This window comes from Vibrio sp. 10N.222.52.C12, from assembly GCF_041474215.1.
Taxonomy (GTDB): Bacteria; Pseudomonadota; Gammaproteobacteria; order Enterobacterales; family Vibrionaceae; genus Vibrio; species Vibrio crassostreae_C.
The window spans coordinates 1-57,671 of record NZ_JBFRTR010000050.1 but is presented as its reverse complement, the minus strand read 5'-3'; the positions used below and the strand labels follow the sequence as shown (position 1 = coordinate 57,671).

General features: G+C 45.3%; 44 protein-coding genes, 2 pseudogenes and 1 riboswitch (1 of these 47 running past the window's edge). Of the genes and pseudogenes, 25 read left to right on the top strand and 21 right to left on the bottom strand.

Translation table 11 applies throughout. From position 1 onward, the window contains the following. Positions 1–179, bottom strand: the 5' end (the start) of a protein-coding gene (locus tag AB4623_RS09975) for a type IV pilin protein (RefSeq protein WP_017059870.1). Its footprint begins 259 nt before the window's first position; 179 of the gene's 438 nt are visible here — the first part of the coding sequence; the start codon lies at positions 177–179; its stop codon lies beyond the left edge, outside the window. A 102-nt stretch (positions 180–281) separates the two neighbouring features. Between AB4623_RS09975 and AB4623_RS09970 the strand changes: the two genes are divergently transcribed. The 7 genes from AB4623_RS09970 (at position 282) to tadA (ending at position 7,226) form a co-directional block, all read left to right on the top strand. Further along, entirely contained in the window at positions 282–830 is a 549-nt protein-coding gene (locus AB4623_RS09970; RefSeq protein WP_017059871.1) for a GspH/FimT family pseudopilin, read from the top strand. Positions 831–858: 28 nt separating this feature from the next. Next, positions 859–1,440, top strand: coding sequence for a PilW family protein (locus AB4623_RS09965; protein WP_017059872.1), 582 nt, complete (start codon positions 859–861; stop codon positions 1,438–1,440). Next, complete coding sequence (locus AB4623_RS09960; protein WP_017059873.1) at positions 1,437–2,747, top strand: hypothetical protein; 1,311 nt, start codon at positions 1,437–1,439, stop codon at positions 2,745–2,747. Before AB4623_RS09965 ends, AB4623_RS09960 begins: the two co-directional genes overlap by 4 nt. Beyond that, entirely contained in the window at positions 2,737–3,186 is a 450-nt protein-coding gene (locus AB4623_RS09955) for a prepilin-type N-terminal cleavage/methylation domain-containing protein (RefSeq protein WP_017059874.1), read from the top strand. Before AB4623_RS09960 ends, AB4623_RS09955 begins: the two co-directional genes overlap by 11 nt. A 298-nt stretch (positions 3,187–3,484) precedes the next feature. Beyond that, the gene (locus AB4623_RS09950) at positions 3,485–5,047 is read left to right on the top strand and encodes an AbgT family transporter (protein ID WP_017059875.1); all 1,563 of its coding nucleotides are present in this window, start codon (positions 3,485–3,487) and stop codon (positions 5,045–5,047) included. 198 nt (positions 5,048–5,245) lie between these two features. Continuing rightward, the gene (locus tag AB4623_RS09945) at positions 5,246–6,535 is read left to right on the top strand and encodes a hemolysin family protein (protein WP_017059876.1); all 1,290 of its coding nucleotides are present in this window, start codon (positions 5,246–5,248) and stop codon (positions 6,533–6,535) included. 85 nt (positions 6,536–6,620) lie between these two features. Continuing rightward, positions 6,621–7,226, top strand: coding sequence for a tRNA adenosine(34) deaminase TadA (gene tadA, locus AB4623_RS09940; protein WP_372146308.1), 606 nt, complete (start codon positions 6,621–6,623; stop codon positions 7,224–7,226). Between the two features lie 61 nt (positions 7,227–7,287). Here tadA and AB4623_RS09935 read toward each other — a convergent pair whose 3' ends face one another. After that, a complete protein-coding gene (locus AB4623_RS09935; RefSeq protein ID WP_017059878.1) occupies positions 7,288–7,419 on the bottom strand; it encodes a hypothetical protein in 132 nt (43 codons plus the stop codon). Positions 7,420–7,735: 316 nt separating this feature from the next. Further along, positions 7,736–9,304, bottom strand: coding sequence for a membrane-bound lytic murein transglycosylase MltF (gene mltF / locus AB4623_RS09930; RefSeq protein ID WP_372146306.1), 1,569 nt, complete (start codon positions 9,302–9,304; stop codon positions 7,736–7,738). Between the two features lie 329 nt (positions 9,305–9,633). On the opposite strand from mltF, the gene purL reads away from it, so the two are divergent. After that, positions 9,634–13,542, top strand: a complete 3,909-nt coding sequence (gene purL / locus AB4623_RS09925; RefSeq protein WP_372146305.1) for a phosphoribosylformylglycinamidine synthase — start codon at positions 9,634–9,636, stop codon at positions 13,540–13,542. A 372-nt stretch (positions 13,543–13,914) separates the two neighbouring features. On the opposite strand, the gene AB4623_RS09920 is transcribed toward purL, so the two are convergent. The 4 genes from AB4623_RS09920 to dapD form a co-directional block, all read right to left on the bottom strand. Then, the gene (locus AB4623_RS09920; protein ID WP_372146304.1) at positions 13,915–17,019 is read right to left on the bottom strand and encodes an efflux RND transporter permease subunit; all 3,105 of its coding nucleotides are present in this window, start codon (positions 17,017–17,019) and stop codon (positions 13,915–13,917) included. Continuing rightward, a complete protein-coding gene (locus AB4623_RS09915) occupies positions 17,016–18,338 on the bottom strand; it encodes an efflux RND transporter periplasmic adaptor subunit (protein WP_032545691.1) in 1,323 nt (440 codons plus the stop codon). The genes AB4623_RS09920 and AB4623_RS09915 overlap by 4 nt, the downstream gene beginning before the upstream one ends. 124 nt (positions 18,339–18,462) lie before the next feature. Next, positions 18,463–18,813 carry an EF-hand domain-containing protein gene (locus AB4623_RS09910; RefSeq protein ID WP_017059884.1) on the bottom strand — a complete coding sequence of 117 codons (351 nt, stop codon included), beginning with the start codon at positions 18,811–18,813 and terminating at the stop codon, positions 18,463–18,465. A 545-nt stretch (positions 18,814–19,358) separates the two neighbouring features. Further along, positions 19,359–20,390, bottom strand: a complete 1,032-nt coding sequence (gene dapD / locus AB4623_RS09905) for a 2,3,4,5-tetrahydropyridine-2,6-dicarboxylate N-succinyltransferase (protein WP_017059885.1) — start codon at positions 20,388–20,390, stop codon at positions 19,359–19,361. 505 nt (positions 20,391–20,895) lie between these two features. Here dapD and ushA point away from each other — a divergent pair. Continuing rightward, a complete protein-coding gene (gene ushA, locus AB4623_RS09900; RefSeq protein WP_372146302.1) occupies positions 20,896–22,596 on the top strand; it encodes a bifunctional UDP-sugar hydrolase/5'-nucleotidase UshA in 1,701 nt (566 codons plus the stop codon). A gap of 51 nt (positions 22,597–22,647) precedes the next feature. On the opposite strand, the pseudogene AB4623_RS09895 reads toward ushA, so the two are convergent. The 5 genes and pseudogenes from AB4623_RS09895 to AB4623_RS09875 all read right to left on the bottom strand — a co-directional run bounded on the left by AB4623_RS09895 (position 22,648) and on the right by AB4623_RS09875 (position 26,959). Then, positions 22,648–23,313 (bottom strand): annotated as a pseudogene (locus tag AB4623_RS09895) (MarC family protein). 228 nt (positions 23,314–23,541) lie between these two features. Further along, positions 23,542–24,531, bottom strand: a complete 990-nt coding sequence (locus AB4623_RS09890) for a GGGtGRT protein (RefSeq protein ID WP_372118483.1) — start codon at positions 24,529–24,531, stop codon at positions 23,542–23,544. Positions 24,532–24,554: 23 nt separating this feature from the next. After that, entirely contained in the window at positions 24,555–25,247 is a 693-nt protein-coding gene (locus tag AB4623_RS09885) for an iron-sulfur cluster assembly scaffold protein (protein WP_017071044.1), read from the bottom strand. Between the two features lie 194 nt (positions 25,248–25,441). After that, positions 25,442–25,526, bottom strand: a riboswitch (Fluoride riboswitch). A 154-nt stretch (positions 25,527–25,680) separates the two neighbouring features. After that, complete coding sequence (locus AB4623_RS09880; RefSeq protein WP_008223840.1) at positions 25,681–25,974, bottom strand: YebG family protein; 294 nt, start codon at positions 25,972–25,974, stop codon at positions 25,681–25,683. Positions 25,975–26,062: 88 nt separating this feature from the next. Beyond that, complete coding sequence (locus tag AB4623_RS09875; RefSeq protein WP_048608012.1) at positions 26,063–26,959, bottom strand: LysR family transcriptional regulator; 897 nt, start codon at positions 26,957–26,959, stop codon at positions 26,063–26,065. A 208-nt stretch (positions 26,960–27,167) separates the two neighbouring features. Between AB4623_RS09875 and AB4623_RS09870 the strand changes: the two genes are divergently transcribed. The 4 genes from AB4623_RS09870 to recD all read left to right on the top strand — a co-directional run bounded on the left by AB4623_RS09870 (position 27,168) and on the right by recD (position 38,000). After that, on the top strand, positions 27,168–28,118 hold the full coding sequence (locus tag AB4623_RS09870; RefSeq protein ID WP_371725097.1) for a TDT family transporter: 951 nt from the start codon (positions 27,168–27,170) through the stop codon (positions 28,116–28,118). 127 nt (positions 28,119–28,245) lie between these two features. Further along, on the top strand, positions 28,246–31,722 hold the full coding sequence (gene recC / locus AB4623_RS09865; RefSeq protein WP_372146300.1) for an exodeoxyribonuclease V subunit gamma: 3,477 nt from the start codon (positions 28,246–28,248) through the stop codon (positions 31,720–31,722). Positions 31,723–32,115: 393 nt separating this feature from the next. After that, complete coding sequence (gene recB, locus AB4623_RS09860) at positions 32,116–35,790, top strand: exodeoxyribonuclease V subunit beta (protein ID WP_372146298.1); 3,675 nt, start codon at positions 32,116–32,118, stop codon at positions 35,788–35,790. Then, positions 35,790–38,000 carry an exodeoxyribonuclease V subunit alpha gene (recD, locus tag AB4623_RS09855; protein ID WP_372146296.1) on the top strand — a complete coding sequence of 737 codons (2,211 nt, stop codon included), beginning with the start codon at positions 35,790–35,792 and terminating at the stop codon, positions 37,998–38,000. Before recB ends, recD begins: the two co-directional genes overlap by 1 nt. A gap of 81 nt (positions 38,001–38,081) precedes the next feature. On the opposite strand, the gene AB4623_RS09850 is transcribed toward recD, so the two are convergent. Then, positions 38,082–38,273, bottom strand: coding sequence for a hypothetical protein (locus tag AB4623_RS09850; RefSeq protein ID WP_046224581.1), 192 nt, complete (start codon positions 38,271–38,273; stop codon positions 38,082–38,084). 283 nt (positions 38,274–38,556) lie between these two features. Continuing rightward, positions 38,557–39,894 carry an amino-acid N-acetyltransferase gene (argA, locus tag AB4623_RS09845; protein WP_017064194.1) on the bottom strand — a complete coding sequence of 446 codons (1,338 nt, stop codon included), beginning with the start codon at positions 39,892–39,894 and terminating at the stop codon, positions 38,557–38,559. A 161-nt stretch (positions 39,895–40,055) separates the two neighbouring features. Here argA and AB4623_RS09840 point away from each other — a divergent pair, with 161 nt between their 5' ends. The 4 genes from AB4623_RS09840 to csdE all read left to right on the top strand — a co-directional run bounded on the left by AB4623_RS09840 (position 40,056) and on the right by csdE (position 43,148). Continuing rightward, entirely contained in the window at positions 40,056–40,529 is a 474-nt protein-coding gene (locus AB4623_RS09840; protein ID WP_017064193.1) for a DUF2850 domain-containing protein, read from the top strand. Positions 40,530–40,610: 81 nt separating this feature from the next. Further along, positions 40,611–41,723 (top strand): murein transglycosylase A, encoded by a 1,113-nt coding sequence (gene mltA, locus AB4623_RS09835; protein WP_017064192.1) that lies wholly within the window; start codon positions 40,611–40,613, stop codon positions 41,721–41,723. A 113-nt stretch (positions 41,724–41,836) separates the two neighbouring features. Beyond that, entirely contained in the window at positions 41,837–42,646 is an 810-nt protein-coding gene (gene tcdA / locus AB4623_RS09830) for a tRNA cyclic N6-threonylcarbamoyladenosine(37) synthase TcdA (RefSeq protein ID WP_102557806.1), read from the top strand. 73 nt (positions 42,647–42,719) lie between these two features. Continuing rightward, positions 42,720–43,148, top strand: a complete 429-nt coding sequence (csdE, locus tag AB4623_RS09825) for a cysteine desulfurase sulfur acceptor subunit CsdE (RefSeq protein WP_017087709.1) — start codon at positions 42,720–42,722, stop codon at positions 43,146–43,148. A 69-nt stretch (positions 43,149–43,217) separates the two neighbouring features. On the opposite strand, the gene csdA is transcribed toward csdE, so the two are convergent. The 3 genes from csdA to AB4623_RS09810 form a co-directional block, all read right to left on the bottom strand. Continuing rightward, positions 43,218–44,429: a cysteine desulfurase CsdA gene (gene csdA, locus AB4623_RS09820; protein WP_372146294.1), complete on the bottom strand. Its 1,212-nt coding sequence runs from the start codon at positions 44,427–44,429 to the stop codon at positions 43,218–43,220. Between the two features lie 87 nt (positions 44,430–44,516). Further along, positions 44,517–45,410, bottom strand: a complete 894-nt coding sequence (gene panE, locus AB4623_RS09815; RefSeq protein ID WP_372146292.1) for a 2-dehydropantoate 2-reductase — start codon at positions 45,408–45,410, stop codon at positions 44,517–44,519. Positions 45,411–45,520: 110 nt separating this feature from the next. After that, on the bottom strand, positions 45,521–46,270 hold the full coding sequence (locus tag AB4623_RS09810) for an outer membrane protein OmpK (RefSeq protein WP_372146290.1): 750 nt from the start codon (positions 46,268–46,270) through the stop codon (positions 45,521–45,523). A gap of 372 nt (positions 46,271–46,642) precedes the next feature. On the opposite strand from AB4623_RS09810, the pseudogene AB4623_RS09805 reads away from it, so the two are divergent. Then, positions 46,643–46,904: pseudogene (locus tag AB4623_RS09805) on the top strand (2-dehydropantoate 2-reductase); the annotation flags it as partial. Between the two features lie 66 nt (positions 46,905–46,970). On the opposite strand, the gene AB4623_RS09800 reads toward AB4623_RS09805, so the two are convergent. The 4 genes from AB4623_RS09800 to AB4623_RS09785 all read right to left on the bottom strand — a co-directional run bounded on the left by AB4623_RS09800 (position 46,971) and on the right by AB4623_RS09785 (position 50,718). Then, positions 46,971–48,329, bottom strand: a complete 1,359-nt coding sequence (locus tag AB4623_RS09800; RefSeq protein ID WP_372146288.1) for an AmpG family muropeptide MFS transporter — start codon at positions 48,327–48,329, stop codon at positions 46,971–46,973. Positions 48,330–48,382: 53 nt separating this feature from the next. After that, positions 48,383–48,931 (bottom strand): peptidylprolyl isomerase, encoded by a 549-nt coding sequence (locus AB4623_RS09795; RefSeq protein ID WP_372146286.1) that lies wholly within the window; start codon positions 48,929–48,931, stop codon positions 48,383–48,385. Continuing rightward, complete coding sequence (locus tag AB4623_RS09790) at positions 48,931–49,500, bottom strand: YajG family lipoprotein (RefSeq protein ID WP_017059907.1); 570 nt, start codon at positions 49,498–49,500, stop codon at positions 48,931–48,933. The genes AB4623_RS09795 and AB4623_RS09790 overlap by 1 nt, the downstream gene beginning before the upstream one ends. A gap of 66 nt (positions 49,501–49,566) precedes the next feature. After that, the gene (locus AB4623_RS09785; RefSeq protein ID WP_372146284.1) at positions 49,567–50,718 is read right to left on the bottom strand and encodes a methyltransferase; all 1,152 of its coding nucleotides are present in this window, start codon (positions 50,716–50,718) and stop codon (positions 49,567–49,569) included. 174 nt (positions 50,719–50,892) lie between these two features. Here AB4623_RS09785 and bolA point away from each other — a divergent pair, with 174 nt between their 5' ends. From bolA to nqrF, 7 genes are all read left to right on the top strand, one after another. Continuing rightward, positions 50,893–51,201 carry a transcriptional regulator BolA gene (gene bolA / locus AB4623_RS09780; protein WP_017059909.1) on the top strand — a complete coding sequence of 103 codons (309 nt, stop codon included), beginning with the start codon at positions 50,893–50,895 and terminating at the stop codon, positions 51,199–51,201. 519 nt (positions 51,202–51,720) lie between these two features. Then, complete coding sequence (locus tag AB4623_RS09775) at positions 51,721–53,061, top strand: Na(+)-translocating NADH-quinone reductase subunit A (protein WP_010439044.1); 1,341 nt, start codon at positions 51,721–51,723, stop codon at positions 53,059–53,061. A gap of 5 nt (positions 53,062–53,066) precedes the next feature. After that, a complete protein-coding gene (locus AB4623_RS09770) occupies positions 53,067–54,311 on the top strand; it encodes an NADH:ubiquinone reductase (Na(+)-transporting) subunit B (RefSeq protein ID WP_010439046.1) in 1,245 nt (414 codons plus the stop codon). Further along, positions 54,301–55,068, top strand: coding sequence for a Na(+)-translocating NADH-quinone reductase subunit C (locus AB4623_RS09765; protein WP_017059911.1), 768 nt, complete (start codon positions 54,301–54,303; stop codon positions 55,066–55,068). The genes AB4623_RS09770 and AB4623_RS09765 overlap by 11 nt, the downstream gene beginning before the upstream one ends. Further along, complete coding sequence (locus AB4623_RS09760; protein WP_008223083.1) at positions 55,068–55,700, top strand: NADH:ubiquinone reductase (Na(+)-transporting) subunit D; 633 nt, start codon at positions 55,068–55,070, stop codon at positions 55,698–55,700. The genes AB4623_RS09765 and AB4623_RS09760 overlap by 1 nt, the downstream gene beginning before the upstream one ends. A gap of 7 nt (positions 55,701–55,707) precedes the next feature. Then, entirely contained in the window at positions 55,708–56,304 is a 597-nt protein-coding gene (gene nqrE / locus AB4623_RS09755; protein ID WP_009848375.1) for an NADH:ubiquinone reductase (Na(+)-transporting) subunit E, read from the top strand. Between the two features lie 29 nt (positions 56,305–56,333). Continuing rightward, entirely contained in the window at positions 56,334–57,560 is a 1,227-nt protein-coding gene (nqrF, locus tag AB4623_RS09750; RefSeq protein WP_017059912.1) for an NADH:ubiquinone reductase (Na(+)-transporting) subunit F, read from the top strand. Positions 57,561–57,671 lie beyond the last annotated feature (111 nt).

The following is a 57,671-nucleotide window of genomic DNA, read 5'->3' as shown; positions in this document are numbered from 1 at the left end:
TGAATTCGAGCTATGTCAGCGAGTGCGCTAGTTCGATGTCCAGTCACTACGTGGTTGGTATAGCTCGGATAGGCGATAGCCCCCAAAATCCCAATGATGGCAACCACAATCAATAACTCGATCAATGTCATCCCTTTTACGCGCGTGTTGTTGCTGTTGCATTTATTTTTTCGAATCATCACGAGGACTTCCTTTTCACTTATCTGGCTATTTTTCCTTAGTGTTAGCATGTGCGCAAGGTTGAGTACGGTTGCTCAAGTTATTACATAGGAATTTGGGAAATGACTCGCGGGTTTACGCTATTAGAGCTGCTGATTACTGTAGTGGTGCTTTCAGTGCTACTGGCTGCGGCTGCCCCTAGTTTTAGTTCTTTGTTGGCTTCTTCTAAACTGCAGCGCTTAGCCCCTGAGGTTCATAGTTTTCTTATTACTGCCCGATCAGAAGCGGTCACCCGTAACCAAGAGCTTTATGTTTTGTTCTTGGTTTCAGGTGCCTTAGGTGGAACCGAAAGTTCTGATGGTGATTGGGATATGGTGTTGAGCAGTTCAACATTTTACGTTTCTGATAATGTACTTATGCATCTTGATGGTTCGGCATATAGAGGTATAAAAGTAGACTTTAATTTCTCCAATAGTACTTCAATTGCGATCGATAACGTCAGGGGACGTTTTCGAGACGGTAATGTTTCACTCGCCTCCACGAATGCGCTGTCGGATGTACTTTCAATCATCGCATCGAAAACGACAGGGCGGATCCGAATTTGCAGCAGTGACCCAAACAGCGATGGGCGCAATAGCATAGGTCATTATGGTTATGAGATCTGTGGCTAGGAGTGTTCAAGGTAGTACCTTGGTCGAAATGTTAGTGGCCTCTGTGATCGGTGTGATTGTTATCGGTACTATCGGCTCGGTATTTGTTACCAACCAACGTTTGAGTTCAGAAAAGAGCTTGGAGCTGCTCTTATCTCAGAACCTATTCGCTACTACTCAAATGATGAAAGAGGAGCTCTGGCGAGCCGGTTATGATGCAGACTCTGGACAATCAGTGAAGCTATCGGGCGCTGCCAATACGATTTATACCTTTCAATCCAGTGCCAGTGAATCTTACGTTGGTTTTGTTTATCGACAAAACAGCGCATCTTCGGCCTATCGAAACATTGTCTATCAATTTAAGGGTAATAAGCTGAACTATTGCCAAGAAGAATCTTCTTATTTATTAGATATCACTCAGATTACGTCATCTGGTTTGGGAGCAATGACATGTGAAAGTTTGTTTTTCGAAAAGCAAATAGAAGTAGAACTTTTTTTGGTTTCTGTAACTGAGTTATCTAACAGTCTGGCAACCTCGCAAAGAGTCGATATCGCTCTAGAAGCTTCTCTTGTGAATGCAGATGAAAGTCAGAGAGTAGTGACTTCAGTGGTACAAAGGAATTGGCAATGATGCGATTAAAGCAAAATGGAGCGGTAACACTACTTCTAGTCAGTATTCTATTGATTGGTGTGCTGATCGTTTCTCTTGGTAGCTTTAAAACCACTTTTTACCAAATAAAGCGTGCTCAAAACGAGGTTCAAGCTCGCAAAGAACATTGGACCGCCGAGGGGGGATTGGAGTGTGGTCTAAGCGTTATTATTGAAAACAGCAGTACCGCGATCCCAGGTGATCTCCTGGATTCCTGTAGCAACAAGCTTTCTTCATTAGATAAATCATCCGATAACGCTAATATCCTTGTCTCAACCGCCAACAGAACATCGATTAATAAAGAAATTCGATTTTCTAATGATTCGGGTTTGGGGGCCATACAAGCAATATCGGCTCTCGAAATTATTTCCGAGGACATCATGGATATCGACCCTGAACTCAGTGAAACCAGTAACAACGGTGTATATGAGTGTGTGGCAGTTCGGTTTTTCGACTCTGTTATACACACCAAAGGTACAGGGGGGAGCTTAACCACCGTTTCTAATCCTGAGAATGCACCTGCAGATTTTAGCGCTTGTAAAGATGCGGTAACTGACTTGAGTGAGAGCGCAACGATTACCGCATCGGGTAGTGATCCTAGCGGTGCTTTTATGAGTGATTACGTTCATGACACCAATCTAAATGGTTTCGAAAACTACTTCGGGGTAAAGAAAACAACGGACAATATCAACGCCCTTAAAAGTAATGAATATGAGGTAATAAACCTATTAGAGACGGATTCTCACGGGAATACCGTGCATGTAGATTTCGATTCAAACACAAATAAATACGTGGGCAAGGAGTGCAGTACTCGAATCAATGATGCCTTTTCAGCTGGTAAAACTAAGGTGTGGGTCATTGGGGACTGTGTAGTTTGGCACCCAGCCATTAATATTGTGGATAGTGCAGGAACGATCACACCACGATCTTTAGTGGTCGAAAATGGGATTTTCGCAAATGGAAACGCCAGTGTACTTGATGGTGCTTTTTATCACTTGAATGACATGAGTGTCTTCAAGGACGCTTCAGGTGCTGAAAACAACACGGACTTTCTTGCTGATAGTTGGGATAAGTTACCAGCAACGATGGATTACTCTTTATTGGTTAAAGAAAATAGTACCTATATAGCTAACGCTTCCTTCTTCCCTAAAGGAGGCATATTTTTGGATTCAATCGGGGGGCTTTCTACGATTAAAGGCTCGATGAATCTAGATTATCGAGGAGAATACAACCCGCATGATGAACCTGTCGAAATACAGTGGAAAAAGGGCTCATGGAGTGATTTCTAACCAGCGTGGTTTTAGTTTACTTGAAGTACTTATCTCTTTTCTACTGGTGGGCGTGGCCGCGTTAGGCATGGTCAAGCTGCAGACCTACACTGAGCAGAAAGCCGACTATGCGATTCAGAGTATCGAAGCGCTGCATTTTGCTGAAAGGCAGATGGAGTATTATCGAACTCGGGCGTCTAATGCGAGTGGGGCGGTAGGTTTAATTCCTTTTTCAGAACTAAATCAGGCGAGTCATTGTCTCAACACAGCAAGTTCAGATCCTTTATCCGGTTTGTCGGGGTCTGCCTATGCCATGACTTGTGAAGTGACTAATGCAAACGGTGCTCTGTCTAGCGCATTAAAAAGCATTACTGTCACAATTGCATGGCAAGATCGTATGAACCACGCACAAAGTATTTACCTCGAAACTATGCTCTCCAAATACAGTGAGTTTGATTGACCCTCAAGCAAACGTTTACTGCATGCCAAGGCTCATGCTACCCCTTTTACTGATAATTTTCACTCCTCGGACATTGTTTGCGTGCTAGTTAAAACTCTGTATATGGAATGGTGTTTTTTGTGTTTTTATATTGTTGTGGTTGTATGGTATTTTTGCAAAATATGTCTCCATTTATGGAAAGTTAGGTGGAATCTTGTGCTTTTTAACAACGACTTTAATAGAATATGTGCTGTACCAATAGGCCGTGGTCAAAACTTATATTAGGCCTAAACAAAACAACATCACATATGGAGTTACAATGAGTAACCAAGCCGTAAAAAAAGCACCATCGACTGAGAAGATCAGTGGTATGGACCGCTTTCTAAACTTCATTGAACGCGCCGGCAACAAAATTCCAGATCCAGCAATCCTGTTCTTCTGGGCTCTAGTTATTGTATGGGTAGCATCTGCACTTTTATCGAATCTTTCATTCGACCTAATCAACCCTCAAACGGGTGCTGCTCTAGAAGTAAACAACCTATTAACTGGTGAAGCGCTTGCTAGCTTCCTAGCGAATATGGTTACCACGTTCACAGGCTTCGCACCGCTAGGCATCGTACTTGTTGCTATGCTAGGTGTTGGCGTTGCTGACTCTTCAGGCTTCATTACGACTGGCCTTAAGAAGATGCTGAACTTCACGCCAGCTAAGCTATTAACGCCAATGCTAATCTTGGTTGCTATCGTGTCTCACACAGCAGCAGATGCAGGTTACGTTCTAGTAATCCCTCTTGGCGGTATCATCTTCCACGCTGCGGGTCGTCACCCTCTAGCGGGTATTGCAGCAGCGTTTGCTGGTGTATCAGGTGGTTTCTCAGCGAACTTTATCCCTTCAGGTATTGATCCGCTACTAGCTGGTTTCACTCAAACAGCGGCAAACGTTCTTGACCCTGCATATGTGATCAACCCTCTAGCGAACATCTTCTTTACTGGTTTGTCTTCAATTCTAATTGTGGCAATTGGTTGGTACGTTACAGAGAAAATTATCGAGCCTCGTCTTGCTAATACGCCTGTAGATGAAGATGCAGAACAAGCACCTGATCTAGGTACGTTCACAGCCATTGAATCTAAAGCATTCAAATTCGCTGGTTGGGCAATGGTTGCCGGTATTGGTCTGCTTATCGCGGCTCTAATGCCTGAAAACTCAGCACTTCGTTCACCTGAAGGCGAATTAACGGCGTTCTCAGCACCAGTAATGAAGTCTATCGTTCCTCTGATCTTCATCCTGTTTATTATTCCGGGTATCGTCTACGGCCGTGTAGCGGGTACATTCAAGAATAGTAATGATGTTATCAAAGCAATGTCTGAGACGATGGCAACGATGGGCGCATACATTGTAATGTCGTTCTTCTGTGCTCAGTTCCTATCTGCATTCGCTCAATCAAACATCGGTACTATGCTGGCACTTTACGGTGCTGAAGGCTTGAAAGCGATGGACCTTCCAGGTGAAGCAACGGTTGTTGGTATGATTCTACTAACGGCTGCAGTTAACCTTCTTGTTGGTTCTGCTTCAGCTAAGTGGGCACTGATTGGTCCTATCCTAGTTCCAATGCTAATGGTTGTGGGTATCTCTCCTGAGCTATCTCAAGCGGCTTACCGTGTAGGTGACTCAGTGTCTAACATCATCTCTCCACTAATGGTGTTCTTCCCACTGGTTGTTGTTTACTGTCAGCGCTACGTTAAGTCGACAGGTATCGGTACTCTAGCTTCTCTAATGATGCCATTCTCGATTGCGATGTTAATCGGTTGGTCTATCTTCTTGCTAGCTTACTGGGCTCTTGGTATCCCACTAGGTATCCAAGCACCTTACACTTACACAATGTAAGATTGAACTAAGCAAAACTAAGCTTTATTCATTGCTAAGCCCGCACCGAAATGTGCGGGCTTTTTTTCGCTATTTTTTCCGTTTTTTATATCCAAGGTTTCTATATCCAAAACTTTTTATATTCAAAATAAAGGCACTCAGCTTATACTCCGGATTACGGCTAATTGTTGGCCGGTAAATTTAGGAAATCCAAGCCACATGAAAATTCTGCTTTTAGTAGGGTTAATTGTTTTAAATGGTCTGTTTGCCATGTCTGAGATTGCATTGGTAGCAGCAAAAAATAGTCGGCTGAAACGCTTAGCCGAAAAACACCGCTCCGCTCAGGTTGCTCTTGATCTCAAAGAAAACCCAACCCGCTTCCTCTCTACAATCCAAATCGGTATCACGGTAATCGGCCTACTCAGCGGGATTGTGGGTGAGGCGACGCTATCGGCTCCACTAGCCGTTCAACTTGAACTGTGGGGACTAGACCCAACACAAGCGAACATCTTGTCTACTGCGGTTGTGGTGGTAGGTATTACTTATTTCGCTATCGTTGTCGGTGAGTTGGTACCAAAGCGTTTTGCTCAGTCTCAAGCTGAAAACATTGCTGTGTTAGTCGCGCTGCCAATCTTCTGGTTATCTAAAATCGCGACGCCGTTTGTGTTTGCGTTGTCGGCTTCAACGGAAGGTATTCTTAAGTTGATGGGCCGAGGCGGTGAAGAAGATAGCGTTACCGAAGATGATATCCATGCACTTGTGAAAGAGGGCTCAGAATCGGGTGTGATTGAACGCGGCGAACAAGAGATGATTCGTAATATCTTGCAGCTTGATGATCGTCTTGTGAGCTCATTGATGACTCCGCGTCGAGACATCGACTTTCTGGATGTCGACCAACCCGTTGAGCAGATATTAAAGAAACTGCGTTCATCAAAACACAGTGTGTTTCCATTGTGCCAAGATCACCTCAATAAAGTGGTGGGTACAGTGTCAGCCAAAGCCTTGCTGAATCAGGCGGGCAATCTAAGCATTCAAGTGATCATGGGGCTGTCTCGCTCGCCGATCTATGTTCCAGAATCGATGAAAGCTCTGCGTCTACTTGGCTACTTTAAAGAGTCGGGCACCGAGATGGCATTCATTGTCGACGAGTATGGCGATGTTCAAGGTCTTGTGACTCATTACGATATTCTTGAGGCGATTGCTGGCGAGCTATCGAATAATCCGAACGATCTTTGGACCGAGCAAGTGGAAGACGGTTTGTTGGTGGATGGATTGATTCCTATCAGTGAACTGAAGAACCGTTTAGAGCTATCGGATTTTGAGGGCGAAAGCGAGAGCTTCCAAACGTTGAATGGCCTTGTGACTTGGTTAATAGGGCGCTTACCGGATGCAGGCGAAGTTGTTCAATACCAGCAGTGGCAGTTTGAAATTATCTCTGTTGAGAATAACCGTATTGTGAGCATCAAAGCGACGCCAATAGCCGGTGACACAGAAGACGCTAATAGCTAACAGTTCGACCAACCAGCAAGCGGCAATGGTTCATTGTCTCTTGTTGTCTTAACCTCTTTATTGTTCATTATCACGAAGATTAGGTATGCTTCACCGCATACCTATTTTCGTTTTTATCCTTTGTTTTCTGGAGTTCCCTTTGTCAGACCATCAATTCACCCCTCAAGATGAAATCTTCATGCGACGCGCCATTGAGGTAGCTAAGCAAGCAGAGAGCGAGGGAGAGGTTCCTGTTGGTGCAGTATTAGTAAAAGATGGGGAGATTATCTCTGAAGGATGGAACCGTTCGATTGGCAGCCACGATGCTACGGCACACGCAGAAATTGAAACCTTGCGTAAAGCCGGTCAAGCCTTAGAAAACTATCGGCTACTCGATACCACTTTATACGTTACGCTAGAGCCTTGCCCAATGTGCGCAGGTGCCTTGCTACACAGCCGAGTAAAGCGCATTGTGTTTGGTGCTCCAGACTTAAAAGCAGGCGCTGCAGGTACAGTGTTGAATTTGTTTGAAAGCCAGGCCTCATACCACTATGCCGACGTTGAACATGGTTTGTTAGAGGAAGAGTGCCGTGAGCAATTACAAGCGTTTTTCAAGCGTCGTAGAAAAGAGATAAAAGAGAAGCGAAAGCAAGAACGTCTGTTGGAAGAGCAGCGTTTAGAAGCAGAGATGAAGGCTGGCAATAAGAAATAGCAGCGTACTTTCGGCACTCTCTATCGCAAGAGTGCCAAGCAAACTGACTGAGTAACTACATTTACTCAGCAATCATCTGCATGAAAGCGCGATTGCGCCAAATGATCTTCTTCTTATTATTTGAAAGCATACGCTTACGACGGTTTGCAGCAACGGTCTTATCAAGGCGTTTCGATTTCAGTTTCTTCATCATTTCAATGATTTCCTATTTGTCGTCTGACTTTTTAGTTTGGACTAACGATTTAATTATAGTGTTATTCGTTTGTTTGGCCTGTCGCACGCTTGGCTTAAATAGAAGAGCAGTTCTAGTCTAAAGCCAGCATTGCAGTGCAACAGAGCATAATCTTGATTGTGGTGTGCCGTTATAAGGTTCGATTGTTACTGCAATATGACACTCTAGATCTCATCATCATTTTCTTGCCTGCTTCCCTTATCCCTTAGTGACGAAAGAAGAGTCGAAAAAAGACAATAAAAAAGAGCAATGCTAGATGGCATTGCTCTTTTGGGTTTTACTGTGAAGGCTCAGAACTGCTTACTGTCGATTCAGCAGCGCTAATGCTTGATTCAGCACTAGAAGTCTCTAAAGGTGGGATGACAATCAAACCCTCAAGACTCTCTTCTTGTTCTTTATTACGCTTATTTACATGGCCGATGATGCTTTGGTAATAACGGCGAATGTTCTCAACGTAATTTCTAGCTTCATCACCACGCGCATAGCCGTAGCGAGTTTGGCTGTAGTACTTCTTCTGTCTTAACAGAGGCAGTCTGTCTTTCACATCGCCCCAAGCATCGGGATCGCCACCTTGTGCCTTCGTGAGGCGACGCGCGTCCATCATGTGCCCGTAACCGACATTGTATGAAGCAAGTGCAAACCAGATCTTTTCGTGTTGAGTTATTGAATCTGGTACTCGGTTCACGATACGACGCAGGTACTCAACACCGCCTTGTACCGACTGGTTCGGGTCGAGACGGTTGGTTACCCCAACACTCTTCGCGGTGGGCAGTGTCAACATCATCATGCCACGAACACCCGTTGGTGAGCGTGCAACAGGGTTCCAGTGTGATTCTTGGTAGGCCAAAGCGGCAATCAAGCGCCAATCAAATTCTTGAGAGTACCTTTGAAATAGCGGCGACCATTTTGGCAACTTGCTGTCCAGTGCGCGGATAAAGGCACGAGTATCAACGTAGTCAAAAGTGCCGATGTGGCCGATGTATTTCTCTTCTAGTGAAGCCAGTTCACCAGACTGTTTTAGGTTACCGAAGAACTCAATCAACAGAGCATAAAGGCTTTCATCTTCAGACTTCTGCAAATACCAAGAGATAGGTTGGTCTTCTGTCAGTTCAAAAGCCAAAGCTACGTCTGGGTATAAACGTTGTGCCAGTGACAGCTCAATTGAGTCCGCAACCGTAAATAAGCGCTCGCCAGTCGATACTTCTTTGAGCAGGTCGTTGATATCAGCATTGCCGACCGCATCATAGATAAAGTCATCGTGTGTTTTCTGCAGCTGCTTTAGTGTTGGCTCAAAGTGTGAGTCTTTCACCACAACCAAAGATGGCGTTAATGTGTCAGTAGACGCCGCCTCTTCTGATTCAGTTTGTGCTTTAACAAAGTCAACCTGACGCTCATTCTCGAAATTGATCAGTTGTTCAAGGTTTCTCGGTCGCCACTGGCCTTTTTTGTATACGACCTGTTGGCTTACGTAGTAATAAGCAGGTGCGGCGCGATAAGCTCGTGTCAGTTTGTTGTTTTGCGTTAAGCCGGTCGCGATAAGATCGATTTCGCCTTTCTGCAGTGCAGGGAACAAGCCAGACAAACGGTAAGCGGGTTTAACCTCAAGCTTTACACCAAGCTCCTGCGCAAATTCACGAGCTAATTCGTAATCCAAGCCAGCAGGACCATCAGGACCGATGTAATAAGAGAGTTGGTTATTTAGGGTGCCGACACGAAGAACGCCACGATCTCGTATCTGCTCAAGGACACTTTTAGGTTCAGATTCAATCTGGCATCCAGCCAACCCAAATAGGGCGATGGCGAGCAGAAGGAACTTAGACGAAAAGATGAGCGTAAATTTAGGCATCAAAATGAAATCTCGAAAAGTGGAAGCTCCTTTATACCAAACCCCGCAAGGCTGGCAAAGCAGGTTTAATTAAACAGTTGTAAAAGTGGTGATAAATGCAGCAAAAGTACCATTTACGCAGAAAGATAAAAAAAATCACGCAAACGGTTGCTTTTGGTGTTACGTCACAAAAAGAAATGCTTTATAATGCGCTCGCATTGAAGAGGTGGGATCGGCATAGGTTTTTAAACCTTCGGGAATAGCTTCGAAGAAAACAGTTAGGTTTTTCCTTTAACCCACTGAATTTATTCCAATACTACCTTAATCAACTGCATAAGAGACGTAAGCACATGAGAATTTTGCGTGGCTCCCCAGCTCTATCTGAGTTTCGTGTTAACAAGCTTTTAGAGCTTTGTCGTGAATTAAGCTTACCTGTAACAGGTATTTACGCTGAGTTTGCCCACTTTGCTGATCTAACGGCAGACCTAGATGAGTCTGAAGTTGAGAAGCTAGAAAAGCTACTGACTTACGGTCCAACGATTGAAGAGCATGAACCTGAAGGTTTACTGCTGCTTGCAACGCCACGCCCAGGCACTATCTCGCCTTGGTCTTCAAAATCAACAGATATCGCACACAACTGCGGACTGGCTAAAGTGTCACGTCTAGAGCGCGGTACTGCTTTCTACATTGAAACCTCTGCTGAACTTTCTGAACTTCAACTTGTTGAGCTGAAAGCAATCCTGCACGACCGTATGATGGAAGTGGTTTTCACTGACTTCGAATCAGCGGCGGCACTATTTACCGTTGCTGAGCCTGCTCCTTATGCGGAAGTTGACCTACTAACTGGTGGACGTAAAGCGCTTGAAAAAGCAAACGTTACCCTAGGTCTTGCACTTGCAGAAGATGAGATTGATTACCTTCTTGAAAGCTTCACTGAGAAGCTAGGTCGTAACCCGACGGACATCGAGCTAATGATGTTTGCACAAGCGAACTCAGAGCACTGTCGTCATAAGATCTTTAACGCTGATTGGACTATCGATGGCGTTAAGCAAGAAAAATCATTGTTCAAGATGATTAAGAACACCTTTGAAACGACACCAGAACATGTTCTGTCTGCTTATAAAGATAACGCAGCGGTAATGACAGGTTCTGAAGTTGGTCGTTTCTTCCCAGATCCAGAAACTCGCCAGTACAGCTACCACCAAGAAAAAACACACATCTTGATGAAAGTTGAAACGCACAACCACCCAACGGCAATCTCACCGTGGCCAGGCGCATCGACAGGTTCAGGCGGTGAAATCCGTGATGAAGGCGCAACCGGTATTGGTGGTAAGCCAAAAGCGGGTCTTGTTGCTTTCTCTGTATCTAACCTTAAGATCCCGAACTTCGTTCAACCTTGGGAAACTGACTTTGGTAAGCCAAGCCGTATCGTTACTGCTCTGGATATCATGCTTGAAGGTCCTCTTGGTGGAGCGGCATTCAACAACGAATTTGGTCGTCCAAACCTACTTGGCTACTTCCGTACTTACGAAGAGAAAGTAAACTCTCACGCAGGTGAAGAAGTGCGTGGTTACCACAAACCAATCATGCTAGCTGGTGGTCTTGGCAACATCCGTGATGAGCACGTTCAGAAGAAAGAGATCCCGGTAGGTGCAAGCCTAATCGTTCTAGGTGGTCCTGCGATGAACATCGGCCTTGGCGGCGGTGCGGCATCTTCAATGGATTCTGGTTCTTCTTCTGAAGATCTTGATTTCGCTTCTGTACAACGTGAAAACCCAGAGATGGAGCGTCGTTGTCAGGAAGTTATCGACCGTTGTTGGCAGCTTGGTGATGCGAACCCAATCGCATTTATCCACGATGTGGGCGCGGGCGGTATCTCGAATGCTCTTCCTGAGCTAGTCGACGATGGCGAGCGTGGCGGTATCTTTAATCTACGTGACGTGCCAAACGATGAGCCGGGCATGAGCCCACTTGAGATCTGGTGTAACGAATCTCAAGAGCGTTATGTAATGGCGGTTGCTGATAAAGACATGGCAACGTTCGACGCGATTTGTAAGCGTGAACGTGCACCGTACGCAGTGGTTGGTAAAGCAACTGAAGAACGTGATCTGAAATTAGAAGATTCACACTTCGACAACACGCCAATCGACATGCCAATGGACATCCTATTAGGTAAAACACCTAAGATGCACCGTGACGCGAAAACGCTAAAAGCTAACAACCCTGCGATTGACCGTTCTGGCATCGAGAGGAACGAAGCGGTTGACCGTGTTCTTCGCTTGCCAACAGTCGCTGAGAAAACATTCCTTATCACCATCGGTGACCGCTCGGTAACAGGCCTTGTAGCTCGTGACCAAATGGTTGGTCCATGGCAGGTTCCTGTTGCTAACTGCGCAGTAACAGCGGCAAGCTACGACTCTTACCACGGTGAGGCTATGTCTCTTGGTGAGCGTACGCCAGTGGCACTTCTAGACTTCGGCGCATCGGCTCGTCTAGCGGTTGGTGAAGCAATTACTAACATCGCAGCGACCAACATCGGCGATATCAAACACATTAAACTGTCGGCTAACTGGATGTCTCCAGCAGGTCACCCAGGTGAAGATGCAGGTCTTTACGAAGCGGTTAAAGCGGTTGGTGAAGAACTATGTCCAGCTCTGGGTCTAACTATCCCAGTGGGTAAAGACTCAATGTCGATGAAGACTAAGTGGGAAGAGAATGGTGAGCAGAAAGAAGTAACGTCTCCGCTATCTCTTGTTATCACTGCGTTTGCACGTGTTGAAGATGTTCGTAAGACGATTACTCCTCAGCTTCGCACTGACAAAGGTAATACAAGCCTAGTTCTTATCGACCTAGGTAACGGCAAAAACCGTATGGGTGCAACAGCACTTGCACAGGTTTACAAGCAGCTTGGTGACAAGCCAGCAGACGTAGACAACGCAGCGCAACTAAAAGGTTTCTACGAAGGCGTTCAAGCACTTGTAGCGAACGACCAAGTTGTCGCTTACCACGATAAAGGCGATGGTGGTCTATTCGTAACGCTAGCAGAAATGGCATTCGCAGGTCACTGTGGTGTTAATGCAAACATTGAAGCGTTAGGTGAAGACACGCTAGCAGCACTGTTCAACGAAGAGCTAGGTGCAGTAATCCAAGTCCGTAACGACGACCTAGACGCAGTACTTTCTACTCTTGCAGCTAACGGTCTAGAAGCATGTTCTCATGTGATTGGCAGCGTTGTTGGTGAAGGGGAAGCATCAGATGAACTAGTGATTAAGTCTGGCGAGTCTGTAGTGATTGAACGTAACCGTACTGAACTACGTACTATCTGGGCTGAGACAACGCACAAGATGCAAGGTCTGCGTGATAACCCAGTATGTGCTGACCAAGAACACGAAGCGAAGAAAGACAACTCGGACCCAGGTCTGAACGTGAAACTGAGCTTTGACGTAAACGAAGACATCGCAGCACCGTTCATCAACACAGGTGCTAAGCCTAAGATGGCGATTCTACGTGAGCAGGGTGTTAACTCTCACGTTGAAATGGCAGCAGCATTCGACCGTGCAGGCTTCGAAGCAACTGATATTCACATGAGCGACATCCTAACAGGTCAAGCGGTACTAGAAGAATACAACGGCCTTGTGGCATGTGGTGGCTTCTCTTACGGTGATGTACTAGGTGCTGGTGAAGGTTGGGCGAAGTCGGTTTTGTTTAATGACTCTACTCGTGACCAGTTTGAAAACTTCTTCAAGCGTGAAGATACCTTCTCTCTAGGTGTGTGTAACGGTTGTCAGATGCTGTCGAATCTACGTGAACTTATCCCAGGTGCGGAGTACTGGCCACGTTTCGTTCGCAACGAATCTGAGCGCTTTGAAGCACGTTTCAGCCTAGTAGAAGTTCAGAAGTCAGATTCTGTATTCTTCAACGGCATGGAAGGTTCTCGTATGCCAATCGCTGTTTCTCACGGTGAAGGCCGCGTAGAAGTACGTGATAACGACCACCTAAACGCGATTGAAAACTCAGGTACGGTTGCTCTACGTTACGTTGATAACAACGGTAACCAAACGCAGCAATACCCGAATAACCCGAATGGTTCGCCAAACGCTATCACAGGTTTAACAACGACTGACGGCCGCGTGACAATTATGATGCCTCACCCAGAGCGTGTCTTCCGTACGGTTGCAAACTCTTGGTCTCCGGAAGGTTGGGGCGAGAATGGCGCTTGGATGCGTATGTTCCAAAACGCACGTAAGAACGTGGGTTAATTGAAAACGATTTAAACAGTGTTATCGGGACAATAACCACAAGCGCAGATCGAAAGGTCTGCGCTTTTTTTGGTGGTGAGTGTGGTGTAGGGATCACCGTATAGTGGATGTGTGTATAACAAACTTTTGGACATAAATGAGTTTTGGAAAATCAAACATTAGCAAATGACTAATAACTTCAGGTATGACAAATAACTAAACCTGATAGAAAAACTGCCACCAAAGAGCAAAAGACAAGACCTGACCCTATTGTTTTTTGTACGCAAAAAAACAGCAGTCAGTGATAGGGTTTAATCGCCAAATAAATTCTACGCAAACTACCATTTTCATGCCGGGCTAAATGACATGGTTCAGCATGCACTCCCAAGGGCCTCAAAGGGAAGATTGAGCACCTTCTGCCCATTTGGTCAGCTTTAAATCGTCCAAAATAAGCAGCACGCAAGGCACAACAATTGACGCTAGTAACGTAGCCGAGACTAAGCCAAACGCAATACTGGCAATTAACGGGATCAGAAATTGCGCTTGCGTACTGGTTTCGATTAACAGTGGAAGCAATCCTGCAAATGTGGTTAACGAGGTGATAAATATCGCTCTAAATCGGTCACGTACCGCCTCTCGACAAGCGTCTATCAAGCGCTCGCCTTGGGCGATATTCTTCTTAATAAAATTGACCAACAGAATGTTATCGTTAACGACGATACCCGCTAAGGTAGCAAAGCCAACCAAGCTTGGAATAGTCAAATCGAACCCCATGCCCAAGTGCCCCCATACCACACCAATCCAGCCCATAGGGATTGCCAGCAGCACAGCAATCGGTTGAGTGTAGCTTTGTAACAGGAACACTAAAATAAGATAAATCCCCACCACGCCAAGAGCAAAGAAGGTCGCCAGCGAGGAGCCCGTATCTGAGCTTTCTTTATCCTGACCTTGCGAGGTGAAGGTGATGTCTGGGAATTTGTGTTGAGTTTGCGAGACAAATTCGCTATTGAACTGCAGCATGATTTCACGCGCATTGGCAACCCGCGTATCGATATTGCCTTGCACAACCACAGTGTTCATCCCATTAATGCGGTGAATTCGCGAGAAGGCTTGTTTTCTGTCAAACGTCGCAACACTTGATAATGGAACTAGGGTTCCATTGCCTGCCGTCACCATCAAGTTATTCAACTCATACAGGCTAGCTTGGTGCGTAAACTCATCCAGTCTCACACTAATATCCACCAGCTCGCCTTGTTGGAAAACCGTCAGATCAGTACTGCCTTTTACCGCGCTGCGCAGCGTTTGAGCAATGTTGGAAGCATTAACTCCCATCACGCCAGCTTCATCTTTAAGGTTAACGTGAAATTCGGTTCTGCCCTCACGCAGATCGGTGGAGAGGTTATAGACACCGTCAAATCCCTTCAACCATTTCACCAGCGAGCGGCTGACTTGATTGAGCTCTTGTAACGACTCACCCTGAACCCGAATATCAATGCCATTGCCAGCAATGCCCCGTTCTTTATCGGTAAACTTGAGTGAAACCACATCCGCCGTAGGGCCTACTTTTTGTTTCCAATCTTGGATCAGATCTTTAATGCTCTGCTGCCTAAATTGCGCTGGCAATAGATCGGCACTGACGGTTGCCATATGCGGCCCCGACTCATTAGCATCAGCATTTGAGTTGAACATGATCGTGGTGCTCGCGACCAAAGGTTTTGAGCTTGGGTATTTCTCTGCGTATTCTTGGTTGAGTTCATCAAGCGCGTTTGAAACCTTCTCCACCACCGCCTCTGTCTGGCTCAGTAAACTGCCTTGAGGGAGCAAGATACGCGCCTGCAGCACATCACTTTCCAAGGCAGGCATGGCTTTGAATTTCAGCCAACCTGACGAAATGGAAGCGGTTGAAATCATCACCACCATCACCAATATCCCTACTGAAAGATAAGGTGCATTCATCGCCTTGACACTCACTGGCACAAAGAATCTGTCTCTGATGTTTTCAAAACCGGCAATGAACTTGTCCCGTATAGGATTAGAGCGAGATTCAGTATGGCTATGTGCCAAATGAGACGGCAAGATCAAGAAAGCTTCTATCAGACTAACAAGCAAGGTAATCAATAACACGATGGGAATATAGCGTAGTACTTCGCCCATCTTGCCTGTGAGAAACATCAGCGGCCCTATCACCATGATGGTGGTAGCAAACGATGCAATCACACCTGGGAAGACTTGTTTGGTACCTTCAACTGCAGCGTCAAACGCGGGTAGCCCTTGTTGCCTCTTGGCAGCGATGTTTTCTGCAATGATCAACGAGTCGTCCATTAGCAGACCAATCGCGACAATCAGCCCGACCAGCGTCATCATATTCAGGGTATAACCGAGAAGTTGTATCGCAAAAATGGCGCCAAGGAATGAAACCGGCAGCCCCATGGTGACCCAAAAGCTAAAGCGAATATTAAAAAACGCCCACAACATCAAAAATGCCAGTGCTAATCCCTGTGCGCCATTGCTGGTGAGGATTCTCAGACGCTCAATAATATTGGTGCTGGAATCTTGGGTGATGGTTAAATCGACGCCTTCAGGGGCTCTCGCCTGTTCTTTTTCAACGATGCTGACGATCGCATCTTTGACCGTTAAGGTATCTTGAAATTGCGTTTTGGACACCTGAAGCAAAGCGGCACGCTGACCATTGAACAGGATTTGATTTTCATCGCTAGTGAACTTCTGCTGAATAACGGCAACATCACCGAGGCGAACCTGAGTCCCCGTCTCACTGGATTTAATCACGATATTTTCGAAGTCTCTGACGTTGCTGCCTAAGTGGTCGAAGCGGACGCTGATCTCTTCCAAGTCATTACTAAATACGCCAGCAGGAGTGCTGATACTTTGCTGTTGTACTAGATTGGACAAGTCGGACACACTCAGGCCGTACTGCTGCAACTTCCACTGCGATACGCGAATTTCTATTTCTTGATCCGCAAAACCGCTCACGGTCACCTGAGCGATCAATGGGCTCTCTTTTAACTTGTGCTTAATTTGTTGGGCATAGAGATATAAGTCCCTATCTGACATATTGCCGGTAATCGCGACACTGGCCACCGTTGCCACTCGGTCCAGTTTCGACACCGTGATCTGCTCAACTCGATCCGGAAAATCACTGATGGCGTTAACCTGCTGTTGAATATCGCTGGTTAAAGTGTCAATGTCTTCATCATCGCCGATTTCCACATTGGCGATGACCAAACTCTCTCGGGCATCACAGCTTAACTCTTTAATTCCACTCAGCTTATCGAGAGAATCTTCCAACGGGTAACACACTTCTTCCATCATCTCAAAAGGTGACGCGCCCGGATAAACGATCCGAACCTCAATATTTTTGGTCGGCGTCAACGGAAAAGTGTCTTTCTGCAGTTTGGGCAAGGCAAAAGCCCCTAACAGCAGTACCGCCATCATCAGGACATTGGCGCCAGTGGTGTGCCGAGCAAAAAAAGCGATCATAATTTGCCCTCTTTCTGAATCGCGTTTAGGGCTTTAAATCCGCTCTGCGTATCCAACCAAAGGCCGATTTTCTCATCCGGTTGCGGTTGTAAAGCCATCCCCTCAACGGCGGGTGAAAGTTTACTTAGCACAACCACATCACCGAATTCCACGCCAGATTTGATCACCGCAACCTGCCCTTGGACGAAATCTATCCTGACAGGTTTGCTTTTCAGTTTACCTTCAGAGACAGTGTAAACTTTACCATCATGGATGGCGTTTATCGGTAGCAAGACTTGTTGCTCCATCATTGGTGCTTTAATCGTGACTTTAACGAAAGTCCCACGAATAAGTGGTGGCTTCTCCCCGGGAATGGCTTGCTGATAGGGCTGATTTACTTGTGCAACCAGGCTTTGGCTTTGAGTCTGAGCATCGATTTCACCGCCGGAGCGGCTGATCTCGGCAGGCCAAGTAATTACTTTATCGCCTGCTTGGAGCTCGACTGTCGCGCTCAAGTTGCTATGAACATCTTCGTCAAGCGAGTCAAAGCGATTGGAATTTCTTAGCGGACGCATTTTACCAAGCGGAAACTGCGCGCGAACCTCAACGGCATCGATGTCATCCGCTTTGAGCAGCAATTCCCCCTTGTTGACATACTCGGCGAGTCCAACCAAGGTTTCGACAATGCGAATATCAAATGGGGCTTTAATTACGGTTTGTTCGAGATCTCGGTTTGCAAGTGCTAGTTCCGTTTGCAAAACCTTTTGCTGCGCTTGATTAATTGCCAGTTGGTTTTTCTGTGTCTGGAGCTGTTGCTGGCTGCTGAGCAAGTCTTTGGTCGCGCGGTCTTTCTCTGTTTTGGAGATATGCCCGGTTTCACTCAATTTGATTGAGCGGGCATATTCTGACTGTTGTACCTCAAACTCTTTCTCTGCAATCTTGAGCGAATCGATAATGGTCTGATTCGTTAGCATTAGCACTTCAAGCTCAGCTTGCAAACGGGCAATAGTAAGTTGATAAGCGGTGGGGTCAATTCTAAGGAGTTCGCTGTCTTTGCGGATAATAGCACCCGTTTTGTATTGCTCAGAAACCCACACAACCGCGCCGTCAAGTTCAGACTGTGCCTGCCAGTCTTGAACAGACTCGGTATGTCCATATCCGATGGCAGAAGGTTGGATATTTCGCGGCTCGACTTTCAACACCCGAACCACCTTTTTAGCAGCCGTATTACTCGCATTAGGCGGTTCAGCCTTCATCCCTGGTGCGATCACCAATAACGCGATGCCCAACAAAACAGGAGGAACAAACAGAGCCCTTTGTAACCAGCTATACCTAGTCATAGCGATTCCCTTACTATATATTAGCTTTTCCTTAAGCAAAAGGTAGCACACCAACATAAGCGGATTTGCTTCCTTGATCTCAAAATAAGTCAGGCCTCACAAATGGAGGCCTGATTGAATTGAGCTACTGATTGTTTTTGCCTTTGCCCATGGTATTTTTGGGGTTCACCATGCCTTGATGAGCATTAAACTCTTGTTGAGAGATAGCGCGATCCGCGTTGCTATCTAACGAAGCAAAACTGTGGCTTTGATTGATATTTTTCAACGTACGTCCCTCTTCTGCTCGCTGGGCAATACGTTCTGAGCGTGCTTGATTGAACTCGGCTTCGGTTATCTTGCCATCACCATCGAGATCAAACTGTGAAAATACTGGGCGTGACATATTGTTATTCATGCCTTTATTCATTCCACCAGCCATTGCTCCGAAGGCAATAACGATACCGAGTAACGCGATTATCGTGCTTTTGATTTTCATGACGTTTTCCTTCTCTTTGTTTCACTACTTAAGAATATACTAATGTAAGTAAGATAACGTCATGTGATGTAAAGGTATGTAAAGATGGCTAAGTAGATATCGATTTATGTTCTTATCGGTTTGTAAGCGCAGCGCAACAGAAATTATGAAACTTCTGCCGCTAGTACTCTGGTAAGAGTACAGGCATAGCTATGTCCAAATGGTTTTCAAATTATCCCAAACTTTCAGCCACCGAAACCGAAAAGCCAATGATATAAAATCCCTAGTTTCGAAAAATATGGCGATTTTTAGACTTTCAGAGTGTTTTCGAACTTTTGCCCAGCAGTTTGCCTTGCAAATATCCAACAGACAAGGGATTACTTTTAGTAGGGTAAATACATGTTAACATTCTGTTAACTCTGACTGGTAGTGGGGCAATAATGATTCCCAGAACATACAAAAAAGCCGCTGGATTGAACCCCAGCGGCTTATTATTTTCTAGCATCTAGCATCTAGCATCTAGCATCTAGCATCTAGCATCTAGCATCTAGCATCTAGCGCTTAGATTAGTTGTTGCTGTGTAGTTCGCTGTTTAGCTCAACAGCAGACTTGTTCGCAAGACATTCAATTTGGCCAGTGATTGAGTTACGACGGAACAGAAGATCAGAAACGCCAGCTAGATCGCGAGCTTTAATGATCTCTACTTCGTTGCCTTCTTTATCTAACATGCGAACCTTAGTACCCGCAGTCACGTAAAGACCAGACTCAACCGTACAACGGTCGCCCATAGGGAAGCCAAGACCAGCGTTTGCGCCCAGTAGGCAGTTTTCGCCGATAGAGATAACCATCGTACCGCCACCAGACAGAGTACCCATGATAGAAGCGCCGCCGCCGATGTCTGAACCGTTACCTACAACAACACCCGCAGAGATACGACCTTCAACCATGCTCACGCCAGTTGTACCAGCATTGAAGTTGATGAAACCTTCGTGCATTACTGTTGTGCCTTCGCCTACGTGTGCGCCAAGACGAACACGAGAAGTGTCAGCAATACGAATACCTGTTGGTACTACGTAGTCCACCATTTTAGGGAACTTGTCTACGCAATCTACAGACAGAGCACGACCTGCAAGGCGAGCTTCGATTTGACGCTCAGCCAGCTCAGGTAGGTCGATAGGGCCTTCGTTTGTCCATGCGATGTTGTGCAGTAGACCGAAGATGCCGTCCAGTACCGTACCGTGTGGTTGTACTAGGCGGTTAGAGATAAGTTGTAGCTTTAGGAAGCCTTCAGCAACTGATGCTGGCTTCTCGTCAGTAGCAAGAACAACAAGAACAAGTGGCTGTTCAGACGCTGCCGCTTTTTCTGCGAAAGATGCGTTAGCTGCATCATCGTTTGCTGCGAATGCTTTCGCCAGTTCTGCGCTTTGTGCAGCAGAGATTTCGATAGCTTGGTTGCCTTCAGCGTAACCTGACACTTCAGCTACAGCTGCTACAAGAGCGTCGCTTGGGTTTAGAAGCGGGTTAGGGAAGAACGCTTCAATGATTTTATTGTCGCGATTTTTGGTTGCCGTACCGAAGGCTAGTGAAAAATAAGCCATGTTGAATCTCCATGTGTTGAGTCTTGATTTTGCTATTCCAAAACAACGGATCGAATAACAAGCGCTGCCGTTAGCAAAGTTAATTTAATTGCGTTCATCATAAAGAGAGCGCCCTCGTTATGAAAGGGCGTATCGGGATAAAGTCTGTAAAATGATATTGCTTGTCTTTTGAGAGATAGTTTTCATTATCCGGATATTATACCTCGCTCTTAAATATGGGCGTTCTTACTTAAGTAGCGCGGTGCCATTTCATTTCCATGCCTGACACTTATCTTTAGTCCATCCTCTTGTTAGCCGTATCAATAGAGTGAGTCACACTTTCTTTATAAGCTCATGTTTATTATCAGAATTATTCGACTTCTGTTGATTAATCGCTTGTGCCTACAGTTAGGGTAAATACTCAACTTTCCAGACATGTAATTAAGAGAACGATCACTAAAACCCTGCAAGATGTCAGTATATTGCCTGCCATAACGACATTAAAACGATTAATAAAGGATCTTCTATGAATTTTACTAAGTCTTTACTGGTGTTATCTATCGGCGTAGCGATGGTTGGTTGTGGCTCGGACAGTGACGATATCGCAGTGACATGTGACACTGCCGCTTCTTGTACCAAGTTTACTGTTTTACATACCAACGATAACCATGGTCGCTTCTGGGAAAATAGTAAGGGTGAGTATGGAATGGCGGCTCGTAAGACGTTGATTGATAGTATTCGTGCGGAAGTGACTCAAAACGGTGGTGAGACGATCCTACTGTCCGGTGGTGACATTAATACTGGTGTTCCAGAGTCTGATATGCAGGATGCGATACCAGATTTTGTTGGCATGAACCTTCTTGGTTACGATGCGATGGCATTAGGTAACCATGAATTCGACAACACCTTGGATGTGCTTGAGATGCAATCTGAGCTAGCTGACTTCCCGATGCTTGCGGCGAATATTTATATCAAAGATGGAGACACAGTTACTGATGAACGCCTTTTCTCTCCATATAAAGTATTCACCATTAATGGTTTAAAGATTGCTGTTATTGGCCTGACAACCAAAGATACGGCTAAATTAGTTAATCCTGACAACGTCGCGACAATTCACTTTGCCGACCCACAAGTTGAAATCAAAAAAGCCATAAAAGAAATAGAGGCCAATGAAACGGTTGACCTGATTTTTGCTACCACGCATATGGGGCATTACGCAGATGGTCAGCATGGTAGTGAAGCGCCTGGCGATGTATTGCTTGCTCGCTCTCTAGAAGAAGGTCAGCTAGATGCAATTATTGGTGGACACTCTCAAACCCCTGTTTGTATGGAAGGCAATGAATACGCCGACTTCAACCCAGGGGATGACTGCAAACCTGATCAGCAAAATGGTACCTACATCATGCAAGCTCACGAGTGGGGTAAGTATGTAGGCAGAGCTGACTTTGAGTTTTATGACGGCAAACTGCATTTAGCGAAGTACGATCTGGTTCCTGTGAACCTAAAAGAGAAGGATGAAAACGGTGATTATCAGTTTATTCAATCTGAAATAAAGCCTGATGCAGCTGTAAAAGCTACTCTCTACCCATATCAACAACAAGGGCAAGATCTCCTCGATGTCATCATCTCAAAGACAGATGCAAAACTGGAAGGTGATCGTGATGTTGTTCGTTCAGAACAAACTAATCTTGGTCACTTGTTAGGAGAAGCATACCGCACTTATGAATTGGTGAATGCTGACTTTGGTGTAATGAACTCTGGTGGTGTCCGTGACTCAATTGCGGCAGGAGACATTGCTTATCGTGATGTACTGACGGTTCAACCTTTCGGGAACTTCGTGACTAAAGCAACGATGACAGGTGCTGAAGTAAAAGCGTATTTGGACGTTGTTGCGACGAAGACTGCAGGATCCGGCGCTTATGCCCAACTCGACAATATCAGCTTAACGGTTGACTGCGATTTGAGTGATGTGACCATTCGAGACATCAATGGCAAAGGTTTTGATTTAGCAGACACTTACACGTTCTCCGTGATCAGTTTCAGTGCGGCTGGTGGTGATGACTACCCAGTAATTGACGTTGAATCGACACAGTTAACGGATGCCTCGGTACTGCGCGAATTCTTTGTTAAGAACCCTGATGTCACTGCAGCGAATTACGCACCAGCGGATGGTGATCTAATCTACATGAGTAAAGGTTTAGAAGTAAAAGGCTGCCCTGCGAACTAATTTATAATTCGTAAACAAAAGCGCCAAAGAAAATAGCCAGCGAATCGCTGGCTATTTTTGTATCAGAAATTTGTTGTTCTGAGCTGAAACAAACGGTGCCTTATAAGCTTGCTCAATCCCTTCAATCAACATCTGCATACCGATTACCGCGAGTATCAACCCCATCATTCGAGTAATCACGTTCAGTGCGCTTGGTCCAACGGCTTTAACGAAGCGCTCGCCAAATACAAACAATACGTAGGTTAAGGCGCATAGTAGGCCAAAGGCGACGATGGTTTCGTAGATGCCTTCGGTGCTGGCAAAGTTCATCGCGGTGGCAATGGTGCCCGGTCCGGCTAATATTGGCATTGCCAGTGGCGAGACGGCGATACTGAGCGCCGCATCTTGTTGAGCGTCTGAGTTGACCTTCTCTTTTGCTTTAGAGTGTGTTGAGTCACCTTGCAGCATATGAAAGCCAATCAAGAACACGAGGATCCCGCCGGTGATACGAAGCGCGTAAAGCGTGATACCAAAGAGGTCGAAGATGAGTTTACCCGAGACAGCAAAGGTGCTGACGATGATGAAGGCGATGAACACTGAGCGGAAAGCGATAGACTTGACCGTTTCCCTATCATTATCACCTGTTAATCAAAGAAAGATCGGTGTGTTGGCGATAGGGTTCATGATGGCAAAAAAGCCCATGAACACGGTAATGGTATGAATGATGAGCTCTTTCATATTATTCCTTTGAAAATATGTAGTTAAATACGACAGCAGAATGTATTTAATCTTAGATACAAATAATTATTAGAAATAGATAGTAGAGCAAATGTGAATAAAAAACAGCCAGCATAAGGCTGGCTGTTTGGTTTTAGTGATAGGTGTAGAGTTTTAGTCGTCCGTTATTGCTTGATTCTCAACTAACAGACTCTACATAACAGGCAGATTGTGGGACTCACTTTGTCGTTATGCGTGTTGAGATTCACTCACTGCCACAGCCAATGCAACCGTCGCTCCGACCATTGGGTTGTTGCCCATGCCGATGAAGCCCATCATCGCCACGTGAGCAGGAACTGAAGAGCTACCTGCGAACTGAGCATCAGCGTGCATTCTGCCCATGGTATCGGTCATGCCGTAAGACGCTGGGCCTGCTGCTACGTTATCTGGGTGCAATGTTCGACCTGTACCGCCGCCTGAAGCAACTGAGAAGTATGGCAAACCTTGGCGAGTGCGTTCTGCTTTGTAGATACCCGCTACTGGGTGTTGGAAGCGAGTAGGGTTGGTTGAGTTACCCGTAATACTGACATCCACCTCTTCTCTGTGCATGATAGCCACACCTTCACGAACATCATCAGCGCCGTAACACAAGATGTCGCCGCGAGGGCCTTGTGAGAAACGGCGACGTTCTGTTTCAACAAGTTCACCTGTTTGGTAATCGTATTGAGTGCGCACGTAAGTGAAGCCGTTGATGCGTGAGATAAGATAAGCGGCATCTTTACCTAGGCCATTTAAGATCACTTTCAATGGGTTTTGACGTGATTTGTTGACGTTTAGTGCGATTTTGATCGCACCTTCTGCTGCAGCAAAAGATTCGTGACCCGCAAGGAAGGCGAAGCAGTGACTTTCTTCATTGAGAAGACGAGCGGCTAGCGCGCCATGTCCAATACCAACTTGGCGTTGTTCAGCAACACTGCCAGGTTTGGTGAATGCTTGAAGACCTTCACCAATAATATTAGCGGCTTGTTCTGCGCTGGTGGCTTTACGAAATAGCGCCAGTGCTGAGCCTAGGATATAAGCATCGGCAGCGCTTTCAAAAGCGATAGGTTGGGTGTCCATCACTAATGCTTTTGGGTCGACATTATGTGATAAACAGTATTGGTTTGCTTGCTCCAACGAGTCGAAGTTCATTTCTGCCAATACGCGAGTTACTGATTCATTAAATTGAGTGTTCATCATATCTTTCCTCTAAATTGGCAAAATTACTGTTGGCGTGGGTTAATAGTGGTCACGGCTTCATCGAAGCGGCCATAGGTCCCTGTCGCAAGGTCGGCCGCTTCATTCGCTGGCACGCCTTGGTTAATCGCCTTCATCATTTTGCCGAGGTTGAGATATTCGTAGCCAATCACTTCGCTGTGATCATCAAGTGCAAGCTTGGTTACGTAACCTTCTGCAAGCTCTAGGTAACGAACGCCTTTTGCTGCGGTTGAGTAGCTGGTGCCAACTTGGCTGCGCTGTGTTTGACCTAAGTCTTCTAGTGCTGCGCCGATCTCTAGGCCACCTTCAGAGAAAGCCGACTGAGTTCGACCGTAAACAAACTGCAGGAAGATTTCGCGCATCGCGACGTTAATCGCGTCACATACCAAGTCAGTATTCAGCGCTTCTAGAATGGTTTTTCCGGTGAGGATTTCCGCAGCCATCGCGGCAGATTGAGTCATACCTGAACAACCAATCGTTTCGATTAATGCTTCTTCGATGATGCCGTTTTTTACGTTAAGAGTCAGTTTTGCAGCACCTTGTTGTGGTGCACAAGTGCCAACACCGTGGCTTAAGCCAGAAATAGCGATGACATCTTTTGGGCTAACCATTGCGCCTTCAACTGGAATTGGAGCTGAATTGTGAAGATCACCCCTTTGAATAGGGCACATTGATTGAATTTCTGAAGAGTAGTGCATAATGTTTTCTCACTTATAGAGCCATTTAAGGCCTAGGGCGTTGAGAAAACAGGACGTGTTGGAAGAGGTGCGGCTAATTCACTACAGATCTTGAGTATCGATAATCCAAAGGTGTCATGGAACTTGGTCTTAATAGACTAAGTCCATTTCAAAATGGAGGAATAGCGATACGTCCAACAGTATTACCTGTTTTCGATTCTGTAGGAGTCATTAGCACTGTTCGGAAAGAACGGGCGGTTGAAGCAAAAGCTTAGGTGGAACCCCATCACCTGATGGCTATAGATTAGATCTTCCTCACACTTTCATGCAAGCGAATGTTTAGAGCGATTTCGACTATAAACAAGCTTCATTATATTTCGATAAGTATAAAAAACGCCAATAACGAACTCTGATTAGAGGCGTCATTGACGTTTTTTAGAAAGGTATCAGCTAGTTAAGCTGCATCTTCTTCTGCGTCTTCAACAGCTTCAAGCTTCTTAGCTTTTTTCGGAGCTGGCTTACGCTTAGCACCTAATGCGTAAAGAACTTCTTCTTTGTTCTTTGCTAGGTACATTGCAAGTTCTTCTTGCTTGCCTTCATCTTCAACTAAATCGCTTTTGCCTAAAAGTTCAAAAAGCTCATCAGCCATATCCAGCATTTTGTCGTATGCGTCGGCTTCGGCTTTAGAGGTAAAAGTCATTTTCTCTTCTCCGTTGCGTTCCACCACGTACTTGACGATAACAGCCATGGTTAATCCTCTAAGTTTGATAAATTTTACTGGCTTTTTATACAGTTTCTGATGTTAAAAGTCCAGTTGGAGCCCTAACAATGCGGCCTCAATCTTGATGTGTAGCCCAGTCTTCACAATAACTCATGAAAGATTTCAGTAGTGGGCTCTGGTATTTGTCCTTGTGTACCAGCATCCAGAAACGTCGTTTCATGTCGAGTGGCACATCGAGCGCTTTCACTCGGCCTGAATCAATCGCTCGTTGCGCCGCCAATCGTGATAAACAAGCGAATCCAAGATTGGCTGAAACTGAATTGATGATCGCTTCAGTGGTGTTGAGTTCAAAGGATTCATACCAATGTTCGATGCGAGGCGCAACGGCACGAAGGAAAAACTCGCGGGTCCCTGAGCCTGATTCACGTAGAATCCAGTGACTATCTTCCAAATCGCTTAAAGTCACTTTTTCTTTTGAAACGAGAGGATGTTGATTACTAACAATAATACACATTTCATCGCTGCTAAACTGACTCGAAATGAGTTCAGGGTGTAATGTTTTTCCTTCAATTAGCGCGATATCAAGTTCATAATCCACCAACTTTTGGCAGATCAGGGCACTGTTTGAAATGAACAAGCTTTGATCCTGATGTTGAGTTCGTTCGCGAAAGCCTGACAAAATAAACGGTGCGACCTGATTACCAATCGTGTCACTCGCGCCGACCTTTAGATTGCCACTTAAAGGCTGATCATCACGGAACAAAACATCAATACCAGCAGCACGATGTAATATTTCATCCGCCAATGGAAGTAACTTATGTCCCTCTTGGTTGAGAATTAATCGGTTGTTGACCCGGTCAAATAGAGAGTGGCCGAGTTGTTTCTCCATTTCGCCTAGTGCCATGCTGACCGCAGCTTTAGACAGAAACAGAGCCTCAGAGGCAGCAGTCAATGTCGAGTGCTGAGTAATAGTGACGAACACTTTGAGCTGTTTTATTGAAATATTAGCCATCAGATTCCTAGTTTTACTCTGCTGGTGAAAATGGATTCTGTTCAGTATTGATGAACACTTGTTATATATAATTGGATATTGTTTAACGAAGCGCAAGCGTATTATGGCTTCAACAAGCTGATGAGTTCACAAGTTTAGTGAATTAGGTTTAAGAGAGGCTGACATGATTCAACGTATTAAATATAGATTAACAGGAGCTCCAACACCCATGGCAGGGTTAGCACTCGCAATTGCAAGCTTAGGCTGGTGTTGGGATGGTGTTCTAGTCGCACAAGGTATCTTACACACACCGGGTTTGGTGCAGTGGATCAGTGCTGGCATTGCGGCGGTATTACTTCTTGTTTTAGCTGTGAAATTTTTGATTCATGGTCACCTATTGCGTGAAGATCTTGCTCACCCTGTTGTCGGCAGTGTGGTACCAACATTTGCAATGGGGTGCATGGTGGTGTCAGCGTCTTTGGCGCCAATCTCTCAATTCTTACAAGAAGCTATGTGGTTGGCTTCTGTGGCTTTGCATGTTGTGTTTCTAATGAGCTTTTTGTACCACAGAGCTAAAAACTTTGAGATTCACCACATGGTGCCAAGCTGGTTTGTGCCACCGATCGGTATTATCGTCGCTGACGTCTCTTTCTCAGGTAATCCAGTTTTAGAGCCAGTAGCTAACGCGACTTTGGTATTCGGCTTATTGGTTTACGCAGTAATGCTACCAATCATGGTTTACCGTTTGATCTTCTCTCACGAAGTGCCAGATGCTGCAAAACCAACGATTGCGATTATGGCAGCACCGGCAAGCCTATCTTTGGCGGGTTACTTAACCGTTACTGCTAACCCTTCACCTGTGATCATTGGTTTACTATTTGGTATTGCAGTGTTGATGACGTTCATTATCTATATGGCGTTTTTCAAACTACTTCGTCTTCCATTTAGCCCTGGTTATGCAGCGTTTACCTTCCCAATCGTGATTGGTGCAACAGCGTTATTTAAATTGGCTGCGTGGATGCAAGCACAAGGTATTGAAGCGCATTACATTAACCAAGTGTTTAACCTAGCTTATTTAGAGCTGATTGTTGCGACGTTGGTGGTAGGTTATGTGGCGGTTCGTTACTACATGAACTACAAACCTCACCGTGTTTTAAGTGCGGTAGCGGGCAGATTGTAAAGGGCAATAGTTCAAAAGATAAACGGAGCTTAAGTTTTCAGTATTTCATAAGCTTATATTCCTCATCCAAACTCAGCACTTATGCTAATCTGGCAGTATATTGTGGCAAGATTAGCGTGAGTGCACTTTGTTTACTGTTTACCATTCCAATAAAGTTGATACTTTAAAAATTCTTCTCGTTCACTTAATCAAAAGTGATCCTTTAGCCAATCCTTTCGAAAAAGAGCAGATCTTGGTTCAGAGCCCGGGTATGTCTCAATGGCTTAAGATGGAACTCGCCAAAGAGTTTGGTGTAGCAGCAAATATCGATTTTCCTCTTCCAGCAACCTTCATTTGGGATATGTTTACCCAAGTGCTTCCTGACGTACCGAAACGCAGTGCTTTTAACAAAGAAGCGATGACGTGGAAGCTGATGAGTTTGCTACCTGCGAAGCTTGACCACCCTGATTTCTTACCCCTACAGCGCTATCTTGAAAACGACGAAGACAGCTCTAAGTTGTATCAATTAGCCGAGAAAATTGCCGATATCTTCGATGGTTACTTAGTATATCGCCCTGAGTGGATGGCGATGTGGGAAGCGGGAGAACCCGTTGCAGAATTGATTGATAGTGAAGGGCAACAAGAGCACCCTTGGCAGCCGATTTTGTGGAAGGCACTCTACGAGCAAACGCTCTCTCAAGGTCAATCGAAATATCACCGTGGTAACTTGTATCACGACTTCATTGAAGCGTTAACTAATCAACAAGGCCAGTTACAACACCTGCCGAAACGTCTGTTTGTGTTTGGTATTTCGTCACTGCCTCCTCGCTACATGGATGCCTTGAAAGCGCTTGGCGAACAGATTGATGTCCACCTGATGTTTACCAACCCTTGCCAACATTACTGGGGCGATATTCGTGACCGTAAATACTTGGCGAGAGTGGAAGCGCAGCGTCGTAAGCAGTTTGCTTTGGTTGATGGTTTACCTCAGCTAGAAGGCGAAGTCTCACCATTAAAAGATGGCATTGAAGCCAATATTGAAGACGAACTGCATACCAGCCAAGCGGTAGGTAATAGCTTACTTGCGTCTATGGGTAAACTGGGCAGAGATAACCTGTTCTTGCTGTCTCAATTAGACAGCGAAGAGCATGAGTTCTTTATTGATGTCGAGAGAGACAGCCTGCTGCATCAACTGCAAGCCGATATTCTTGAGTTAGAAGAACACCAAGACGATCACATCTTAGACTCCAGCAACCATAAACAAGTGGTTGAGCTGGGCGATCGTTCGTTGACGGTACACGCTTGTCACAGCCCAATGCGCGAGGTTGAAGTTCTTCATGATCAGTTGTTAGCAATGTTTGACGCTGACCCGACATTAAAGCCACGCGATATCATTGTGATGGTGGCAGACATCAATGCTTACAGCCCTGCTATTCAGGCGGTATTTGGTAATGCTCCGGGTGAGCGTTATATCCCTTACTCGATCTCGGATAGAACCGCAGATCAAGAGAGCCCAATCCTGACCGCGTTCATGCAGTTAGTCGCGCTACCGAACACGCGTTGTCTAGCTTCTGAACTTCTAGAGTTATTAGAAATCCCAGCGATGATGGCACGCTTCGGTATTGATGAATTTCAATTTGAACAAGCTAAGCAGTGGGTTGAAGAAGCGGGTATCCGCTGGGGCGTCGATTCTTCTACGGCAACAGAGTTTGATTTGCCTGCCACCGAGCAAAATACTTGGCTATTTGGTATCCAGCGTATGTTACTGGGGTATGCGATGTCGGATTCCGCAGGTTTGTTTGAAACTGAACACTCTCCAATTGCTGCTTATAACGAAGTTCAGGGTATTAACGCCGAACTTGCTGGTAAGTTAGCGCACTTTATTGATCGTATTGCCCATTACCGTCAACGCCTTGCTGAGACGCAATCCATCGATATGTGGCGTGAAACCTTGCTGAAAATGATTGATGACTTCTTTGCGGTTGAACTAGAAGGCGAGGTGGTGCTTAAGTCGATTCGTGATGCGCTTTCTCAATTAAATGAACAGCTTGATGATGCCTTGTATGAGCAAGAGTTGTCGCCAAGCATTATCTACCAGTACCTCAATAATAAGTTATCTGGTGCGCGTATTAGCCAGCGTTTCTTAGCGGGTCAAGTTAACTTTTGTACCTTGATGCCGATGCGTTCTATTCCGTTCAAAACCGTTTGTCTATTAGGCATGAATGACGGGGTTTACCCTCGCTCAATGCCCCCAGAAGGTTTTGATTTAATGAATGGGCGCACTCGTCCAGGTGATCGTTCTCGTCGTGATGATGACCGTTATCTATTCTTAGAAGCGATGTTGTCGGCGCAAGAGTGTTTATACATCAGTTATGTCGGCCGCTCGATTCAAGACAATACTGAGCGAGTACCGTCGGTATTGGTTTCTGAGTTGATTGAGTACTGCCACCAGAACTACTGCCTAAGTGCAGATCAAGCGCTACCAAGTGATGATTCTGGTATCAAGCTGACTCAAGCGATGAACTTTGAGCACACCATGACCCCGTTCAGCCCGGCAGCCTTTACACAAGGTGATGCAAGTCATGTATTGAGCTACGCCAAAGAATGGCTTCCTGCAGCTAACCGTTCCGGTGAGCGCAGTGGTGAATTCAATCGTGCCTTGGATGACTATTTGCTTGGTGTGACTTATCCGTTAGAACTCGATTTGGTTGAGCTACAGCGTTTCTGGCGCCTGCCAGTGCAATACTTCTTTAATCGTCGCCTAAAGGTAGTGTTTGAGCCACCGCTTCCGGTAATGGAAGACGACGAGCCGTTCGTGCTTAATGGCTTAGAAAGCTTCCAGCTTAAAGATGCGCTGCTGCAGGTACTGTTGGAGCACCCAGAAGGAGCAGATGAAGCGGTTCGCTTGTTTGTTTCTGAGCAAAAAGCCCAAGGTCGATTACCGGTTGGTGCTTTTGGTGATATCGAGTTTGAAACCAACCGTGTTCAAGCAGAAGACTTAGCCAAAGAGATTCGATTTGTAAGTGGGCAGCCACAGCAAGATCTTGAGGTAAATATTGAATTTGACGTGCTAGGTGAAGGCAAACCGGTTCGTTTGATGGGCTGGCTTACTCAAAACTATCAATCGGGTTTAGTGCGTTTTCGTAGTGGCAAAATACGCTCTCAAGATTACTTGGCCGCGTGGATCGATCACTTGTGTTGTGCAGTGATGGGGCACGGCAAAACGACTCATATTATTGGCTATGACAGAAAAGAAGGCGTGGTTCACCAAACGCTACAGCCTATTGGCGATGCGCAGCAGGCGAAGAGTTTGTTGGCGGAGTTAGTACGACTGTTCTATCAAGGTATGACAGCACCACTGCCTTACTTCCCGAAAACCGCATTGGCTGGCGTTGAAGCGGGCTTTAGCCGTGGTAAATGGGTCGATGATGAAGAGAAGTCACTTAAGAAAATGGCCGATACTTTTAATGACAGCTTCGCTTTCACAGGCGAGGGGCGAGATACCTACATCTCGCGTATTTGGCCTAAATGGGACGATGAGCTGGCTGCTGAGTCGCGTATGTATTCAACGCTTGTGTTACAGGCGGCAAGGTTGGCGGCTGCCGATCTGGAAGATCAGGAGTAAGTGGCAGTGATCGACAAGATCAGTAGCGTTTGCGCTGAATTATTGAATGGTGAAAGAGAGTCGCTACTAAGCATTTGGGATGCTTGCTTTCAATATGAATGGAATCAAGGTACAGGAAATAAAGTGGCCGCCAGTAAATCATTATTAGTGTAGGGCGTTCGCTGTACGGCCACAGGTCAGAGGGACCATTATTCTGTGGTTCTAAGTAGGCAATGAGTATAAAACTCGAATCGCGCTCCTGAACTCGTGGGCGCATAGTAGCGAGGCGATCCGAATTGATCCGTGAGAGAGATCGCACTAACTATTAACAAATCAGCGTAGGACGTAAATTGAATGACGTTTTCCACGCTAGGTCACATTTGTAACAACATATTTATCAGAAGGCAGTAAGGCATGACGACCACAAGCAGTGTTCAGGTAATTGCTCCACAGACACTCAACACCATGACGTTTCCACTTCATGGTGCGCGTTTAATTGAAGCATCGGCGGGTACAGGTAAAACATTTACCATCGCTGGCTTGTACTTACGCCTACTGCTCGGACACGGCACGGCAGCACCACAAGGTGAGCTCGCGGAAGCGACCCGACACCATGAGCCGCTCACTGTAGATCAAATCCTAGTCGTGACTTTTACCGAAGCGGCAACTGCAGAGCTGCGAGATCGTATTCGTGCTCGTATTCATGATGCACGCATTGCGTTTGCACGTGGGCAAAGTGACGACCCAGTGATTGCGCCTTTGTTACAAGCCATCGATGATCATGCTGGCGCGGCTAAAACTCTGCTTAACGCTGAAAGACAAATGGATGAGGCTGCGGTATACACCATTCACGGTTTCTGTCAGCGAATGTTGACTCAAAATGCTTTTGAGTCTGGAAGCCGCTTTGATAACGAATTTGTGACCGATGAAAGCCACCTAAAAGCACAAGTAGTTGCTGACTATTGGCGTAAACAGTTTTACCCGCTGCCCATTCAACTGGCTGGTGAGGTTCGTAATATCTGGGGTTCACCTGCTGCGTTATTAGCAGACGTAAATCGTTATCTGACAGGATCTCCGCTGAAATTGACGGTAGATGCGATGTCGGGCGACTTGCAAACTCTGCACAACCAAAACCTAGATAAAGTGAAGCAACTTAAAGCGCTGTGGTGTGAATCCGAAGCGGACTTTTTGGCTTTGATCTCTGCTTCGGATGTGAACAAGCGTAGCTACACTAAGAAATCTCTGCCGACATGGTTAGAAGCTGTGACAGCATGGGCGCAGAGCGACACTCATGATTACCAGTTTCCAGATAAACTAGAGAAGTTCTCACAAGCAACGTTAATTGAAAAAACACCAAAAGGCACCGCGCCTCAGCACGCGGTGTTTGAGGCTATTGAGAATTTCTTAAATTCTCCTGTAGATCTAAAAGCTCCATTGCTGGCGCATGCGATTACTCATTGTCGAATCATGTTAGCTAAGGCTAAACAGCAGAAGCAGTGGTTATCGTTTGATGACCTACTGACCCAGTTATCTGCGTCGATCGATGTCGATGAGCAGTCACTGCTGGTGGAGAGAATCCGTACCTTATACCCGGTGGCGATGATCGATGAATTCCAAGATACCGATCCGCTGCAATACAGTATTTTTAGCCGAATCTACCTCGATAATCCGCAGTGCGGCTTGTTTATGATCGGTGACCCGAAGCAGGCTATCTATGGTTTCCGCGGTGCAGATATCTTTACCTACATTAAGGCAAGAAACCAAGTTAGTGCTCACTATACGTTAGGCACTAACTGGCGTTCGAGTGCTGATATGGTCAGCGCGGTAAACCAAGTGTTTATGAATTCGGATAGCCCGTTTATCTACGACCAAGACATTCCATTTCTGCCCGTTGCTGCCAGTCCATCAGCCGACAAACGCCAATGGGTGATGAACGGAGAAACTCAGCACGCACTTACCTTTTGGCTGCAAGAGGCTGAAGATAAGCCGTTACCAAAGGGTGAATATCACAAGGCCATGGCAGAAGCGACAGCGAGTCAAATTCAAACTATTCTGACCGCTTCTCAAAATCAACAAGCCTATTTTGATAACGGCAAAAAACAACATGCCGTGAATGCGGGTGATATTGCTGTTTTGGTTCGAACCGGTAGTGAAGGTCGTCTGATTAAGAACGCGTTGTCGGAACAAGGCATTGCGAGCGTGTATTTATCCAACCGAGACAGTGTGTTCACCAGCTTGGTCGCACAAGATATTCAACGTTTGTTGCAGGCGGTGCTGACACCTGAAAATGACCGAGCATTACGCGCCAGTTTAGCGTCGGAGTTGTTTGCTCTGGATGCCGCATCATTGGATGAACTCAACAACGATGAAGTGGTGTGGGAAAACGTCGTTAACGAGTTTAGAGAATATCGTAAGTTGTGGCTTCAGCGCGGCGTGTTGCCAATGCTTCGCAGCGTGATCAGTAAACGACATCTCGCGGAACGCTTACTGGAAGAAGAAAATGGTGAGCGCTCACTCACTGATTTAATGCACATTGGCGAATTGTTGCAACAAGCAAGACAAGAACTCGACAGTGACTATGGCTTGTTGCGTTGGCTGGCTGAAGCAATCTCAGATGCACAAAATGGTTTAGGTGGCAGTGACGACGACATTCAACGCCTTGAATCAGAAAGAAACTTGGTTCAAATCGTTACCATTCATAAATCGAAAGGCTTGGAATATGACTTAGTATTTTTGCCGTTCGTTGCAAGCTATCGTGAAGCGAGTGAAGGTAAGTTCTACGACCATGATTCAGACACCACAGTACTCGATATTACTGGCAGCGACAGTGCCTTAGCGCAAGCCGATAAAGAACGACTAGCGGAAGATTTGCGCCTGGTTTATGTAGCGCTGACTCGTGCGGTTTATGGCTGTTTTATTGGTATAGCGCCACTGCGTAAAGGGCGTTCAACCAAAGAACCGACAGGCGTGCATTTGAGTGCGATGGGCTACTTGGTTCAAAACGGACAAGAGCAGGGTATTGCCGAATTGCATCAAGCTCTAACGGCAATTGAAGGCAAAAATTCAAGTGTGCTGTTAGCCGAAACACCAACCGCTCATGAACAGGTGTTTGTACAAACAGAGCAAGTGAGTGACGACTTACATGCTAATGAACTCAAGGCTTCAATCGACCGAGCTTGGCGTATCACCAGTTACTCGGGGCTTGTAAAGCAAGGCAGTCACGGCGCGAGCCATGACGCGACCATTGAGGTGTCTGGTTTTGATATTGACTCGGCTGATGAGCAGGATGAGTCTGAGTTGATTGAGCCTGAACGCTCTATCTTTACGTTCCCTCGTGGTGCTCGCCCAGGTACTTTCTTACACACCTTGTTTGAGGAGGTTGAATTTACCGAGCCAGCAACCAGTGAACATAACACGCAAGTAATCACTCACTTATTAGAATCAGAGCAATATGAATTAGAGTGGCTACCTGTGCTTCAGCAACTGGTCGATACAGTGCTGAACACCGCATTAGACGGCAAGAACTTAAAGCTAAGCGAGAAAGACTCGACGCAACGTTTAGTTGAGATGGAATTCTTACTGCCGATCGAAGTATTGGCTGCATCTGAACTGAATCAAACCATTCAATATCACGATCCATTGTCAGCCAAAGCGGGCGATCTAGGTTTCCAAACCGTGCAAGGTATGTTGAAAGGCTTCATCGATTTGGTGTTTGAGCACCAAGGTAAATACTATGTACTCGACTGGAAATCGAATCACTTAGGAGATGATGTTGCTGTCTACCATGGCGAGGCATTGAAATCGGCGATGGCCGACCATCGCTATGATTTGCAATATCAAATCTATGCATTGGCGTTGCACCGTTTCTTACGCAGCCGCGTTGCCAATTACAGCTACGAACAACATTTTGGTGGCGTGTACTACTTGTTCTTACGAGGAATGGACGGCCAATCTCAGCAAGGTATTTTCTCGGCGAAACCAACACTGGCTTTACTTGATGAAATGGATCAATTGATTGACGGTAAAGTGATAGACAGACGTTCGGCACAATTGAATGACGATGAAACTGGACAGATGGGGCTTTTATAATGACAACAACGACCACTAATACCGGCATAGATACTGCGAACACAGCAAAGCCAGTTTCACTTATTCCTGAGCAACTGATGGATGTACTCCAGTTTCTTGCGGATAAGGGTTCTATTCGTCAGTTGGATTATCAATTTGCCCGTTTTCTTGCTCAGCAAGCCACGAGCTACCCTCAAGAGATCGGCTTTCTCGCGGGGGTAGTGAGCCATGAATTAGGCAAAGGACACATTTGTACTCAGCTTATACAGCAGCATACGACAGGCCCTGAACTAGCGGCAGATCTTGCTCAGTTACTTGGGTTATACGGTGAAACTGCACTGCAATTGAACCAAAAACTGTTGGGTATTGATTGGGTGGCTGTGCTTCAATCATCAAACTTAGTGGGAACGACCAACGATTGTGTTAAGCCTCTAATGTTCGATGGGCAGCGTGTCTATTTACAGCGTTATTGGAACTACGAAGTTGTGTTGGCTGAGACCTTAAACCGTTTAAGTAAGCCGGTAGAGTTCAATACTGAGCAGAAAAAAGCGCTGACTGAAACGCTCAATCTGCTTTTTGCACGTAGCTATCATTTTCTGTTTAACGCCTTAGCCAGGCCTGAATCAAATCAGCAGACGTCTCAGGTATTACGCCAACAATTGGTGTGTGACCATCTTGATATTGTGAATGAGCAGGCTTTAGATTGGGGATCAATCGACCAAGCGATTGTACAAGCTAAGCAGGTGACGGACTTAGATGTGTTGGACGACTTGGTGCCGTTATCGGCATGTTTGAACTGGCAAAAAGTCGCGGCAGCGGTGGCGCTGAGTCGTCGTTTTGCGGTGATTTCTGGTGGGCCGGGTACTGGTAAAACAACCACGGTAACCAAATTACTGTCGGCGATGGTCGAGCAATATCTCAGCCAAGGTAAAACACCAACGATTAAGCTAGTGGCACCAACGGGTAAAGCGGCGGCGCGTTTAACCGAGTCGATCGGTAAAGCAATTGAACAGCTGCCATTAGCGCCTGAAGTGAAAGCCAACATACCGACCGAATCGAGCACCTTACACAGATTACTCGGCGCGATTCCTAACCGTGCTGAGTTTAGGCATAACCGACGCAATCCACTCCACCTTGATATCTTGGTAGTGGATGAAGCTTCAATGGTTGATCTGTCGATGATGTATAAGCTGGTGGATGCACTTCCTGAGCACGCAAGGCTCATCTTATTGGGTGATAAAGACCAACTCGCTTCAGTAGAGGCAGGTGCTGTGCTCGGTGATATCTGTTCATTCAACTCTGCAGGGTACAGCACAGCGCAAGGCAATTTGATTGCAGAGATGACAGGTTTTGATGCGATAGCTAAACCAAGACAAGACAAAGCTGGAGCGGTGAATCCGCCTGCGATTGCGGATAGCTTGTGTATGCTGCAGAAGAGTTATCGTTTCGATGCGCGCTCCGGTATCGGTCAGCTGGCAAAAGCAATCAATAATGGTTCTGCGAATCAAGTAGACCAAGTGTTTGCCAAAGGTTTTGGCGATATCGAAAACCACCCTCTGTCGAGTGACAGCTATAACCTGATGCTGCGTACTTTGGTTAACGAGTATGGTGCGTACCTCAATAGAATGAATGTGCCGTTGGAAGAGTTAGAAACTCAAGAAGCGAGAGCGAAATCGGTACTCGATTTGTTCAGCCAATGCCGACTGTTGTGTTCCATTCGTGAAGGGGATTTTGGTGTTAAAGGCCTCAACCACAGAATTGAAAGAGCACTGGCCGCAAGGCGTTTGGTGAGCCCTCATAATGATGAGCTGTGGTATCACGGACGTCCTGTTATGGTGACGCGAAATGATCATGGCTTGGGTTTGTACAATGGTGATATTGGTATCTGTATGCTTGAGGCGGGTTCTAGTCAACCTGACTTAACCCCTCGTTTGAAGGTCTATTTTGAGTTGCCCGATGGCAGCGTAAAAGCTGTGCTACCAAGCCGAGTGCCCGATCATGAAACGGCTTATGCAATGACAATACACAAATCTCAGGGTAGTGAATTTGATCTGACCTTAATGATCTTGCCGCCAGATTTCAGCCCTATTTTAACGCGGGAGCTTATCTATACAGGTATTACACGTGCGAAGAAACGACTGATGATGTTCAGCGATACAAATGTGTTGAAGCGTGGGATTAAGGTGAAAACAGAGCGAGTGAGTGGTTTAGGCAGTCGCTTAACGAATTAGTCGTTATGGACGGCTAGAGAAGGTTTTGAACTTAGGGCTAGACAAACACAAAGCAACCATCCTTGGTTGCTTTGAGCGTTATTAGGAATCAGAGCCTAAAAACGCTCGAGTAAACGATATGTGGTTTATCTTGTACTTTGCTTGGCAATTCAAAATAAACTCTTTTAGATTCTCGCTAACAGGGAACACGCAGTGTACGTCTAGCCCTTCTAAGAATTGGTTATCAGCCATATCCCAAAAACTTTGCAGCGAGTTACAAACAATGGTTCTCATATCAATATTGCTCTTTTTGCTGTTTATATTAACGAGCAGAGCTAATGTTAGCGTGCTGGCCGTCAACGGGTATAGCAATCCGTGCAGTGACCACCTCAATGAGTCCGACATGACTATCGAGATGGCAATTCCAATAAAAACATTTGTTAAGATTATTAAAGCGTCTAAATTCTATACAATTATACGTGTGAGTGAAAGTGCATAGTTAATAAATCTCATATAGAAAACGATTACATTTGCAATTATTTTTCTTTTGAAGTGAGATTTTAGTCCAAAACTTTATTTACACATTTAACGCTAAGATTTTTGAGTTACGTTGATAGTTGTACAGCCCCTGTTTTTCCATCGGTAGCTCATCAACTCCGATCTCGTAAAACCCTTGTTCACGGAACCAATGCAGGCTATGTGTGGTTAAAACGAAAATTTGGTCGATATCACGAGACTTCGATTGATGACGCATGTAGTCCAGTAATATTTGCCCGCGGTTGCCATCACGATAATCAGGATGAATAGCCACGCACGCCATCTCCGCCATATGATCTTCCGGGTATGCGTAAAGCGCTGCGCAACCGATAATCAGCCCGTCTTTTTCAATAATGGTAAATCGGTGGATTTCTTGCTCTAGCTGTTCTCGAGAGCGGCGCACTAAGATGCCTTGTTCTTCAAGAGGGCGAATAAGGTCAAAGATGCCGCCAATATCGTCGATCTGAGCTTGTCTTACTTGCTCGGCACTAGCCATGACCACTTGGGTTCCAATACCGTCAAAAGAGAACAACTCTTGGATTAATGCGCCATCTACCTTGTAGCTGATTAGATGACAACGAGGCACACCAGCTCGACAAGCGGAGATCGCTCCTTTCAAGAAGCGCAGTGTTCCTGTGCTCATGTCTTCGGCAGGATTTTGAGATTCCGTTAATCGTTCTAGAATTTGCTTGGCATCTTTAGGGAAGAGTTCGGCGAGCACGTTACCGCGTTCATCTGTTACCCCTTGTTCGGAGCAGAAGCCAATCAGCTTGTCGGCCTTTAGACGAATAGCAACTTGGGTAGCGACCTCTTCAGAAAGTAGGTTAAAGCTTTCGCCTGTCACGGAGCTGGCAATAGGGCCAAGCAGTACAATTGAACCTTGGTCAAGCGTGCGATTGATCCCTTCGATATCGATTCGACGAATACGCCCGCTGTGGCAATAATCCGTACCGTCATCCACGCCAAGCGGTTGAGCCGTAATGAAGTTACCACTCATAACATTGAGTTGAGTGCCTGCCATCGGCGTGTTGTTTAAGCTCATTGAGAGGCGTGCGGTGATGGCAAGTTGAAGCTGTCCAGCAGCCTGCATAGCGACGCCCAAAGAATATTCATCAGTGACCCTAATATTCTTGTGATAAGGCGTATGGCAATCTTGCTTGGCGAGCAATTGGTTGATCTGCGGTCTTGCCCCGTGAACGAGAACAATCTTTACTCCAAGGCTGTGGAGCAAGGCTATATCACTAATAATGTTACCAAAGTTCCTGTCGGCAACGGCTTCGCCTCCCAGCATAATGACCATGGTTTTGCCACGGTGAGCATTTACGTAAGGGGTTGATTGTCTGAAACCTTTTACTAGCGCTGTACTTCTTAATTTCACAGAACAAGTCCATTTTGTTTATTTATTCGATAATTTAGCATTTAAATTCAAATGTAAACAACACCTTTTTGGAATAAAGCGCAAACTATTCTTATCTAGGCTTCAATATATAAACTGTCTCAGTGTAGAATGCGCATAGCATCCTTATGAGTAGTCACCGAATGCAACAAGCTCCAGCAACAAAGAACAAAATCGATGAGATAACCAAAGGTCTCTACAGCGAAGCTGATCAGCGCAATCAATCTAAGTTGAAGCGTAAGATCATTGAACGCTGTTTAATGGTTCTAGCCTTAGTGGGTTCGTTTGCGGTGGTTTCTTTGTTCGGCGATGTGCTTTCCCGAGTGCAAAATGCGGCGACGCCCGACAATCTGATATACGGCACTTGGATAGAGCAAGATGTTGCACATTATGCGACCGATGAGTTTGTTCTGAATGCTAATGGTGTGTCAGTTCGTGGGTCTGTTGTTTCGACGAGCTTTGACTTTGATGGAAACTACTTTGAATACAAGGCGGGTGATAAAACCTATCGCTTCCGCATGACCAATTCTGACAATACAGAAATGGTGCTCGATTCTGACAGTCACTACAATCCCATCTTCCGCCTTAAGGGCCATATCGATAACTCCGTCCGATAGGTTATCTTGTTGTAAACTCTTACAATCTAAGATTGTGTTATCTGACTGTTTTTGTCATCCTCGATGCATAGAATTTTTAGGATGACTCTTGTGATTAAAAAATGGCTTCCCCTTGTCGCTGCCTCTTTGTTATTTGGCTGTGCTCAACCCACTGATCTTGCTCAGCAACACCTTGATGACGAATTTCCTCGCACCTTGAATAAGGTCGATCAGGTTGAATCCAATAAACCAAGAGACTACACCGCATTTGCAGAACAAGCTGAGATGGTGGTTTCTAAATCCCCTTCGATGGCTAAAATCTATGAGCCGCTTTATCAACAACTCAATGAGTGGGCGATGCTGAGTGGAGATCCAAGCGAGCTAGCGAATTTTGGCGTTCAAACCGCTCAACTAGGTGGTGGTGATAAACAAGGCAATGTTTTGTTCACGGGCTACTTTTCTCCTGTGATGGAGCTGCGCCACGAAGCGAATGAAGAATATCGTTACCCTGTTTACGGGCTTCCTGAGTGTGGTAAAGAGTGTCCAACACGCCAAGAGATTTACAACGGCGCACTAGAAGGTCAGGGCCTTGAGTTAGGTTACTCAGCAAACCGTATCGACCCATTTATGATGGAAGTACAGGGCAGTGGATTTGTACACTTCGGTGATGATGACACGCTGCAGTATTTCGCCTACGCGGGTAAGAACAATAAAGCTTATGTGAGCATTGGCCGTGTTCTGATTGAACGAGGCTTAGTTCCACGCGAAAAAATGTCGCTAAAAGCAATCAAAGAGTGGGTATTGGCAAACGATCCTGAAGTGGTCAAAGAGCTGCTTGAGCAAAACCCATCTTTCGTGTTTTTTGAAGCGAGAGACGACCTATCTGTGATGGGTAGCGCGGGCATTCCTCTATTACCTATGGCGGCGGTTGCGGGCGATCGCTCTATCTTGCCTATGGGGACGCCGATTCTTGCTGAGGTTCCATTATTGAATGCTGATGGTACTTGGAGCGGCGCTCATCAACTAAGACTGCTATTGGTTTTGGATACGGGCGGCGCGGTTAAGCAAAACCATTTGGACCTTTACCACGGCATGGGCCCTCGAGCGGGTACAGAAGCGGGCCATTACAAGCATTTTGGTCGTGTGTGGAAGCTCGGTTTAGATGGCAGCGCAACTGAAGCGCCTTGGGCTTTGCCTCCTGAAAAGGTTGAGTAAGCTACAATAAAATAGGGCATTGAAAGCGAATCGCTAATCCCCTAGACTTTTTATTCAAGAGTGCGTATAAAACGCACTCTTTTCTTTTTCTCAGAAATAAATTGGCGGCAACAATGCGTGAATTGACCACTCCAGCTTCAGAAAACTATGACCAACGATTTGGTGGCACACGTCGCCTATATGGCAATAGTGAAGTCGACATACTTAGAGCAGCACACGTGTGTGTGATCGGTATTGGTGGTGTCGGTTCATGGGCGGTTGAAGCGCTTGCTCGTACTGGTTTAGGTGAGCTGACTTTGATCGATATGGATGATGTGTGTGTGACCAACATCAACCGTCAGATCCACGCTATGTCGGGTACGGTTGGCAAGAGCAAAATCGAAGTGATGGCTGAGCGCGTTAAGTTGATTAACCCTGAGTGTAAAGTGAACCTGATTGATGACTTTATTGGTCCTGACAATCAGGCTGAGTATTTGTCGAAAGAGTTCGATTTTGTTCTCGATGCGATTGATAGCATGAAAGCTAAGGCTTCGCTGTTGGCATATTGTCGTAGCAACAAAATTAAGGTGATCACCACTGGTGGTGCGGGTGGTCAAATCGATCCGACTCAAATCAAAGTGGCTGATCTGACGAAGACGATTCAAGATCCGCTCGCGAAGAAGCTAAAAGATACCCTTCGTCGTCATCATAATTTCCCTAAGAACCCTGCGCGTAAGTTTGGTATCGATTGTGTGTTCTCGACTGAACAGCTGAAATACCCTCAAGCTGACGGCAGTGTATGTGCTGCGAAAGCAACAGCGGAAGGTCCAAAACGCATGGACTGTGCGACGGGTTTTGGCGCTGCGACAGTGGTCACTGCGACTTTTGGTTTTGTGGCTGTTTCACGTATTGTTGAAAAGCTGATTCAAAAGCACTCTAAGTAGTTCTTTATTATTTGCTTGAGAACACTAAACCATTGTCACCTGTACATTTAGTCATAATCTATTGGATATTAAAATGATGTCATTCCCAAGCTCTCCATTCGGCACTGAAATTACCAGTGATGATATTGTCGCGAAGATGCAGACATTCAGCGGCTGGGAAGATCGTTATCGCCAAGTGATTCAATGGGGTAAGAAATTACCTAGCATGCCTGATGAGCTGAAGAGTGAGCAGGTTGTAGTTTCTGGTTGTGAAAGCCAAGTCTGGCTAGTTTCTCAGAACATCGACGGTGTTTGGTATTTTTGTGCTGATTCTGATGCTCGTATCGTGCGCGGTCTGATTGCATTAGTGATGGCTGCGTATGATGGAAAAACATCAGAGCAGGTTCAAGCGTTCGATATTGATGGTTACTTTGAACAAATCGGTTTAATTACCCACCTTAGCCCATCTCGCGGTAATGGACTAAAAGCGATTGTTGCTCAAATCCAAGAGCTAAGTGCTTAATATCACTCAGATACACAGAAACAAAAAGGGTTGACGCTAAACGCCAACCCTAAATAATCTCGCCACACCCTAAAGCATATCAACGGCTTTTTCTATCGCAGCTATAAGCTTATCAACGTCATCCATGTTGTTGTAAATACCAAATGAAATTCGAACCGTTCCTTTCACATTAAGTGCATCCATTAATGGGTGAGCACAATGATGTCCTGCACGTACTGCGATACCTTGCTGATCCAGTAGAGTCGCTATATCTTGATGGTGAACACCATCCATCACAAAAGTAATCACACTTGCGTTAGGTTGATACCCTAAAATCTGAATGTCATCCAGTTTACTGAGCGCAAGATAAGTCTCGTGTTGTAGTTGGTGGATATGATTTTCGACATCTTGTTGTGCAAAACCACGTAACCATTCTATTGCAGTGCTTAATGCTATCGCTCCGGCCACATTTGGCGTGCCCGCTTCAAATTTCCCTGGTAACTGTGAAAAAGTAGTGCCAGAAAAAGAGACGCGCTCAACCATTTTTCCACCACCGTGCCAAGGTGGCATCGCTTTGAGCAATTCAAGCTTGCCGTAAAGCACACCGATACCCGCAGGGGCATAGAGCTTGTGACCTGAGAAAACGTAGAAATCTGCACCTAAAGCAGCAACATCAACTGACTCATGAACGATGCCTTGCGCACCATCGACCACAACAATCGCATTCATCTTGTGTGCTTTTTCTATGACGGCTTCAATCGGCTGACGAGAACCCGTCACGTTGGTTATCTGAGCTAATGCAACAATCTTGGTTCGTTCATTTAAAAGCGTATCAAACGCGACTAGGTCAAATTCACAATCCGATGTCATCGGTACTTTAACGACTTTAGCCCCGGTTTGTTCTGCCACAATTTGCCAAGGGACAATGTTAGCGTGATGCTCCATTTCACTCACTAAGATCTCATCGCCAGGCTGAAGAGTACTTCTTGCGTAAGTTTGAGCAATTAAATTGAGCGCCTCGGTGGCACCACGAGTCCAGATGATCTCTTTTGAAGAGCTTGCACCGATAAACTGAGCGACCTTATCTCTGGCTGCTTCAAACTGACTGGTCGCGTTCGCTGTTAAACTATGGCTACCGCGGTGAACATTGGCATTTTGCTTGGAGTAATACTGGCTAATGGCATCAATAACTACCTGAGGTTTTTGTGTCGTTGCCGCGCTGTCTAAGTAAATCAATGGTTGTTGATTGATGGTTTGTGATAGCGCAGGGAACTGCTCTCGGATGTGATTGATATCAAGCATCTATTCTTACCTAAAATCTTGGAAATTGGTGCCAGCGTTATGCTTAGCGGTATTGTTATTTTATCGCGACTTGTTGACCGTTGCTGACTAATCTTGATGATTCCAGCTATTTTCTTGCTCTTTGACCTGATCGAACAGTTTTTGGTTAACGGGAACTTCTATCTGATGTTTAAGCGCTGTTTTTATTAGGTGTCCAGTGATGAAGTCGATCTCTGTCTTGCGTTGGTAAAACATATCCTGCTTCATGGATGAGTTGTTCTGCGCCGTGGCTTGGATGACCTGCTTGACACTTGCTTCTAATCCGTCGAATGAACAAGCGATCTCTTCGGCTTGCATAACTTGTGTTAGCTCTTCAACGATAGAACTTAAAATACCCTCAAACCTTTGGTCTGCAAGTTCACCATTCTTGATTTGTTCCAACCCTGTCAGTGGATTGATAGCACAATTGATGGCGAGTTTAGCCCAAAGCGCGGTTTCTATTTGTGGGTTCCAACTCACAGCGGGGAGAGCATCATCCAATACATCAACCAAAAACGTGCACTGTTGACCCGTTTGGTTAAAAGCACCCAACTGGGTTTGTCCTATTCCTGTATGAGATACACTATTACGATCAGGTTTGAATGCTGCTTGGGTCGTGGTAGCCAATACTATCGGGTGAGCATTAATTTGAGTGGCAATGTTGTCGACCGCGCCCATTCCGTTATGCATGAACATGAGAATGGTGTCAGAGTCGAGATATTGAAGTAACGGAGTGGTGGCTTCTTCTACTTGCCAAGCCTTGACTGTGAAGATAACCAAATCACTCGCGGCTAATCGTTCGATATTGTTGTTACTGATAGGGAGAGAGGGTTGTCCATCAAGTGATAGCTCAATGGAGTGGTCGGAAGAACGACTCCACAAAGAGACATTATGACCCGCTTTAAGCAGTTTTATCGTCCATAAAGAGCCGATAGCTCCAGGTCCAACAATAGTGATGTTCACAGCAATACCGAGATAAGAAAGTGATGCTGCAAGGATAGCGAGGCATTAAATGAAAGCAATAAAAAATGGCACCCGAGGGTGCCATTTTATCTAATGAAGTTTTAACTTGATTAGAAGTTGTACTGTAGACGGTAGATGATTAGATCTTGGTAGTCTTTACGTGCAAGCTTGTTCACTGTGTAACGGTAAAGAACACCAGTTGACCAGTCTTGGTGGAAGTTCCATAGTGCATTGATACTACCATTTAGACCGTAGTCGCCACCTTGAACTTCTGAGTACTCATCGTTACGAGCAAATTCATATTCGCCCCAAGTTGAGAACGTAAAGTTTTGACCTGCAATGTCAGTATTGTAGTAACCAACCCAACCAGCCATACCACCGTTAGAACCGCTGATATCACCAGAGTTAATTTGGTGTGCACCGATGAATGGTGTGAATGCCCAACCGTCACCGCTTAGACCAGTATAGCCAAGACCAAGAACACGGTTTTGCTCATGGAAACCAGCATCAGTATCTGTGTTGTAAACTTGTGCGTAAAGGCTAACTTTAGTATCCATTAGGTTGTAGTGGATAGTACCTTTAGTTGAAGCTCCGCGATCATCACCTGAACGATCAACACCTTCGTAGTCGTAGAAGCCGTAGATTTGACCCCAGTCAAATGCAGCACCGCCTTCGATACCAATAACAGCTTGGTTACGATCTGAGATGTCACCACCGAAGTTATCGTCATCGTTACCAAAGCCTTGGTCCCAAACTTGGTAATCAGCATACATGCTACCAAAGCCATATAAGTATTCTGCCTGAGCAGGGATTGCTGTTGCAGCTGCAACTACGCCAAGAGCTAAAAGTGATTTACGCATAATGGAACTCTCTATGTTAAAAATGAATAACCCGCTAATCCGTGCGTGTTTATGATGTCCGAATGCCGAGCATAATAGCGATTTTGTTCTCAAATAAAAGTGAGACAGAGTGAAAACTACAATTATTAATTTGAAATTGATCACACTAATGATCTAAATGATGGAACTTTAAGGTGGTAATGCATCTTGATGCACCTTGGATTCTATTGATTTTGTGAAATCTGATTATTTTGTAGATAAATTGGTGAATTGATGCTCTAAGCAAACGATTATACTAAATAGAGTGATATGCATATCAAAATCAACAGTATTCGTTTCTAAGCGTTTTCTCTTAAAAAATGACAATTCAACCCGTCTTACAATCCAGTCTTTGATCTATCTTTGACCGAAAACGGTGGGTATTGCTGGCAGCACTCCGGCGCTAAGTGATGTGAAATTCAAAGATTATGCGAATGGCATTTATGTTGCGGCGGGGTCTTACTTTGTGACGATTACTGTAGCGGGTCAGCCGTCAGTTGTGGCTATCGACTCTGCGCCCGCAACCTTAGCTGATGGTGTGGTGTATCAAGTCGTGGCGATTGATGATTCGATGGGTACGGGTTTTAACCTAATTGTCAGTGAAACAACAGACTAGATCTGAAGACAGAATGTAGAAGAGGGTAGATCAATGCTACCCTCTTCTTATTTGTTTTCTTTGACTCTATTCTTGGTTAGTTTTGGCTTTCTCTAATAAATCCGTGAAAAAGTGGCGTAACGAGTAGAGCATGATCAAACTTGGAATCACCATAAGTGCGGTCAGTATAAAGAAGGTTGACCAATCATTGAGGTAATCGACCAATTCACCACTAAATGAAGCCAGTGTTGTTCGACCGAAGTTACCCAAGGATGCGAGTAATGCATATTGGGTTGCAGAGAAGGCCTGCCCGGTTAATAGTGTTAAGAAAGAGACAAACGCTACGGTTGAAAACGCAGTTGTAAAGTTATCGACAATGATGGTTGCCAAGAACAAGGTTTCACTCGGGCCAGTGTGAGCGATCCACGCAAACATTAGATTACTGGCCGCCATTGCCACACCGCCGATCATCAGTCCGCGTACAATACCGAATTTCACATTGAAGACACTGCCTACCAAAGTGAAGAATATCGTCGCGCCCCAGCCAATTAACTTGGAGTAATGACCGATCTGTTCATTACTGAAACCTATCTCTTTATAGAAGGTGATCGACATGCGACCTAGGAAGGCTTCACCTATCTTAAATAGGAACACAAACAGCAATAGAGTAATGGCAACTTGAACTCCGTTTCTTTTGAAGAAATCATAAAATGGTTCAATTACCGTCACACTGAACCAAGCGACAAGCTTTGAGCCGACCACTTTATTGTGTCGCTGTTGTGCTTGTTCTTGTAGGGCTTCACGTTGTGTATTTGGCTCTCCGACAAAAAGAGTAAACAGCATTAATACAACAACGACACCTGCCATTCCGTAATACACGCCATTCCAACCGATTGAGTCTGCGTTAATAAAGGCAAGGTAGCCTGGTAGAGAATACCCCGTCCACCAACCAATTACGGCCATTGCAGAAGCTTGCGGCAGTTTTGATGCTTCGGATTTTGGGAAGGTATCAATACGAAATGCATCAATCGCGATGTCTTGCGTGGCTGAGGCAATGGCAATAGCGAGCGCCAACATTGAAGTAAACGCCAAGTTCTCTGCGGGATTGACGCCTGCGATGAATAAGGTACCGATTAAAACAATGGATTGGCAGAAAAAGATCCAACTGCGTCGCTGGCCGAGTATTGCGTGAAGCACCGGCAGTTTTACTCGGTCTACCAATGGTGCCCATAGAAAGTTAATCGCATACACGGCAAACACACTGCCAAAGTAGCCGATGGCAGCACGCGTTAAACCTGCATCTTTTAGCCAACCAGACATATTGGATCCAATAAGAACCCATGGGAAGCCACTCGAACAGCCGAGCATAAACACCCAAAGTAGGCGTTTATCTAGGTAGCTGCGGAAAGTCTGCATCCAAGAAAGAGAGGGAGTGCCTGATGACATAGGGCGTCCTTGTGTAGAAAAACGCCCTTAAGAAATAAGGGCGTTAGATTGGATTACTTAAGAAGGGTCACTTTAGTGATGACGATTGGGTCAACTGGTATGTCTGACATGCGGCCCATTCGCTTGGTTGGAATCGTTGCCATCTTTTGAACAACATCAAAACCTTCAGTTACTTTGCCGAATACAGCGTAGCCTGGGTTGCTACCTTTTGCGTTCAAGAAGTCATTATCAGAGAAGTTAATGAAGAACTGACGAGTTGCAGAATCTGGCGCATTAGTACGAGCCATCGCGATTGTTGCTGTATCGTTCTTCAAGCCATTGCTGCCTTCATTCTTGATAGGAGCGTAAGTTGCTTGTTGATTCATCTCTTGATCGAAGCCGCCACCTTGAGCCATAAAGCCAGGAATAACACGGTGGAAGATAGTGCCTTCGTAGCTGCCGTCAGCAACGTATTTTAGGAAGTTATCCGCACTAACCGGTGCTTGTTCTTGGTTAAGCTCAATAGTGAAGTCGCCTAATGTTGTTTCCACGTTTACTTTAGGACCAGCCCAAACGCTCACGCTCACTAGCATTAATGCGATAGAAGATAAAATACGACCCATTAGAAACGTTCCTTCATGTAAGTTTGTAGCTCTTGGTCGTTAGCGATCTCAGTAAGAACCAAGTTGATCACGTCATTAAGAACCATAGAGATGTCGTCGTTAGATGCACTCAATGCACCAGTGCGTGTTGCAGTGCCGTTGAATGTTTTAACTAGTTTGCCTTCAGGCGTTTCAGCGGTAACTTCAAGCGTTACTTTACCGTCCATTTTGTTTTCCATAATGGTGTGCTCTACGGTAACGAGTGCTTCTTGAATCTCTAAAACAATCGAGTTTTCACTGTTTACGCTCGCACGAAAACCTTGAGACTCTAACTGCTGTGCAACAGCATTTTCTAGAGAAATACGCATGTTTTGCTTAGCGTGAATTGGCTGAATGTTTGAACGGCCACTATCAACCAATGCAACATATTGAGCGGCACGAACATCTTTACTGGTTAGTGTGTATGTTTTGCCTTGTACAAGGTTGCTTGAGCTTAGTGAAGCTTCTGGCATTACATTGATCTGTTCTTGCTGAGGGGCTGAACATGCTGTCAAAGCCATAATAGAAGCAGCCAAAATCAGTTTTTTCATTCCTTTATCCTTTCTAAATTCACACCAGAAGCTCGGTATCTTAAATTCTTGTGAAGTCGTTTCTGCTTATTTATTAAAATTCGCAGGTTCTCTTGTTGCTTGTAATATCTCAAATTTTTGGTTTAGTTCAAGCGTTTCAACGTTAGCTTCACCAAATAGTCTTGCTAGTTTGACATCGTATCCGAGGTGTCGGTTGCCAATAACAATTAATTTGCCTCCATTGCTTAGAACATGCTTTGCATCACAGAACATTTGCCACGCAATGTGATCCGTAATCGCTTGTTGCTGATGGAATGGAGGATTACACATCACTAAGTAGGTGCTGTTTTTCTTGAAGCCATCTAAACAGTTGTTGGCGATGAACTGGAAGTTGCCTTCTTCACCAAGGTTATCTTTGACGTTTTGGCGCGCCGATTCCACCGCCATAAAGCTTTCATCCACACAGGTGATACGGGCTTGTGGGTTCAATTGCCCTGCTTTTACACTCAATACACCGTTGCCACAACCAAGATCGATGATATGACGCAGCTCTGGAGCTTGAGGGATATGCTCTAGCATATAGCGAGCGCCTTGATCGAGTGCTTCCCCTGAGTAAACATTTGGTAAATTTTTCAGACGGATATCTTCACCGTCCACATCCCATTCAACAAAAGGCTCTACTGTTTGAATAGGCTGGCAGTTTGGAGACGAGAATACTAAGCGGTGTTTTTTCTTCGCTAGTGATGTTTTGGTTTCGCCTAGGTACTTTTCGAACAGGTTAAGCGTAGAAGTGTGAATCTCTTTTACCTTGTTGACGCCAATCACTTGGCAGCCTACAGGCAATGCTTGGCGTAGCTGGCTCAGTTGCCAGATTAGGTGACGATTTGTTTTTGGCAGCTGCATGATCACAAGGTCGATACCGTGTGGGATATCATCCATCGTGTTCAAGAAGTTCACTCGGTTACTTTGATTGCGCTGCAAGTTTTTCAGGGCGCCACGGTGAGAGATAAATGAGTCGCTCATCATAGTGACATCATGATCTTTCGAGAACCAAGTCGATAGGGCACCGAAGCTGTCGTTCATGATCAGGATGTGTTTACCAGGTTCAAGGTTCATCTCTTCAACATGGCTAATAATGTATTCGTCGCCCGCATCCCAAGCTTGAAGGGTTTCATTTGAACGTTTCGGGAAACGATGTAAGGTCAAAGTTCTGTCGTGAAGGGTAAGTTCGGTTTTCATTGCTTGAGATACTTATGTAAGAAATAACAAAGATATTGTCTCAAATGCAGGCTGAACAAGATAGAAAAAACTCAACCAAACCTATGCCATTCGCTATCAAATACTCAGACACTCGACCTGTTAGGGTTTATACTCAGCCCACGGATAATGCCAATACGTTATTAAGGAATCACAATGATCCAAGAAGTTATCGAAACAAAATTGCACAATGAGTTTTCACCAAGTCATTTAAACGTGGTCAATGAGAGCTATATGCACAATGTTCCGGCTGGTTCTGAGAGTCATTTCAAAGTGATTGTTGTCAGCGATGTGTTTGAAGGTTTGCGTCTTATTGCTCGTCATCGAGCGGTAAATAAGGCACTTTCAGAAGAGTTAGCCAATAATATCCACGCACTGTCTATTCACACTTATACAAAAGATGAATGGATGAAGCAGCTAGATAGCGTGCCAGACAGTCCAATGTGTATGGGTGGCGGAAAGTAAGAAGGCCTATTATACAGAGAAAAGCGCCATGGCGCTTTTTTTGTCGTCAAACGTATGTATTTTCGTTCTTATATCACCCAAACTGATGTCAAATTGAACGAGCTCAAATACCTACAATGAGTAATGTTTTTATTAACAGTGTTTCAACATAACTAGTAAAATATTAGTTTGTGACAGAGTATTAATCTCTTGTTTAAAACACGATTCAAAAGCCATTTTATCTGTGCGGCTCGTCAAATTTATACATATTTGAGAGGCCATATGCTTCAAATCTCACCAAATAAAGGCTGTATTCAAGTTATTGGTCATGGCATCGAGTTGTCAAAAAATGCTAGAATATCGCACCTGATAAATCTCACATGATTCGTGTGGTGATTTTATTATGAAAATGTTGCGATTTTGGTATCTCAAATTTACCAAAACCGGACACTGTAATGTCGTGTCTAAGGGCGAGTTTAAAACGTCCTGAATTTACGCAATTAAAAGAATCTTTTTCCCGATAAAGTAGTGCAAGTGCGTATGATTACAATAAATAAGGGTTTGGATCTTCCTATCGCAGGAACTCCATCCCAGGTGATTAATGATGGTAAGTCCATCACTAAAGTCGCCTTGCTTGGCGAAGAGTACGTTGGTATGCGTCCTACGATGCATGCTCGCGTTGGTGATGAAGTGAAGAAAGGCCAAGTTCTTTTTGCAGATAAAAAGAACCCAGGTGTTGTATTTACTTCTCCAGCAAGCGGTAAAGTTATTGAAGTGAACCGTGGTGCTAAGCGTGTTCTTCAATCAGTAGTGATTGAAGTAGCAGGCAATGAGCAAATCACGTTCAATAGCTATGAAGCTAGCCAACTAGCAGGTCTTGACCGTGAAACGGTTAAATCTCAGTTAGTTGAGTCTGGCGCATGGACCGCTTTGCGAACTCGTCCGTTCAGCAAGGTTCCAGCCATTGATTCTGAAACTCAGGCTATTTTCGTAACTGCTATGGATACTAATCCGTTGGCAGCTGAGCCAGAATTAATCATTAACGAGCAGTCTGATGCTTTCGTTGCTGGTTTGGATCTTCTTTCAACTCTGACTAACGGTAAAGTGTACGTTTGTAAAAAAGGTACTAGCTTACCTCGTTCAGCTCAGTCTAACGTTGAAGAACATGTTTTTGATGGCCCACACCCTGCAGGTCTTGCAGGCACGCATATGCATTACCTATACCCGGTAAATGCACAAAACGTAGCGTGGAGCATTAACTACCAAGATGTTATCGCATTCGGTAAGCTTTTCCTTACTGGTGAGATTTACTCTGAGCGTGTTGTTTCTCTGGCTGGTCCAGTAGTTAACAACCCACGTCTAGTTCGTACTCAAATTGGTGCTAGCCTTGAAGAGTTAACGGACAGCGAGTTGATGCCAGGTGAAGTTCGCCTGATCTCAGGTTCAGTGTTATCTGGTGTTCACGCTTCAGGTCCACATGCTTACCTTGGCCGTTACCATCAACAGGTTTCGGTTCTTCGTGAAGGTCGTGATAAAGAGCTGTTTGGTTGGGCAATGCCTGGTAAGAACAAGTTCTCTGTTACTCGTTCATTCCTTGGTCACGTGTTTAAAGGTCAGTTGTTCAACATGACAACGACAACAAACGGTAGTGATCGCTCTATGGTTCCAATTGGTAACTACGAGAAAGTAATGCCATTAGATATGGAGCCTACTTTGCTGCTTCGCGATCTATGCGCTGGCGACGTTGATAGTGCACAAGCACTTGGTGCGCTAGAGCTAGATGAAGAAGATTTAGCACTGTGTACCTTTGTATGTCCTGGTAAGTACGAGTACGGTCAGTTACTTCGTGAATGCCTAGATATAATTGTGAAGGAAGGGTAATTTTCATGGGCCTTAAAAAGTTTATTGAAGACATCGAGCATCATTTTGAGCCAGGTGGTAAACACGAAACGTGGTTTGCGCTTTACGAAGCTGCAGCAACACTGTTCTACACACCAGGTACAGTTACAAAGAAAAGCTCACATGTCCGTGACAGCGTTGACTTAAAACGTATCATGATCATGGTTTGGCTTGCGGTATTCCCAGCAATGTTCTGGGGTATGTATAACGCAGGTGGTCAAGCTATCGCAGCACTAAACCACATGTATTCAGGTGCAGAGCTGGTTTCTATCATTGATGGTAACTGGCACTACTGGCTAACCGAAATGTTAGGCGCCTCCTTAGGGGCCGATGCAGGTTGGGGCAGTAAGATGCTCTTGGGTGCGACTTACTTCTTACCTATCTACGCGACGGTCTTTATCGTTGGTGGTTTCTGGGAAGTACTGTTCTGTATGGTGCGTAAGCACGAAGTTAACGAAGGTTTCTTTGTTACTTCTATCTTGTTCGCGCTTATTGTTCCGCCAACACTTCCTCTATGGCAAGCTGCACTAGGTATTACCTTCGGTGTTGTTGTTGCTAAAGAGATTTTTGGTGGTACGGGTCGTAACTTCCTAAACCCTGCACTTGCTGGCCGTGCGTTCCTATTCTTTGCATACCCTGCTCAGATTTCTGGTGACGTAGTTTGGACTGCAGCTGATGGTTTCTCTGGTGCAACAGCGCTTAGCCAATGGGCTCAAGGCGGTGGTAGCGCGCTAATGAACACGGTATCTGGTGAGACGATCACTTGGATGGACGCATTCATTGGTAACATTCCAGGTTCTATCGGTGAAGTATCAACGCTTGCACTTATGATCGGTGCTGCAATGATCGTATACATGGGCATTGCTTCATGGCGCATCATTGCTGGTGTTATGATCGGTATGATTGCTGTATCAACATTGTTTAATGTGATCGGTTCTGACACTAACGCAATGTTCAGCATGCCTTGGCACTGGCACCTAGTTCTAGGTGGCTTCGCATTTGGTATGTTCTTCATGGCAACAGACCCTGTATCAGCGTCATTTACCAATGGTGGTAAGTGGTGGTACGGCATCCTAATCGGCGCAATGTGTGTAATGATTCGTGTAGTTAACCCTGCATACCCAGAAGGCATGATGCTTGCGATCCTATTCGCAAACCTATTTGCTCCTCTGTTTGACCACGTTGTAATCGAGAAGAACATTAAGCGGAGACTAGCGCGCTATGGCAAGTAATAACGATAGCATTAAAAAGACGCTGTTTGTTGTTATCGCATTGAGCCTAGTGTGCTCAATCATCGTTTCAACAGCTGCAGTTGTTCTTAAACCTAAGCAACAAGCTAACGCGGTTCTAGATCAGCAAACTAAGATCCTTGAAGTTGCGGGCATTGAACTTGCGGGTAATATCCCTGAACTGTACGCAGAGAACATTGAACCTCGTCTAGTTGATTTCGCTACTGGCGATTTCGTTGACGGCGATGCTGCTGCATACGACCAACGTAAAGCGGCAAAAGATCCAGCTCAGTCAATCAAGCTTTCAGCTGAAGATGACATCGCTAAGATCCTTCGTCGTGCTAACACGGGTACTGTATACCTTGTGAAAGATGGCGCTGAAACTTCTAAAGTTATCATCCCTGTTCACGGTAACGGTCTATGGTCAATGATGTACGCATTCGTTGCGGTAGAAACTGATGGCAACACAGTTTCTGGTATCACTTACTACGAGCAAGGTGAAACTCCTGGACTTGGTGGTGAAGTTGAGAACCCATCTTGGCGCGCTCAATTCGTTGGTAAGAAATTATTCGACGAAAACCACAAACCTGCTATTCAGGTTGTTAAAGGTGGCGCTCCTCAAGGTTCTGAGCACGGTGTAGATGGCCTTTCTGGTGCAACACTGACTAGCGTTGGTGTTCAACATACATTTGACTTCTGGTTAGGTGATATGGGCTTTGGTCCGTTCCTAGCAAAAGTTCGTGACGGAGGTCTGAACTAATGTCTAGTGCAAAAGAAATTAAAAAGAGCATCTTAGCGCCGGTGTTGGACAACAACCCAATCGCGCTACAGGTTCTTGGTGTGTGTTCTGCTCTTGCGGTAACCACTAAGCTAGAAACAGCATTTGTTATGACTATCGCGGTAATGTTCGTTACTGCTCTGTCTAACTTCTTCGTTTCTTTGATCCGTAACCACATTCCTAACAGTGTGCGTATCATCGTTCAGATGGCAATTATCGCATCACTAGTAATCGTGGTAGACCAAGTGCTTAAAGCATACCTATACGATATCTCTAAGCAGCTATCTGTATTCGTAGGCCTAATCATTACTAACTGTATTGTAATGGGTCGTGCTGAAGCATTCGCAATGAAGTCTGCGCCAATCCCATCTCTAATCGATGGTCTTGGTAACGGTCTTGGTTACGGTTTCGTTCTTATCACTGTTGGTTTCTTCCGTGAGCTTCTAGGCTCTGGCAAACTATTTGGTATGGAAGTACTACCTCTAGTGAGCAACGGTGGTTGGTATCAGCCAAACGGCTTGATGCTTCTAGCACCTTCTGCATTCTTCCTAATTGGTTTCTTGATTTGGGCAATTCGTGTGTTCAAACCAGAACAAGTAGAAGCGAAGGGGTAAGGTAGTCATGGAACATTATATTAGTCTGCTAGTTAAATCGATTTTCATCGAAAACATGGCGCTTTCTTTCTTCCTAGGTATGTGTACATTCCTAGCGGTATCTAAGAAAGTTAAAACTTCTTTTGGTCTTGGTGTTGCGGTAGTTGTAGTACTTACAATCGCTGTTCCTGTAAACAACCTTGTTTACACACACATCCTGAAAGAAAACGCGCTTGTTGAAGGTGTCGATTTAAGTTTCCTTAACTTCATCGCATTCATCGGTGTTATCGCGGCACTTGTACAAATCCTAGAGATGGTTCTAGACCGTTTCTTCCCACCTTTGTACAACGCACTAGGTATCTTCCTCCCACTGATCACAGTTAACTGTGCAATCTTTGGTGGTGTATCTTTCATGGTAACTCGTGACTACAACTTTGCTGAATCTGTTGTTTACGGCTTCGGTTCTGGTGTGGGTTGGATGTTAGCTATCGTTGCTCTTGCGGGTATCCGTGAGAAGATGAAGTACTCTGACGTACCTCCAGGTCTTCGTGGCCTTGGTATCACGTTCATTACTGTTGGTCTGATGGCGTTAGGCTTTATGTCTTTCTCTGGTGTTCAACTGTAGGGTAAGCACCCAGTAATAAGGAATAACAAATGTTTAGTATTATTCTTGGCGTAGCGATGTTTACCATTATTGTACTGGCTCTAGTACTAGTGATTCTTTTCGCTAAGTCTAAGTTAGTACCATCAGGTGACATCACTATTTCAGTAAACGGCGACCCTGAAAAGGCGATCGTTACTCAACCTGGTAGCAAGCTACTTGGTGCCCTGGCTGGCGCTGGTATCTTCGTATCTTCTGCTTGTGGTGGCGGTGGCTCTTGTGGTCAGTGTCGTGTAAAAGTTAAGTCTGGTGGTGGCGACATCCTTCCAACTGAACTTGATCACATCACAAAAGGTGAAGCTCGCGAAGGCGAACGTCTTGCATGTCAAGTTGCTATGAAAACTGACATGGAGATTGAACTAGACGAAGATATCTTTGGTGTTAAAAAGTGGGAATGTACTGTTATCTCGAATAACAACGAAGCTACTTTCATCAAAGAACTTGCTCTAGCGATCCCTGAAGGTGAAGAAGTTCCGTTCCGCGCGGGTGGTTACATTCAGATTGAAGCTGAACCACATCACGTGAAATACGCAGATTACGATATTCCTGAGGAATACCGTGGTGACTGGGATAAGTTCAACTTGTTCCGTTATGAGTCTATCGTTAAAGAGCATTCGATCCGTGCTTACTCTATGGCTTCATACCCAGAAGAGAAAGGCATCATCAAGCTTAACGTGCGTATCGCAACTCCGCCGCCAAACAACCCTGACGTAGCTCCTGGTGTGATGTCTTCATACATCTGGTCTCTTAAAGAAGGCGACAAATGTACTATTTCTGGTCCATTTGGTGAGTTCTTTGCTAAAGACACAGACAATGAAATGGTATTCATCGGTGGTGGTGCAGGTATGGCGCCTATGCGTTCTCATATCTTCGACCAACTTAAGCGTCTTAAGTCTACTCGTAAGATGTCTTACTGGTATGGCGCACGTTCTAAGCGTGAGATGTTCTACATTGAAGATTTCGATGGCCTAGCGGCTGCAAACGAAAACTTCGTGTGGCACTGTGCACTGTCTGATCCTCAACCAGAGGACAACTGGGACGGTTACACTGGTTTCATCCACAATGTACTGTACGAAAACTACCTGAAGGATCACGAAGCTCCTGAAGATTGTGAGTACTACATGTGTGGTCCACCGATGATGAACGCTGCTGTTATCGGCATGCTGAAAGATCTTGGTGTAGAAGATGAAAACATCCTACTAGATGACTTCGGTGGTTAATCCACTTAAGTGATTGATATTATGGCTGACTCCTACGAGTCAGCCATTTGTTTTTCTAAGACAGCTTTTGACAACATACTGGCTTATATAAGAAAGAGTAAGGCATTCAAA

Bases quoted from the DNA above. Each gene is read 5' to 3' on its own strand.
- mltF (WP_372146306.1), bottom strand. From the start codon at position 9,304: ATGCCTAAATTTACGCTCATCTTTTCGTCTAAGTTCCTTCTGCTCGCC.
- AB4623_RS09800 (WP_372146288.1), bottom strand. From the start codon at position 48,329: ATGTCATCAGGCACTCCCTCTCTTTCTTGGATGCAGACTTTCCGCAGC.
- AB4623_RS09795 (WP_372146286.1), bottom strand. From the start codon at position 48,931: ATGGGTCGTATTTTATCTTCTATCGCATTAATGCTAGTGAGCGTGAGC.
- AB4623_RS09790 (WP_017059907.1), bottom strand. From the start codon at position 49,500: ATGAAAAAACTGATTTTGGCTGCTTCTATTATGGCTTTGACAGCATGT.
- AB4623_RS09915 (WP_032545691.1), bottom strand. From the start codon at position 18,338: ATGACTAGGTATAGCTGGTTACAAAGGGCTCTGTTTGTTCCTCCTGTT.
- dapD (WP_017059885.1), bottom strand. From the start codon at position 20,390: ATGGCTTATTTTTCACTAGCCTTCGGTACGGCAACCAAAAATCGCGAC.
- AB4623_RS09965 (WP_017059872.1), top strand. From the start codon at position 859: ATGTTAGTGGCCTCTGTGATCGGTGTGATTGTTATCGGTACTATCGGC.
- csdA (WP_372146294.1), bottom strand. From the start codon at position 44,429: ATGCTTGATATCAATCACATCCGAGAGCAGTTCCCTGCGCTATCACAA.
- nqrE (WP_009848375.1), top strand. From the start codon at position 55,708: ATGGAACATTATATTAGTCTGCTAGTTAAATCGATTTTCATCGAAAAC.
- AB4623_RS09960 (WP_017059873.1), top strand. From the start codon at position 1,437: ATGATGCGATTAAAGCAAAATGGAGCGGTAACACTACTTCTAGTCAGT.
- AB4623_RS09760 (WP_008223083.1), top strand. From the start codon at position 55,068: ATGTCTAGTGCAAAAGAAATTAAAAAGAGCATCTTAGCGCCGGTGTTG.
- AB4623_RS09890 (WP_372118483.1), bottom strand. From the start codon at position 24,531: ATGATGAACACTCAATTTAATGAATCAGTAACTCGCGTATTGGCAGAA.
- AB4623_RS09970 (WP_017059871.1), top strand. From the start codon at position 282: ATGACTCGCGGGTTTACGCTATTAGAGCTGCTGATTACTGTAGTGGTG.
- recD (WP_372146296.1), top strand. From the start codon at position 35,790: ATGACAACAACGACCACTAATACCGGCATAGATACTGCGAACACAGCA.
- purL (WP_372146305.1), top strand. From the start codon at position 9,634: ATGAGAATTTTGCGTGGCTCCCCAGCTCTATCTGAGTTTCGTGTTAAC.
- AB4623_RS09810 (WP_372146290.1), bottom strand. From the start codon at position 46,270: ATGCGTAAATCACTTTTAGCTCTTGGCGTAGTTGCAGCTGCAACAGCA.
- AB4623_RS09910 (WP_017059884.1), bottom strand. From the start codon at position 18,813: ATGAAAATCAAAAGCACGATAATCGCGTTACTCGGTATCGTTATTGCC.
- AB4623_RS09785 (WP_372146284.1), bottom strand. From the start codon at position 50,718: ATGAAAACCGAACTTACCCTTCACGACAGAACTTTGACCTTACATCGT.
- AB4623_RS09765 (WP_017059911.1), top strand. From the start codon at position 54,301: ATGGCAAGTAATAACGATAGCATTAAAAAGACGCTGTTTGTTGTTATC.
- AB4623_RS09775 (WP_010439044.1), top strand. From the start codon at position 51,721: ATGATTACAATAAATAAGGGTTTGGATCTTCCTATCGCAGGAACTCCA.
- tadA (WP_372146308.1), top strand. From the start codon at position 6,621: ATGCTTCACCGCATACCTATTTTCGTTTTTATCCTTTGTTTTCTGGAG.
- nqrF (WP_017059912.1), top strand. From the start codon at position 56,334: ATGTTTAGTATTATTCTTGGCGTAGCGATGTTTACCATTATTGTACTG.
- AB4623_RS09935 (WP_017059878.1), bottom strand. From the start codon at position 7,419: ATGATGAAGAAACTGAAATCGAAACGCCTTGATAAGACCGTTGCTGCA.
- mltA (WP_017064192.1), top strand. From the start codon at position 40,611: ATGACTCTTGTGATTAAAAAATGGCTTCCCCTTGTCGCTGCCTCTTTG.
- AB4623_RS09875 (WP_048608012.1), bottom strand. From the start codon at position 26,959: ATGGCTAATATTTCAATAAAACAGCTCAAAGTGTTCGTCACTATTACT.
- csdE (WP_017087709.1), top strand. From the start codon at position 42,720: ATGATGTCATTCCCAAGCTCTCCATTCGGCACTGAAATTACCAGTGAT.
- AB4623_RS09850 (WP_046224581.1), bottom strand. From the start codon at position 38,273: ATGAGAACCATTGTTTGTAACTCGCTGCAAAGTTTTTGGGATATGGCT.
- recB (WP_372146298.1), top strand. From the start codon at position 32,116: ATGACGACCACAAGCAGTGTTCAGGTAATTGCTCCACAGACACTCAAC.
- AB4623_RS09870 (WP_371725097.1), top strand. From the start codon at position 27,168: ATGGCAGGGTTAGCACTCGCAATTGCAAGCTTAGGCTGGTGTTGGGAT.
- AB4623_RS09945 (WP_017059876.1), top strand. From the start codon at position 5,246: ATGAAAATTCTGCTTTTAGTAGGGTTAATTGTTTTAAATGGTCTGTTT.
- bolA (WP_017059909.1), top strand. From the start codon at position 50,893: ATGATCCAAGAAGTTATCGAAACAAAATTGCACAATGAGTTTTCACCA.
- AB4623_RS09880 (WP_008223840.1), bottom strand. From the start codon at position 25,974: ATGGCTGTTATCGTCAAGTACGTGGTGGAACGCAACGGAGAAGAGAAA.
- AB4623_RS09950 (WP_017059875.1), top strand. From the start codon at position 3,485: ATGAGTAACCAAGCCGTAAAAAAAGCACCATCGACTGAGAAGATCAGT.
- AB4623_RS09885 (WP_017071044.1), bottom strand. From the start codon at position 25,247: ATGCACTACTCTTCAGAAATTCAATCAATGTGCCCTATTCAAAGGGGT.
- tcdA (WP_102557806.1), top strand. From the start codon at position 41,837: ATGCGTGAATTGACCACTCCAGCTTCAGAAAACTATGACCAACGATTT.
- AB4623_RS09840 (WP_017064193.1), top strand. From the start codon at position 40,056: ATGCAACAAGCTCCAGCAACAAAGAACAAAATCGATGAGATAACCAAA.
- AB4623_RS09770 (WP_010439046.1), top strand. From the start codon at position 53,067: ATGGGCCTTAAAAAGTTTATTGAAGACATCGAGCATCATTTTGAGCCA.
- AB4623_RS09920 (WP_372146304.1), bottom strand. From the start codon at position 17,019: ATGATCGCTTTTTTTGCTCGGCACACCACTGGCGCCAATGTCCTGATG.
- ushA (WP_372146302.1), top strand. From the start codon at position 20,896: ATGAATTTTACTAAGTCTTTACTGGTGTTATCTATCGGCGTAGCGATG.